The sequence below is a fragment of the Serratia montpellierensis genome, from assembly GCF_020858655.1.
GTDB lineage: Bacteria > Pseudomonadota > Gammaproteobacteria > Enterobacterales > Enterobacteriaceae > Serratia > Serratia montpellierensis.
On record NZ_VOSN01000002.1, the window covers coordinates 128,521 to 170,929 of the forward strand.

Annotated in this window: 39 protein-coding genes, 2 tRNA genes and 1 pseudogene (1 of these 42 cut by a window edge); 31 read left to right on the top strand and 11 right to left on the bottom strand. The window is 54.7% G+C overall.

What is annotated here, in order from left to right:
• Positions 1-585: the 5' end (the start) of a serine-type D-Ala-D-Ala carboxypeptidase gene (gene dacB, locus FUU19_RS01870; protein WP_025305050.1), read on the bottom strand. 849 nt of this gene lie to the left of the window's left edge; only the first 585 of its 1,434 coding nucleotides appear in the window; the start codon lies at positions 583-585; its stop codon lies beyond the left edge, outside the window.
• Positions 586-841: 256 nt separating this feature from the next.
• Here dacB and greA point away from each other — a divergent pair, with 256 nt between their 5' ends.
• A complete protein-coding gene (greA, locus tag FUU19_RS01875) occupies positions 842-1,318 on the top strand; it encodes a transcription elongation factor GreA (protein ID WP_025305051.1) in 477 nt (158 codons plus the stop codon).
• 112 nt (positions 1,319-1,430) lie between these two features.
• Here the strand turns inward: greA and yhbY are convergent, their stop codons facing one another.
• The gene (yhbY, locus tag FUU19_RS01880) at positions 1,431-1,724 is read right to left on the bottom strand and encodes a ribosome assembly RNA-binding protein YhbY (protein ID WP_004933536.1); all 294 of its coding nucleotides are present in this window, start codon (positions 1,722-1,724) and stop codon (positions 1,431-1,433) included.
• 143 nt (positions 1,725-1,867) lie between these two features.
• Here yhbY and rlmE point away from each other — a divergent pair, with 143 nt between their 5' ends.
• From rlmE to yedF, 19 genes are all read left to right on the top strand, one after another.
• Positions 1,868-2,497, top strand: a complete 630-nt coding sequence (gene rlmE / locus FUU19_RS01885) for a 23S rRNA (uridine(2552)-2'-O)-methyltransferase RlmE (protein ID WP_004933533.1) — start codon at positions 1,868-1,870, stop codon at positions 2,495-2,497.
• 56 nt (positions 2,498-2,553) lie between these two features.
• Positions 2,554-4,485, top strand: a complete 1,932-nt coding sequence (gene ftsH / locus FUU19_RS01890) for an ATP-dependent zinc metalloprotease FtsH (RefSeq protein WP_004933529.1) — start codon at positions 2,554-2,556, stop codon at positions 4,483-4,485.
• A gap of 92 nt (positions 4,486-4,577) precedes the next feature.
• Positions 4,578-5,414 (top strand): dihydropteroate synthase, encoded by an 837-nt coding sequence (gene folP / locus FUU19_RS01895; protein WP_202670154.1) that lies wholly within the window; start codon positions 4,578-4,580, stop codon positions 5,412-5,414.
• Positions 5,415-5,418: 4 nt separating this feature from the next.
• Positions 5,419-6,756, top strand: a complete 1,338-nt coding sequence (gene glmM, locus FUU19_RS01900) for a phosphoglucosamine mutase (RefSeq protein ID WP_038879137.1) — start codon at positions 5,419-5,421, stop codon at positions 6,754-6,756.
• 220 nt (positions 6,757-6,976) lie between these two features.
• A complete protein-coding gene (gene secG / locus FUU19_RS01905; protein WP_004933519.1) occupies positions 6,977-7,312 on the top strand; it encodes a preprotein translocase subunit SecG in 336 nt (111 codons plus the stop codon).
• A gap of 69 nt (positions 7,313-7,381) precedes the next feature.
• Positions 7,382-7,468: transfer RNA gene (locus tag FUU19_RS01910), tRNA-Leu, on the top strand.
• 60 nt (positions 7,469-7,528) lie between these two features.
• Positions 7,529-7,605 (top strand) — tRNA-Met (locus FUU19_RS01915).
• A 217-nt stretch (positions 7,606-7,822) separates the two neighbouring features.
• The gene (gene rimP, locus FUU19_RS01920; protein WP_004933515.1) at positions 7,823-8,275 is read left to right on the top strand and encodes a ribosome maturation factor RimP; all 453 of its coding nucleotides are present in this window, start codon (positions 7,823-7,825) and stop codon (positions 8,273-8,275) included.
• Positions 8,276-8,296: 21 nt separating this feature from the next.
• Positions 8,297-9,805, top strand: a complete 1,509-nt coding sequence (gene nusA, locus FUU19_RS01925) for a transcription termination factor NusA (RefSeq protein ID WP_019453340.1) — start codon at positions 8,297-8,299, stop codon at positions 9,803-9,805.
• Positions 9,806-9,828: 23 nt separating this feature from the next.
• Positions 9,829-12,516 carry a translation initiation factor IF-2 gene (gene infB / locus FUU19_RS01930; RefSeq protein WP_141971299.1) on the top strand — a complete coding sequence of 896 codons (2,688 nt, stop codon included), beginning with the start codon at positions 9,829-9,831 and terminating at the stop codon, positions 12,514-12,516.
• A 70-nt stretch (positions 12,517-12,586) separates the two neighbouring features.
• On the top strand, positions 12,587-12,997 hold the full coding sequence (gene rbfA / locus FUU19_RS01935; protein WP_004933508.1) for a 30S ribosome-binding factor RbfA: 411 nt from the start codon (positions 12,587-12,589) through the stop codon (positions 12,995-12,997).
• Positions 12,997-13,941, top strand: a complete 945-nt coding sequence (truB, locus tag FUU19_RS01940) for a tRNA pseudouridine(55) synthase TruB (protein WP_230491058.1) — start codon at positions 12,997-12,999, stop codon at positions 13,939-13,941. The genes rbfA and truB overlap by 1 nt, the downstream gene beginning before the upstream one ends.
• A gap of 124 nt (positions 13,942-14,065) precedes the next feature.
• Positions 14,066-14,335: a 30S ribosomal protein S15 gene (gene rpsO, locus FUU19_RS01945; RefSeq protein WP_004933502.1), complete on the top strand. Its 270-nt coding sequence runs from the start codon at positions 14,066-14,068 to the stop codon at positions 14,333-14,335.
• Between the two features lie 256 nt (positions 14,336-14,591).
• Positions 14,592-16,709, top strand: coding sequence for a polyribonucleotide nucleotidyltransferase (gene pnp / locus FUU19_RS01950; RefSeq protein WP_025305055.1), 2,118 nt, complete (start codon positions 14,592-14,594; stop codon positions 16,707-16,709).
• A 128-nt stretch (positions 16,710-16,837) separates the two neighbouring features.
• A complete protein-coding gene (nlpI, locus tag FUU19_RS01955) occupies positions 16,838-17,722 on the top strand; it encodes a lipoprotein NlpI (protein WP_004933495.1) in 885 nt (294 codons plus the stop codon).
• A gap of 122 nt (positions 17,723-17,844) precedes the next feature.
• Entirely contained in the window at positions 17,845-17,919 is a 75-nt protein-coding gene (gene yrbN / locus FUU19_RS24740; RefSeq protein WP_223182019.1) for a protein YrbN, read from the top strand.
• Positions 17,909-19,846, top strand: coding sequence for a DEAD/DEAH family ATP-dependent RNA helicase (locus tag FUU19_RS01960; RefSeq protein ID WP_102985550.1), 1,938 nt, complete (start codon positions 17,909-17,911; stop codon positions 19,844-19,846). Before yrbN ends, FUU19_RS01960 begins: the two co-directional genes overlap by 11 nt.
• A gap of 146 nt (positions 19,847-19,992) precedes the next feature.
• Positions 19,993-21,207 (top strand): selenium metabolism membrane protein YedE/FdhT, encoded by a 1,215-nt coding sequence (gene yedE / locus FUU19_RS01965; protein ID WP_187321954.1) that lies wholly within the window; start codon positions 19,993-19,995, stop codon positions 21,205-21,207.
• The gene (yedF, locus tag FUU19_RS01970) at positions 21,204-21,443 is read left to right on the top strand and encodes a sulfurtransferase-like selenium metabolism protein YedF (protein ID WP_004933486.1); all 240 of its coding nucleotides are present in this window, start codon (positions 21,204-21,206) and stop codon (positions 21,441-21,443) included. The genes yedE and yedF overlap by 4 nt, the downstream gene beginning before the upstream one ends.
• A 38-nt stretch (positions 21,444-21,481) precedes the next feature.
• Here the strand turns inward: yedF and FUU19_RS01975 are convergent, their stop codons facing one another.
• The gene (locus FUU19_RS01975; RefSeq protein WP_049294845.1) at positions 21,482-22,495 is read right to left on the bottom strand and encodes a luciferase-like monooxygenase; all 1,014 of its coding nucleotides are present in this window, start codon (positions 22,493-22,495) and stop codon (positions 21,482-21,484) included.
• A 230-nt stretch (positions 22,496-22,725) separates the two neighbouring features.
• Here FUU19_RS01975 and FUU19_RS01980 point away from each other — a divergent pair, with 230 nt between their 5' ends.
• From FUU19_RS01980 to FUU19_RS01995, 4 genes are all read left to right on the top strand, one after another.
• The gene (locus tag FUU19_RS01980) at positions 22,726-23,697 is read left to right on the top strand and encodes an HlyD family secretion protein (RefSeq protein WP_141971295.1); all 972 of its coding nucleotides are present in this window, start codon (positions 22,726-22,728) and stop codon (positions 23,695-23,697) included.
• Positions 23,679-24,833, top strand: a complete 1,155-nt coding sequence (locus FUU19_RS01985; protein WP_044029869.1) for an ABC transporter permease — start codon at positions 23,679-23,681, stop codon at positions 24,831-24,833. The genes FUU19_RS01980 and FUU19_RS01985 overlap by 19 nt, the downstream gene beginning before the upstream one ends.
• The gene (locus FUU19_RS01990) at positions 24,830-25,969 is read left to right on the top strand and encodes an ABC transporter permease (protein ID WP_141971291.1); all 1,140 of its coding nucleotides are present in this window, start codon (positions 24,830-24,832) and stop codon (positions 25,967-25,969) included. Before FUU19_RS01985 ends, FUU19_RS01990 begins: the two co-directional genes overlap by 4 nt.
• 617 nt (positions 25,970-26,586) lie before the next feature.
• Positions 26,587-27,210, top strand: coding sequence for a PifA (locus tag FUU19_RS01995; protein WP_197833197.1), 624 nt, complete (start codon positions 26,587-26,589; stop codon positions 27,208-27,210).
• Positions 27,211-27,453: 243 nt separating this feature from the next.
• Here FUU19_RS01995 and FUU19_RS02000 read toward each other — a convergent pair whose 3' ends face one another.
• Positions 27,454-28,674 (bottom strand): serine hydrolase, encoded by a 1,221-nt coding sequence (locus FUU19_RS02000; RefSeq protein WP_230491059.1) that lies wholly within the window; start codon positions 28,672-28,674, stop codon positions 27,454-27,456.
• A 167-nt stretch (positions 28,675-28,841) separates the two neighbouring features.
• Positions 28,842-29,798, bottom strand: coding sequence for a carbon-nitrogen hydrolase family protein (locus FUU19_RS02005; protein ID WP_230491060.1), 957 nt, complete (start codon positions 29,796-29,798; stop codon positions 28,842-28,844).
• An 87-nt stretch (positions 29,799-29,885) separates the two neighbouring features.
• Here FUU19_RS02005 and FUU19_RS02010 point away from each other — a divergent pair, with 87 nt between their 5' ends.
• The 3 genes and pseudogenes from FUU19_RS02010 to FUU19_RS02020 all read left to right on the top strand — a co-directional run.
• Entirely contained in the window at positions 29,886-30,797 is a 912-nt protein-coding gene (locus FUU19_RS02010; protein ID WP_202670150.1) for a LysR family transcriptional regulator, read from the top strand.
• A 213-nt stretch (positions 30,798-31,010) separates the two neighbouring features.
• Positions 31,011-33,365, top strand: coding sequence for a penicillin-binding protein 1B (mrcB, locus tag FUU19_RS02015; RefSeq protein ID WP_197833201.1), 2,355 nt, complete (start codon positions 31,011-31,013; stop codon positions 33,363-33,365).
• 272 nt (positions 33,366-33,637) lie between these two features.
• Positions 33,638-33,876 (top strand): annotated as a pseudogene (locus FUU19_RS02020) (transposase); the annotation flags it as partial.
• On the opposite strand, the gene FUU19_RS02025 reads toward FUU19_RS02020, so the two are convergent.
• Positions 33,823-33,987, bottom strand: a complete 165-nt coding sequence (locus FUU19_RS02025) for a hypothetical protein (RefSeq protein ID WP_230491090.1) — start codon at positions 33,985-33,987, stop codon at positions 33,823-33,825. The pseudogene FUU19_RS02020 and the gene FUU19_RS02025 sit on opposite strands and share 54 nt — an antisense overlap.
• An 805-nt stretch (positions 33,988-34,792) precedes the next feature.
• Between FUU19_RS02025 and FUU19_RS02030 the strand changes: the two genes are divergently transcribed.
• Positions 34,793-35,581 (top strand): alpha/beta hydrolase, encoded by a 789-nt coding sequence (locus FUU19_RS02030; protein ID WP_230491061.1) that lies wholly within the window; start codon positions 34,793-34,795, stop codon positions 35,579-35,581.
• Between the two features lie 13 nt (positions 35,582-35,594).
• On the top strand, positions 35,595-36,137 hold the full coding sequence (locus FUU19_RS02035; protein ID WP_025305079.1) for a chorismate mutase: 543 nt from the start codon (positions 35,595-35,597) through the stop codon (positions 36,135-36,137).
• Between the two features lie 127 nt (positions 36,138-36,264).
• Here FUU19_RS02035 and FUU19_RS02040 read toward each other — a convergent pair whose 3' ends face one another.
• Both FUU19_RS02040 and ubiU read right to left on the bottom strand, forming a co-directional pair.
• Positions 36,265-37,143: a U32 family peptidase gene (locus FUU19_RS02040; RefSeq protein ID WP_197833204.1), complete on the bottom strand. Its 879-nt coding sequence runs from the start codon at positions 37,141-37,143 to the stop codon at positions 36,265-36,267.
• An 11-nt stretch (positions 37,144-37,154) separates the two neighbouring features.
• Positions 37,155-38,150: a ubiquinone anaerobic biosynthesis protein UbiU gene (gene ubiU, locus FUU19_RS02045; protein WP_048321239.1), complete on the bottom strand. Its 996-nt coding sequence runs from the start codon at positions 38,148-38,150 to the stop codon at positions 37,155-37,157.
• 258 nt (positions 38,151-38,408) lie between these two features.
• On the opposite strand from ubiU, the gene ubiT reads away from it, so the two are divergent.
• Together ubiT and FUU19_RS02055 are read left to right on the top strand one after the other, a co-directional pair.
• Entirely contained in the window at positions 38,409-38,930 is a 522-nt protein-coding gene (gene ubiT / locus FUU19_RS02050; protein WP_420543012.1) for a ubiquinone anaerobic biosynthesis accessory factor UbiT, read from the top strand.
• On the top strand, positions 38,924-39,427 hold the full coding sequence (locus tag FUU19_RS02055; protein WP_164100029.1) for a GNAT family N-acetyltransferase: 504 nt from the start codon (positions 38,924-38,926) through the stop codon (positions 39,425-39,427). The genes ubiT and FUU19_RS02055 overlap by 7 nt, the downstream gene beginning before the upstream one ends.
• Here FUU19_RS02055 and FUU19_RS02060 read toward each other — a convergent pair.
• From FUU19_RS02060 to speC, 3 genes are all read right to left on the bottom strand, one after another.
• Positions 39,414-39,719: a GIY-YIG nuclease family protein gene (locus tag FUU19_RS02060; protein WP_230491063.1), complete on the bottom strand. Its 306-nt coding sequence runs from the start codon at positions 39,717-39,719 to the stop codon at positions 39,414-39,416. The two genes, FUU19_RS02055 and FUU19_RS02060, sit on opposite strands and share 14 nt — an antisense overlap.
• An 86-nt stretch (positions 39,720-39,805) precedes the next feature.
• Positions 39,806-41,122 carry a putrescine-ornithine antiporter gene (gene potE, locus FUU19_RS02065; protein ID WP_047571695.1) on the bottom strand — a complete coding sequence of 439 codons (1,317 nt, stop codon included), beginning with the start codon at positions 41,120-41,122 and terminating at the stop codon, positions 39,806-39,808.
• 62 nt (positions 41,123-41,184) lie between these two features.
• Positions 41,185-42,409, bottom strand: a 1,225-nt coding sequence (gene speC, locus FUU19_RS02070) for an ornithine decarboxylase (RefSeq protein ID WP_230507067.1), incomplete at its 5' end; no start/stop codon positions are given.

Consider the following 42,409-nt stretch of genomic DNA (forward strand, 5'->3'; position numbering starts at 1 on the left):
ATAGGAGGCGACGCGGATAAACGCCATGTCGCCCGGATTCGGCGCGCTGTACAGCGAGACCGAGAAACAGTTGCGATCGACGATGGCGGCGGCCGGTGGCGCGCTGAAGCACTGTGTCAGATCGTTCCACGGCCAGCCGGGCGCTTTGTCATGGCTGGCGAAGACCGAGGTATCGACCAGGACGTCGCCGCTGATTTGGCGCACGCCCTGTTTCTTCAGGACGGCCACCATATTGCGCAGGCTCTGGCGCTTGAAGGTCGGATCGCCGCTGAAGCGGGCGATCAGGTTGCCGCGCAGCACGCCATCGCGGATATCGCCCTGGCTCTCCAGCGTGGTGGTGAAACGGTAATCGGGCCCGAGTTGCAGCAAGGCCGCCAGCGCCGTCAGCACTTTTTGGGTACTGGCCGGCAGCGCCATCTGCTGAGAGTGATAATCGATCGTCGGCGCGCCGGCACCGATTTTCTGAACGACCAGGGCAAGGTTGGCCCCATCAGGCAGATATTGTGTGTACTCTTCAACCGGGGCCGCATTCGCATTCAGAACAAATGCGCAAGCCAATGCACTGACAATTCGTGAAAAACGCATAATCTCGGGATAACAGCTGGATAACGTGCCGTCATACTACGGTGCAATCAGGGAAAAAGTAAACGATGACCCTCAAGGAACTCTAGGCTAAAATGCGTATCAAAATGCAAAACCAATCTTGGCTTGGGCCTCGTTCCGAGTCAGGTTTCTTTTGTTTGTCGCCTGGAGGCGGGTGGCGGTATGCCAACCGTGTTTTCATACGAATACGTCAGGATGACGGTTATTTGAACAGGAAAGATTTAGAGGTATTTATACGATGAACCAAATTCCGATGACCTTGTTTGGCGCTGAAAAACTGCGCGAAGAGCTCGAATATCTGAAAAGCGTGCGCCGCCCGAAAATCATTGCGGATATCGCTGACGCCCGTGAGCACGGCGATTTGAAAGAGAATGCCGAGTACCACGCCGCCCGCGAACAGCAGGGTTTCTGCGAAGGCCGCATTCAGGAAATCGAAGCCAAGCTGTCCAATGCTCAGGTGATCGATATCACCAAGATGCCGAACACCGGCCGGGTGATCTTCGGCGCCACCGTATCGGTGATGAATCTGGACAGTGAAGAAGAAGTGACTTACCGCATCGTTGGCGACGACGAGGCCGATTTCAAGAAAAATCTGATTTCGGTAAACTCGCCGATGGCGCGCGGCCTGATCGGCAAAGAGCAAGACGACGTGGTGGTGATCAAAACCCCCGGCGGCGACGTGGAATACGAGATCCTGAAGGTCGAGTATCTCTGATCGAGGCCGTTGGTCATTAATGCGCCAACGTTTTGTAAAGATAGGAAAAAGGCCGCAAGCGGCCTTTTATCTTCGTCAGGCGCATGGCACCTTTTCGTTAACCTGATGGTTATTAACGCGGTAGACTGATCTTGCGCTCTTTCGACGGGCGGTAAAGAATAAGCGTACTGCCGATAACTTGCACATTGCAGGCGCCCGTTTCACGCACGATAGCATCGGCGATCAGGGTTTTGGTTTCGCGATCTTCAGCGGCGATTTTCACCTTGATCAGCTCATGATGCTCCAGAGCCTGTTCAATTTCAGCCAGCACCCCTTCGGTAAGACCGTTATTGCCCAGCATCACCACCGGTTTTAACGGATGCGCCAGGCCTTTCAGGTGCTGTTTTTGTTTATTATTCAGATTCATTGTCTTTTTTGCTTAAGTTGGGATTGAAAACGGTACATTCTACCGCCATCTCATGTATATCACCAAATCGGTCTTCACCGGTGTGAGTCTACGTGAGCAGCGACCCTGACATAAGACTCTTTTTATGATAGTTGGAAAACGAGATGGCTAATAAAAAGCGTTCGGCTAGCTCCAGTCGCTGGTTACAAGAACACTTTAGCGATAAATATGTACAGCAGGCGCAGAAAAAGGGACTGCGTTCCCGTGCCTGGTTTAAACTTGATGAAATACAGCAGAGCGACAAACTGTTCAAACCGGGCATGACCGTGGTTGATCTCGGCGCCGCACCGGGCGGCTGGTCGCAGTATGTGGTCACCCAAATCGGCGGTACCGGACGCATCATCGCCTGTGATATTTTGCCAATGGATCCTATCGTTGGCGTCGATTTCCTTCAGGGCGATTTTCGTGATGAACTGGTGCTGAAGGCGCTGTTGGAACGAGTAGGCGAGAGTAAGGTTCAGGTGGTCATGTCCGATATGGCCCCGAATATGAGTGGCACCCCGGCGGTCGATATTCCAAGGTCGATGTATCTGGTGGAGTTGGCGCTGGATATGTGTCGTGATGTCCTCGCACCAGGCGGAAGTTTCCTGGTGAAGGTGTTCCAGGGAGATGGCTTTGACGAGTACCTACGGGAAATTCGCTCCCTGTTTACGAAGGTTAAGATTCGTAAGCCAGACGCTTCCCGCGCCCGTTCGCGCGAAGTGTACATTGTAGCGACAGGGCGCAAACTGTAGTACCCTAACGCTGTTTGTTAACACAGTTGTAAGATGAGGTTAATCCCTTGAGTGACATGGCGAAAAACCTAATTCTCTGGTTAGTCATCGCGGTAGTGTTGATGTCTGTATTCCAGAGCTTTGGGCCCAGCGAGTCGAATGGCCGTAGGGTGGATTACTCTACCTTCATGTCCGAACTGACCCAAGACCAGGTTCGCGAAGCGCGAATCAACGGACGTGAAATTAACGTTACCAAGAAAGACAGTAACAAATACACGACCTACATCCCTGTCAACGATCCTAAGTTGCTGGATACGTTGTTAACGAAGAATGTGAAAGTTGTCGGCGAGCCGCCTGAAGAGCCGAGCCTGCTGGCTTCTATCTTTATCTCCTGGTTCCCGATGCTGTTGCTGATCGGGGTCTGGATCTTCTTTATGCGGCAAATGCAGGGCGGCGGCGGCAAGGGCGCGATGTCCTTCGGCAAGAGCAAGGCCCGCATGCTGACGGAAGACCAGATCAAGACCACTTTCGCCGATGTCGCCGGTTGTGACGAAGCGAAAGAAGAGGTGAGCGAACTGGTGGAATACCTGCGCGAACCGAGCCGTTTCCAGAAGCTGGGCGGCAAGATCCCGAAAGGCGTGCTGATGGTTGGCCCGCCGGGGACCGGTAAAACGCTGTTGGCGAAAGCGATCGCCGGCGAAGCGAAGGTACCGTTCTTCACCATTTCCGGTTCCGACTTCGTCGAAATGTTCGTCGGCGTGGGTGCATCCCGCGTGCGCGACATGTTCGAACAAGCGAAGAAAGCTGCGCCGTGCATCATCTTCATCGATGAAATCGACGCCGTCGGTCGCCAGCGTGGCGCCGGCCTGGGTGGCGGTCACGATGAGCGTGAGCAGACCCTGAACCAGATGCTGGTTGAGATGGACGGTTTCGAAGGCAACGAGGGCATCATCGTCATCGCGGCGACCAACCGTCCAGACGTGCTTGACCCTGCGCTGCTGCGCCCGGGCCGTTTCGACCGTCAGGTCGTGGTCGGGCTGCCGGATGTGCGTGGCCGTGAGCAGATCCTGAAGGTGCACATGCGCCGCGTGCCGTTGGCTGCCGACATCGACGCCTCCGTCATTGCGCGCGGTACGCCGGGCTTCTCCGGTGCCGACCTGGCCAACCTGGTCAACGAAGCGGCGCTGTTCGCCGCCCGCGGCAACAAGCGCGTGGTGTCGATGGTGGAGTTCGAGAAAGCCAAAGACAAGATCATGATGGGTGCGGAACGTCGCTCCATGGTGATGACCGAAGCGCAGAAAGAGTCGACCGCGTATCACGAAGCGGGCCACGCCATCATTGGCCGCCTGGTTCCTGAACACGATCCGGTACACAAGGTGACGATCATTCCTCGCGGACGTGCGCTCGGCGTGACCTTCTTCCTGCCGGAAGGGGATGCGATCAGCGCCAGCCGTCAGAAGCTGGAGAGCCAAATCTCCACCCTGTACGGCGGTCGTCTGGCGGAAGAGATCATCTACGGGCCGGAAAAAGTCTCTACCGGTGCGTCGAACGACATCAAAGTGGCGACCTCCATCGCCCGCAACATGGTGACCCAGTGGGGCTTCTCCGAGAAGCTGGGGCCGCTGCTGTATGCGGAAGAAGAGGGCGAAGTGTTCCTGGGCCGTTCCGTGGCCAAGGCGAAGCACATGTCGGATGAAACCGCGCGTATCATCGACCAGGAAGTGAAGTCGCTGATCGAACGTAACTACACGCGTGCTCGTTCGCTGTTGATGGAAAACATGGACATCCTGCATTCGATGAAGGATGCGCTGATGAAGTATGAAACCATCGATGCGCCGCAGATCGACGATCTGATGAACCGCAAAGACGTGCGTCCGCCGGCGGGCTGGGACGATGCGAACAAAGGTAACAGCTCCGACAACGGCGGCACCCCGAAAGCCCCGACGCCGGTAGATGAGCCGCGCACCCCAACGCCGGGCAACACCATGTCCGAACAGCTCGACAAGTAACAGCGGCTGTGTAATAACATCAAACCCCGGTACGCCGGGGTTTTTTTTTGCCCGGCGGGCAGTGAACCAGGCAACAGTAAGGTGGACCAACCATGCAGTTAACCGTGCGCGACATGACGCTCAACCTCTCCTATCCGCAGGTGATGGGTATCCTCAACGTGACGCCGGATTCGTTTTCCGACGGCGGCCGCCACAACACGCTGAACCAGGCGCTGCTGCACGCGCATGCGCTGATTTCGGCCGGTGCCACGATGATCGATATCGGCGGTGAATCGACAAGGCCGGGGGCGGCGGAGGTGAGCGAAGAGGAAGAGCTTGAGCGGGTCGTGCCGGTGGTGGAAGCGCTGGCGCAGCGTTTTGAAGTCTTCATCTCGGTCGATACCTCGAAAGCGGGCGTGATCCGCGAATCGGCACACGCCGGCGCACATCTGATCAACGACATTCGTTCGCTGCAGGAGCCGGGTGCCCTGGCGGCGGCGGCGGAAAGCGGTCTGCCGGTCTGTCTGATGCATATGCAAGGGCAGCCGCGCACCATGCAGCAGGCGCCGCATTACGATGACCTGATTGCCGATGTTCAGGCGTTTTTCGAGCATCATATTCAGCGCTGTAACGAGGCGGGGATAACAAATCAGAAATTGCTGCTCGACCCAGGCTTCGGTTTCGGTAAAAATTTGGCGCACAACTATCAGCTTCTGGCCCGGTTGTCGGAGTTTCATCGTTTTGGTTTGCCGCTGTTGGTCGGCATGTCGCGCAAATCGATGATTGGACAACTGCTGAACGTGCCGCCGGATCAACGGATTATCGGCAGCGTGGCCTGCGCGGTGATCGCGGCGATGCAGGGTGCGCAGATTGTCAGAGTGCATGACGTTAAAGAAACCGTCGAGGCGATGCGTGTCGTCGAGGCAACACTTTCAGCTAAGGGACAGTAGAGACATGAGCGAGCGCAAATATTTTGGCACCGACGGCATCCGTGGCAAGGTCGGGGACAGCCCCATCACGCCGGACTTCGTGCTGAAGCTGGGCTGGGCGGCCGGTAAAGTGCTGGCGCGTCACGGTTCCCGCAAGATCATCATCGGTAAGGATACGCGCATCTCCGGCTATATGCTGGAGTCCGCTCTGGAAGCCGGCCTGGCGGCCGCTGGATTGTCCGCTTCCTTCACCGGGCCGATGCCCACCCCGGCGGTGGCTTATCTGACGCGCACCTTCCGCGCCGAAGCGGGCATTGTCATTTCCGCGTCGCATAACCCGTTTTATGACAACGGCATCAAGTTCTTCTCGATCGACGGCGCCAAGCTGCCGGACAACGTCGAAGAAGCGATTGAAGCCGAGATGGAAAAGCCGCTGACCTGCGTGGAGTCCGCCGAGCTGGGTAAAGCCAGCCGCATCATCGACGCCGCCGGCCGCTACATCGAATTCTGCAAAGGCACCTTCCCGAGCGAGCTGAGCCTGAAGGGGCTGAAAATCGTGGTCGATTGCGCCAACGGGGCGACTTACCACATCGCGCCGAGCGTGCTGCGCGAGCTGGGCGCCACGGTGATCGCCATCGGCGTTGAGCCGGACGGCATGAACATCAACGAAAAATGTGGTGCCACCGACGTGCGTCAGCTGCAGGAGCGCGTACTGAAGGAAAAAGCGCACGTTGGCCTGGCGTTCGACGGCGACGGCGACCGCGTGATGATGGTGGACCACCTGGGCAACAAGGTGGACGGCGATCAGATCCTGTACATCATCGCCCGCGAAGGCCTGCGTCAGGGGCAGCTGCGCGGCGGCGCGGTCGGCACCCTGATGAGCAATATGGGGCTGGAGCTGGCGCTGAAACAGCTGGGCATTCCGTTCGCTCGCGCCAAAGTGGGCGACCGTTACGTGCTGGAGAAGCTGCAGGAGCTGGGCTGGCGCATCGGTGCGGAAAACTCCGGCCATGTGATCCTGCTGGACAAAACCACCACCGGCGACGGCATCGTGGCCGGGTTGCAGGTGCTGACCGCCATGGTGCGCAACCACATGAGCCTGCATGACCTGTGCAGCGGTATGAAGCTGCTGCCTCAGATTCTGGTCAACGTGCGCTTCGCCGGCGATCATAATCCGCTGGAGTCCGACGCGGTGCGTAAAGTCACCGAGCAGGTGGAAGCCGAACTGGCCGGCCGCGGCCGGGTGTTGCTGCGCAAATCGGGCACCGAACCGCTGATCCGCGTGATGGTGGAAGGCGAGGACGAGCAGCAGGTGACCGCGCTGGCGCATCGCATCGCCGACGCGGTGAAATCCGCAGGTTAAAACAGACAGTTAGCCGCCGGGCTCGGCAAAGCTGAGCCCGGAGAGGCGATTGTTGGCGTTTTTTTCCGCAAACGCGCCGGCGGCTGCAAATTGCCCTTGCGCGGGTTGGCGGCTTTGGTTAGTATTCACACCCGCTTCAGTAGGCGTTTTTATAAACTGCCTGCTTGATGAGTGTGAAGCATTTGGCATGCGGTGAGGCCGCAAGGATACGGGTACTACTATGTACGAAGCTCTTCTGGTAATTTTCCTGCTGATTTCAATCGGGCTGGTTGCTCTGATTATGTTGCAGCAAGGTAAAGGCGCTGATATGGGAGCCTCTTTCGGAGCAGGTGCATCAGGCACGTTGTTCGGTTCGAGTGGTTCCGGTAACTTTATGACCCGCATGACTGCTGTGTTGGCGACGCTGTTCTTCGTCATCAGCCTGATTCTGGGCAACCTCAGCAGCAACCAAAGCAAGAAAGGCAGTGAGTGGGAAAACCTGGGTCAGCCAGTGAAAACTGAGCAGACGACCGCGCCGGCAGCACCTGCCAAGCCGAGCAGCGACATCCCGCAGTAAGCCGCAAAAAGTTTGTAAACGGTGGTTGTGAACTCGAAGGAACGACGGCCGTTAGCAGTAAGAATCAGTACCGAGGTGGTGGAATTGGTAGACACGCTACCTTGAGGTGGTAGTGCCCTAACGGGCTTGTGGGTTCGAGTCCCATCCTCGGTACCAAATCCCAGAGATAACTTGCAATTTTGCGATTATCGGCGTAGTATTTGCCACGTTTTCGGACGCGGGGTGGAGCAGCCTGGTAGCTCGTCGGGCTCATAACCCGAAGGTCGTCGGTTCAAATCCGGCCCCCGCAACCACTTTCCTTTAAGTGTTTATTTTCAAATACACTTTTCGATTGAAATCCGCTTTTCTCGATCAACATTTGAAAATGACACTTGCTCGAAAGTTGTACCGAGGCCGCCTAGCGGCAAACAGGGTCCAGTTGCATAAAGCCCCGATTTTTCGGGGTTTTTTGTTATTTGGCAACAGAATCACTGGGCTATTTAGCCCTTTTTTTATGTCTTGGGGGTGGGCTTGTCCACATTAGAGCAACAGTTAACAGAGATGCTTTCGGCACCCGTAGAAGCGTTGGGCTTTGAGCTTGTAGGCATCGAATTCATTCGTGCGCGCCAATCGACGCTCCGCATCTATATTGATAGTGATAACGGCATCAATGTTGATGATTGCGCTGATGTCAGCCACCAGGTCAGCGCTGTATTGGACGTCGAAGATCCAATCACGGTCGCTTACAACTTGGAAGTCTCCTCTCCTGGCCTTGATCGCCCGATGTTCACCGCAGAACACTATACGCGTTACCTCGGTGAAGAAGTCAGCCTGGTCCTGCGCATGGCGGTACAGAACCGTCGCAAGTGGCAGGGTATTATCAAGTCTGTCGAAGGCGAGATGATCACGGTTACTGTGGAAGGGAAAGATGAAGTGTTCGCGCTGAGCAACATCCAGAAAGCGAACCTGGTACCCCACTTTTAAAGTTTGGAAGAGGCAACTAGGATGAACAAAGAGATTCTGGCTGTTGTTGAAGCAGTTTCCAATGAAAAATCCCTTCCGCGCGAGAAGATTTTCGAAGCGCTGGAAACTGCATTAGCCACCGCAACCAAGAAAAAATACGAGCAGGAAATCGACGTGCGCGTCAGCATTGACCGCAGAACCGGCGATTTCGATACCTTCCGCCGTTGGGTCGCCGTAGACGAAGTGACTCAGCCAACGCGTGAAATCACGCTGGAAGCCGCTCAGTTTGAAGATCCGAGCATTGAGCTCGGCGGTTACGTCGAAGATCAGATCGAATCCGTGACCTTTGACCGTATCACCACCCAAACCGCCAAGCAGGTTATCGTGCAGAAAGTGCGCGAAGCCGAGCGTGCGATGGTGGTTGACGCTTTCCGTGAACACGAAGGTGAGATCGTCACCGGCGTGGTGAAGAAAGTGAACCGTGACAGCATCGCGCTGGATCTGGGCAACAACGCCGAAGCGGTGATTGGCCGTGAAGACATGTTGCCGCGCGAAAACTTCCGCCCGGGCGACCGTATTCGCGGCGTACTGTACGCCGTGCGTCCTGAAGCTCGCGGCGCGCAGCTGTTCGTCAGCCGTTCCAGCTCGGAAATGCTGAAAGAACTGTTCCGCATCGAAGTGCCGGAAATCGGCGAAGAAGTGATTGAAATTAAAGCGGCAGCCCGCGATCCTGGCTCCCGTGCGAAAATTGCAGTGAAAACCAACGACAAGCGCATCGACCCGGTCGGCGCCTGCGTAGGTATGCGCGGTGCGCGCGTTCAGGCCGTGTCGAGCGAGCTCGGCGGCGAACGTATCGACATCATCCTGTGGGATGATAACCCAGCGCAATTCGTCATCAACGCCATGGCGCCGGCCGACGTCGCGTCGATCGTGGTAGACGAAGATAACTGCACTATGGATATCGCCGTTGAAGCCAGCAACCTGGCGCAGGCGATCGGCCGTAACGGCCAAAACGTGCGTTTGGCTTCCCAGCTGCTGAAACAACACCGCGGCGACGATCGTTGGGAACTGAACGTGATGACGGCGGACGACCTGCAGGCCAAGCACCAGGCCGAGGCTCATGCCGCTATTGATACCTTCACCAAGTATCTTGATATCGACGAAGATTTCGCCACCGTACTGGTTGAAGAAGGCTTCTCCACGCTGGAAGAGCTGGCCTACGTGCCGATCAAAGAGCTGTTGGAAATCGACGGTCTGGATGAAGATACGGTTGAAGCATTGCGCGAACGCGCCAAAGCTGCATTGACCACGCTGGCCCTGGCACAAGAAGAAAGCCTGGGCGACAACAAACCGGCCGACGATTTGCTCAACCTGCCGGGTCTTGAGCGCAGCATGGCCTTTAAACTGGCCGCGCGTGGGGTTTGTACGCTGGAAGATCTTGCCGAGCAGGGTGTTGACGATCTGGCTGATATTGAAGGGCTTAGCGATGAGCAAGCCGGCGAGCTGATCATGGCTGCACGCAATATCTGTTGGTTTGGCGACAACGCGTAATAACTGTAGCAGGAAGGAACAGCATGACGACAGATGTAACCGTAAAATCGCTGGCAGCAGAGATTCAGACTCCGGTTGATCGCCTGGTACAGCAGTTTGCTGATGCAGGGATCAACAAGTCCGAGTCGGACTCTGTTACCCAGCAAGAAAAAGAAACATTGCTGGCGCACCTGAACCGTGAACACGGCAGCGCGCCGGGTAAACTCACTTTGCAGCGCAAAACGCGCAGCACCTTGAATATCCCGAGCACCGGCGGTAAAAGTAAATCGGTGCAAATTGAGGTCCGCAAGAAACGCACTTATGTAAATCGCGATACGCAGGAAGCCCAGTTGGCTGAAGCGGCAGAGCAGGCACAGCGTGAAGCGGAAGAGCAGGCACGGCGCGAAGCGGAAGAGCTCGCAAAACGCGAAGCGGAAGCGAAGCGCGCAGCCGAAGAGCAAGCCAAACGTGAGGCCGCGGAGATTGCTAAGCGTAATTCAGCGGAAAAAGAAAAAGTGACCAATCAACATACCGACGAAATGACCAAGCCAGCTCAGGCGGAAAAAGCACGCCGTGAAGCCGAAGCCGCTGAACTGAAACGTAAAGCGGAAGAGGAAGTGCGCCGCAAGGTTGAAGAGGAAGCCAAGCGCGTAGCGGAAGAAGCCCGTCGCATGGCCGAAGAGAACGGCGAGAAGTGGGCCCAGGCCGACGCGGCAAGCGCCGCGGTTGAAAGCGCCGACTATCACGTGACTACCTCTCAGCACGCCCGTGCCGCGGAAGACGAAAACGACGCCAAAGTTGAAGGCGATCGTCGTAGCCGCACCCGCGGCGGCAAAGCGACCAAACAGAAGAAAGGCAACAAGCTGTCCGAATCCAAAGCGGATCGTGAAGAAGCGCGTGCCGTTACCCGTGGCGGTAAAGGTAAACGCAAGCCTAGCACTCTGCAGCAGGGCTTCAACAAGCCGGCGCAGGTGGTTAACCGTGACGTGGTGATCGGTGAAACCATCACCGTGGCCGAGCTGGCCAACAAGATGGCGGTAAAAGGTTCTCAGGTCATCAAAGTGATGATGAAGCTGGGCGCCATGGCCACCATCAACCAGGTTATCGACCAGGAAACCGCACAGCTGGTTGCCGAAGAGATGGGCCACAAAGTTATCCTGCGTCGTGAAAACGAGCTGGAAGAAGCGCTGATGAGCGACCGTGATACGGGCGCTGCGGCCGAACCGCGCGCGCCGGTCGTGACCATCATGGGCCACGTTGACCACGGTAAAACCTCGCTGCTGGACTACATCCGCTCCACCAAAGTGGCGGCGGGCGAAGCCGGCGGCATTACCCAGCACATCGGTGCCTACCACGTAGAAACCGAGAACGGCATGATCACCTTCCTGGATACCCCGGGCCACGCCGCGTTTACCTCGATGCGTGCTCGCGGTGCTCAGGCGACTGACATCGTGGTTCTGGTGGTAGCGGCCGACGACGGCGTGATGCCACAGACCATCGAAGCTATCCAGCACGCGAAAGCGGCGCAGGTGCCGTTGGTGGTTGCGGTGAACAAAATCGACAAACCGGAAGCCGATCCGGACCGCGTTAAGCAGGAACTGTCTCAGTACGGCGTGATGCCGGAAGAGTGGGGCGGCGAAGCGCAGTTCGTCCACGTGTCCGCGAAAGCCGGTACCGGTATCGACGAGCTGCTGCAGGCTATCCTGCTGCAGGCCGAAGTTCTGGAACTGAAAGCGGTACGCAGCGGCATGGCGAGCGGCGTGGTGATCGAGTCCTTCCTGGATAAAGGCCGTGGCCCAGTGGCTACCGTTCTGGTTCAGGAAGGTACGCTGAACAAGGGCGACATCGTCCTGTGCGGCTTCGAATACGGCCGTGTGCGTGCGATGCGCGACGAGCTGGGCCGTGAAGTGACCTCTGCCGGTCCGTCTATCCCTGTGGAAATCCTGGGTCTGTCCAGCGTGCCTGCAGCGGGTGATGAAGCGACCGTGGTGCGTGACGAGAAGAAAGCGCGTGAAGTGGCGCTGTACCGTCAGGGCAAGTTCCGCGAAGTCAAACTGGCGCGTCAGCAGAAGTCCAAGCTGGAAAACATGTTCGCCAACATGACCGACGGCGAAGTGTCCGAGCTGAACATCGTACTGAAGTCCGACGTACAGGGTTCTTGCGAAGCGATCAGCGACTCGCTGCTGAAACTCTCCACCGACGAAGTGAAGGTGAAGATTGTCGGCTCCGGCGTAGGTGGGATCACCGAAACCGACGCGACGTTGGCTGCGGCTTCCAACGCCATCATCCTGGGCTTCAACGTGCGTGCCGACGCTTCTGCGCGCCGCGTAATCGAAGCGGAAAGCCTGGATCTGCGTTACTACTCCGTGATCTATAACCTGATCGACGAAGTGAAGCAGGCGATGAGCGGTATGCTGGCGCCGGAATACAAGCAGCAGATCATCGGCCTGGCCGAAGTGCGCGACGTGTTCAAATCGCCTAAGTTCGGCGCTATCGCCGGCTGTATGGTTACCGAAGGGACCATCAAGCGTCACAACCCAATCCGCGTACTGCGCGACAACGTGGTTATCTATGAAGGCGAGCTGGAATCCCTGCGCCGCTTCAAAGATGACGTTAACGAAGTCCGTAACGGCATGGAATGTGGTATCGGCGTTAAGAACTATAACGACGTGCGCGTCGGCGACATGATCGAAGTGTTCGAAATCATTGAGATCCAACGCACCATCGCTTAACGATTGCACATCTGCTTATATCTGTTTACGGGGGGCCTTTGTGCCCCCCGATTTGTCTGGAGAATCCAAAATGGCAAAAGAATTCAGCCGCGGTCAACGCGTGGCGCAAGAGATGCAGAAAGAGATTGCGATCATTCTGCAGCGTGAAGTTAAAGATCCGCGCGTCGGCATGGCGACCGTTTCCGGCGTGGAAGTGTCCCGCGACCTGGCGTATGCCAAGGTTTACGTCACCTTCCTGAACGTATTGACCGAGAACCACGATCCGGATCTGGTCACCAACGGCATCAAAGCGTTGCAGGACGCTTCCGGCTATATCCGCACCCTGCTGGGCAAAGCGATGCGCCTGCGCGTGGTGCCGGAGCTGACCTTCGCTTACGACAACTCCCTGGTGGAAGGCATGCGCATGTCCAACCTGGTGACCAACGTGGTGAAGAACGACGCCGAGCGCCGTTCCGCCTCAGGCGATGACAAGGAGGATTAATGAGTCGCCCTCGTCGCCGCGGCCGTGACATCCACGGCGTGCTGTTGCTGGACAAGCCGCAGGGGTTGTCGTCCAACGATGCGCTGCAAAAAGTAAAACGCCTGTACAACGCCAACCGAGCGGGCCACACCGGCGCGCTCGATCCCTTGGCGACCGGCATGCTGCCTATCTGCCTGGGCGAAGCGACCAAGTTTTCGCAATATCTGCTCGACTCCGACAAGCGTTATCGGGTGATCGCCAAGCTGGGGCAGCGTACCGATACCTCCGACGCCGACGGCCAGATCGTGCAGGAGCGTCCGGTGAACTTCACCCAGGCGCAGCTCGACGCGGCGCTGGACACCTTCCGCGGCGACATCCAGCAGGTGCCGTCGATGTATTCGGCGTTGAAATACCAGGGCAGGAAACTCTACGAGTATGCGCGCCAGGGGATTGAAGTGCCGCGCGAAGCGCGCAGCATCACGGTGTACGAGCTGCAGTTTATCCGCTGGGAAGGGGATGAACTGGAGCTGGAGATCCACTGCTCGAAAGGCACCTATATCCGCACCATCACCGACGATCTCGGCGAGCTGCTGGGCTGCGGCGCGCACGTGATCTATCTGCGCCGCCTGCAGGTGGCGACTTATCCGATCGCGCGCATGGTGACGCTGGAACAGCTGAACGCTTTGCTGGCTCAGGCGCAGGAACAAGCGATCGCGCCCGGCGAGCTGCTCGATCCGTTGCTGATGCCGATGGATAGCCCGGTTGAGAACTATCCGGAAGTGAATTTGCTGCCGGTGGTCGCGGGTTACGTCAAGCAGGGGCAACCGGTGCAAGTGGCCGGCGCGCCGGCTTCCGGCCTGGTGCGTATCACCGAGGGTGAAGAGCGAAAATTCATCGGCGTTGGCGACATCGCCGAGGATGGTCGCGTGGCGCCGCGCCGCCTGGTGGTCGAGCATTTCGACTGACGGCGGGGCACTGCGTCGCCTTGCGATCGCACTGCGCTAAGAGTAGAATGGCGCAGCTTATGCATTGGGTTGCTGAATTAGAGATCGGCGCCTGTTTTTATTATCTATAATCTGGAGTATTACAATGTCTCTAAGTGTTGAAGCTAAAGCTCAAATCGTAGCTGATTTCGGTCGTGGTACTAACGACAGCGGTTCTACCGAAGTTCAGGTTGCCCTGCTGACTGCGCAGATCAACCATCTGCAAGGCCACTTCTCCGAGCACAAAAAAGATCACCACAGCCGTCGTGGTCTGCTGCGTATGGTTTCTCAGCGTCGTAAGCTGCTGGACTACCTGAAGCGTAAAGATGTAGCACGTTACACCAGCCTGATCGAGCGTCTGGGTCTGCGTCGCTAATCTAGCAAGTTTCAGTGGAAAGGGGCCTATTTTGGCCCCTTTCTTCTAGGAAGCATAAGCAAATCAGGTTAATGTATTACTGATGTTTCCAAACAGGTTCTTCCGTTACAGAGGTTCGCGCGGCTAATGAGAGGCTTTATCTCCTGCCTGAGATAAGGATTGTCATTAGTCGCGAGGATGTAGTGAGAAGGCAAATCGAGTCACAGGCGTGTCGAGTCGTCAATGCGATTGCGCGCCGCTAATCAAGGATATAATTTTGCTGACACCGATCATTCGCAAATTCCAGTATGGCCAGCATACCGTCACCATCGAAACCGGTATGATGGCTCGTCAAGCCACCGCTGCCGTTATGGTGAGCATGGATGACACCGCCGTATTCGTTACCGTCGTTGGCCAGAAAAAAGCCAAGCCGGGCCAGAGCTTCTTCCCGCTGACCGTTAACTACCAAGAGCGTACTTACGCCGCCGGCCGTATCCCGGGCAGCTTCTTCCGTCGCGAAGGCCGTCCGAGCGAAGGCGAGACGCTGACTTCCCGTCTGATTGACCGTCCGATCCGCCCACTGTTCCCGGACAGCTTCCTGAACGAAGTTCAGGTGATCGCGACCGTAGTTTCCGTTAACCCGCAGGTGAACCCGGACATCGTTGCGATGATCGGTGCCTCTGCCGCCCTGAGCCTGTCCGGTATCCCGTTCAACGGCCCAATCGGCGCAGCGCGCGTAGGTTACATTAACGATCAGTACGTGCTGAACCCGACGACTGACGAGCTGAAAGAAAGCCGTCTGGATCTGGTGGTTGCCGGTACTGCAGGCGCGGTGCTGATGGTTGAATCCGAAGCGGAAGTGCTGAGCGAAGATCAGATGCTGGGCGCCGTGGTGTTCGGCCACGACCAGCAGCAAGTGGTTATCGAAAACATCAACTCCCTGGTTGCCGAAGCCGGCAAGCCGAAGTGGGATTGGCAGGCCCCTGCGGTCAACGAAGCGCTGCACGCGCGCGTGGCTGAACTGGCCGAAGCTCGCCTGGGCGACGCTTACCACATCACCGAAAAACAAGAGCGTTACGCTCAGGTTGACGCGATCAAAGACAGCGTCGTTGAAACCCTGCTGGCGCAGGACGAAACGCTGGACGCCGGCGAAATCCAGGACATCTTGGGCAACGTCGAGAAGAACGTGGTGCGCAGCCGCGTACTGCGTGGCGAGCCGCGTATCGACGGCCGTGAAAAAGACATGATCCGTGGCCTGGACGTGCGCACCGGCGTACTGCCGCGCACCCACGGTTCCGCGCTGTTCACCCGTGGCGAAACTCAGGCGCTGGTTACCGCGACCCTGGGCACCGCGCGCGACGCACAGAACCTAGACGAGCTGATGGGCGAGAAGACCGACAGCTTCCTGTTCCACTACAACTTCCCTCCGTACTCCGTAGGCGAAACCGGCATGGTCGGTTCTCCTAAGCGTCGTGAAATCGGTCACGGTCGCCTGGCGAAACGCGGCGTATTGGCTATGATGCCTAAACCGGAAGATTTCCCGTACACGGTTCGCGTCGTGTCTGAAATCACCGAATCCAACGGTTCTTCTTCCATGGCTTCCGTGTGCGGCGCATCTCTGGCGCTGATGGACGCCGGTGTGCCAATCAAGGCTGCCGTTGCGGGTATCGCGATGGGCCTGGTGAAAGAAGCCGATAACTTTGTGGTTCTGTCCGACATTCTGGGTGACGAAGATCACCTGGGCGACATGGACTTTAAAGTGGCCGGTAGCCGCGACGGTATCACCGCGCTGCAGATGGACATTAAAATCGAAGGCATCACCCGCGAGATCATGCAGGTGGCTCTGAACCAGGCCAAGGGCGCGCGTCTGCACATCCTGGGCGTAATGGAACAGGCTATCAGCTCCCCGCGCGGCGATATCTCCGAATTCGCACCGCGTATTCATACTATCCGCATCAACCCGGATAAAATCAAAGACGTGATCGGTAAGGGCGGTTCCGTTATCCGCGCACTGACCGAAGAGACTGGCACTACCATCGAAATTGAAGATGATGGTACAGTTAAAATCGCTGCGACCGACGGTGAGAAGGCGAAATTCGCTATCCGTCGTATCGAAGAGATCACGGCAGAGATCGAAGTGGGCCGTATCTATCAGGGTAAAGTGACCCGTATCGTTGATTTCGGCGCGTTCGTCGCTATCGGCGGTGGTAAAGAAGGTCTGGTACACATTTCTCAGATCGCCGACAAGCGCGTCGAGAAAGTGACCGACTATCTGCAGATGGGTCAGGAAGTGCCGGTTAAGGTGCTGGAAGTTGACCGTCAGGGCCGCGTGCGTCTGAGCATCAAAGAAGCGATGGCGCCGGAAGCGGGTTCACCTGCGCCTGAAGCAGAATAACTGTATAGATAGTTTTACAGCTCCCCGCCATGGGGTTGGGAGCTGTTCGTATCGCGCGGGTAGGATGCCCGCGTTTTAGCAAACGGAGGACAGGACGTTCATCCAATGTTTGTCTTCGGGAGTGGGAAATGAAGCCTTTCTTGCGCTGGTGTTACGTTGCGACAGCACTCATGCTGGCAGGATGCAGCAACCATGATTGGCGTAAAGACGAAGTTTTGGCAATCCCGTTGCAGCCAACGTTGCAGCAGGAAGTGATCCTGGCGCGCATGGAACAAATTCTTGCCAGCCGGGCACTGACGGATGACGAACGCGCACAGCTTTTATATGAGCGCGGTGTGCTGTATGATAGCCTCGGGTTACGTGCATTAGCGCGCAATGATTTCTCGCAGGCGCTGGCGATACGTCCCGACATGCCGGAAGTTTTCAACTACCTGGGCATTTACTTAACGCAGGCAGGCAATTTTGATGCTGCCTATGAAGCGTTTGATTCTGTACTAGAGCTTGATCCAACTTACAATTACGCGCGTTTAAACCGGGGCATCGCACTGTATTATGGCGGCCGCTTCCCGTTGGCGCAGGATGATCTGCAGGCGTTTTATCAAGACGACCCAAACGATCCCTTCCGTTCGTTATGGCTGTATCTGGTGGAGAGAGAAATCGATCCCAAGAAGGCCGAGGTAGCGCTTCAGCAGCGCTATGACAAAGCGGACAGAGGGCAATGGGGATGGAATATTGTCGAATTCTACCTGGGCAAGATCAGCGAAAAAACGCTGATGGAACGCCTCAAGGCAGATGCAACGGATAACACTTCGCTCGCTGAGCATCTCAGTGAAACTGACTTCTATTTGGGTAAACACTACCTGAGTCTGGGGGACAAGGACACCGCTTCGGCGCTGTTCAAACTGACGGTGTCTAACAACGTTCACAACTTCGTTGAGCACCGCTATGCATTGTTGGAATTGGCGCTTTTGGGCCAAGAGCAAGACGACCTATCGGAATCGGACCAGCAATAGCTGACGAACACCTATCAGCCTGATGAACATTGGTTTTTAACCAAAGTTATCGCCTTAACGGGCGAGGGCTTTTTTGTTCGTTTTATAATCTAATTTGAGCCGGTTCACACTTTTCAATGAAAATGACTGAAAATTTTCTCGACGAGTTATGTAGACTGGCTGCCATTATTAATGAGGCACGTGTACATGACGACTGAGTTTGAAACCTCTTTTGCTGATCTGGGGCTGTCTGCTCCAATCATTTCCGCCCTGAACGATCTGGGCTATGAAAAACCATCTCCGATCCAGGCTGAGTGTATTCCTCACCTGTTGAACGGCCGCGACGTGCTGGGCATGGCACAGACCGGTAGTGGTAAAACTGCAGCGTTCTCGCTGCCGCTGCTGCACAACCTGCAGGCAGACCTGAAAGCACCTCAGATCCTGGTGCTGGCACCGACCCGCGAACTGGCGGTTCAGGTTGCTGAAGCGATGACCGATTTCTCCAAACACATGAACGGCGTCAACGTGGTAGCCCTGTACGGCGGCCAGCGTTACGACGTGCAGCTGCGCGCTCTGCGCCAGGGCCCGCAAATCGTTGTGGGTACCCCAGGCCGCCTGCTGGACCACCTGAAGCGCGGCACCCTGAACCTCTCTAACCTGAGCGGTCTGGTGCTGGATGAAGCCGACGAAATGCTGCGCATGGGCTTTATCGAAGACGTAGAAACCATCATGGCTGAGATCCCGGCTGAACATCAGACCGCGCTGTTCTCCGCCACCATGCCGGAAGCGATCCGTCGCATTACCCGCCGCTTCATGAAAGAGCCGCAGGAAGTGCGCATCCAGTCCAGCGTGACCACCCGTCCGGACATCAGCCAGAGCTACTGGTCGGTCTACGGCATGCGTAAAAACGAAGCGCTGGTGCGTTTCCTGGAAGCTGAAGACTTTGACGCGGCGATCATCTTCGTCCGCACCAAGAACGCGACCCTGGAAGTGGCCGAAGCGCTGGAGCGCAGCGGTTACAGCAGCGCCGCGCTGAACGGCGACATGAACCAGGCGCTGCGTGAGCAGACTCTGGAGCGCCTGAAAGACGGTCGTCTGGATATCCTGATCGCGACCGACGTTGCGGCCCGTGGTCTGGACGTTGAGCGCATCAGCCTGGTTGTCAACTATGACATCCCGATGGACTCTGAGTCTTACGTTCACCGTATCGGCCGTACCGGTCGTGCGGGCCGCGCCGGCCGTGCGCTGCTGTTCGTGGAAAACCGCGAACGCCGCCTGCTGCGCAACATCGAACGCACCATGAAGCTGACCATCCCTGAAGTGGAGCTGCCAAACGCAGAACTGCTGGGCGAGCGTCGTCTGGCCAAGTTCGCCGCGAAAGTTCAGCAGCAGCTGGAAAGCAGCGATCTGGATCTGTACCGCGCACTGCTGACCAAACTGCAGCCGGAAGAAGAGCTGGATATGGAAACCCTGGCCGCAGCGCTGCTGAAAATGGCTCAGGGCGAACGTCCGCTGATCCTGCCGCCGGATCCGGTCTTCAAACCGCGTCAGCGCCGCGAGTTCAACGACCGTGACGATCGTCGTGGTGATCGTGGCGACCGTCGCGACAGCCGCGATAGCCGTGACGGCGACCGTCCACGTCGCGAACGTCGTGACGTTGGCGAAATGCAGCTGTACCGCATTGAAGTGGGCCGTGACGATGGCGTAGAAGTCCGTCACATCGTTGGCGCTATCGCTAACGAAGGCGACATCAGCAGCCGTTACATCGGTAACATCAAGCTGTTTGCTTCCCACTCCACCATCGAGCTGCCAAAAGGCATGCCGGGCGAGATCCTGAATCACTTCACTCGCACTCGCATCCTGAACAAGCCGATGAACATGCAGCTGTTGGGTGATGCACAGCCGTTCGAACGCCGCGAGCGTCGTGACGGTGGCAACGGTGGCGAGCGTCGTGGCAACGGTAACGGCCGTCCGTTCAACGGCGAACGTCGCGAAGGCGGCCCACGTCGTTCCTTCGGCGAACGTCGTGAAGGCGGTAACGGCGGCGAGCGTCGTGGCGGTAACTACAACCGTGACGGCAAGCCGGCGCCACGCCGTGATGACGGCGCACCGGCAGCACCACGTCGTCGTTTCGGCGACGCGTAATCGCTGATTCACCGTTCGCGGTGAAGCGCTCTGAAAAACCAGCCTGCGGGCTGGTTTTTTTATGCCTGAAAATTGCCGTCAAACGCCCCCGAATGGCGTATCATTCATAAGGTTTTTTCTTACGGATGATATGCACGGGAGATGCCATGAGTTGGCAGCAGTTCAAATCTCAATACCTGGTGCGCTTTTGGGCGCCGCTGCCGGCGGTGATCGCCGCCGGGATCCTTTCTACCTACTACTTCGGCATGACCGGCACTTTCTGGGCGGTGACCGGCGAATTCACGCGCTGGGGCGGCCATGTGCTGCAGTGGTTCGGCCTGCACCCTGAGCAGTGGGGTTATTTCAAGGTTATCGGCCTGCAGGGCACGCCGCTGGAGCGCATCGACGGGCGCATGATCATCGGCATGTTCGCCGGCTGCATCGCCGCCGCGCTGTGGGCCAACAACATCAAGCTGCGCCAGCCGCAGCACCGCATTCGCATCGTGCAGGCGCTGCTGGGTGGCATTATCGCCGGTTTCGGCGCGCGCCTGGCAATGGGCTGTAACCTGGCGGCCTTCTTCACCGGTATTCCGCAGTTCTCGCTGCACGCCTGGTTCTTCGCGCTGGCGACCGCCGTCGGCTCCTACTTCGGCGCCAAATTCACGCTGCTGCCGATGTTCCGCATCCCGGTCAAATTGCAAAAGGTGAAGGCCGCCGCGCCGCTGACGCAGAAACCTGAGCAGGCGCGCCGCCGCTTCCGGCTGGGCATGGCGGTCTTCGGCCTGGCGGTGGCCTGGTCGCTGTGGACGCTGTTCGATGCGCCGAAGCTCGGCATCGCCATGCTGTTCGGTATCGGCTTCGGTTTGCTGATCGAACGCGCGCAGATCTGCTTTACCTCGGCGTTCCGCGATCTGTGGATCACCGGCCGCACCCACATGGCGAAAGCCATCATCATCGGCATGGCGGTGAGCGCCATCGGCATCTTCAGCTACGTGCAGCTTGGCGTGGCGCCGAAGATCATGTGGGCTGGCCCGAATGCGGTGCTGGGCGGCTTGCTGTTCGGCTTCGGCATCGTGCTGGCCGGCGGTTGCGAGACCGGCTGGATGTACCGCGCGGTGGAAGGGCAGGTACACTACTGGTGGGTGGGGCTGGGCAACATCATCGGCGCTACGCTGCTGGCCTATTACTGGGACGATCTGGCACCGGCGCTGGCGACCGACTACGACAAGATCAATCTGCTCGACACCTTCGGCCCGATCGGTGGCCTGCTGGTGACCTATCTGCTGCTGGCGCTGGCCTTTGCCGCCATGCTGTGGTGGGAGAAGCGCTTTTTCCGCGCCCGGCCTGAGGCGCAGGTGGTGAATTTGAGGAGCATGCCATGAAAGAGACGACGATAGTGCCGGACTACCGGCTGGACATGCTGGGCGAACCTTGCCCGTACCCGGCGGTAGCGACGCTGGAGGCGATGCCGCAGCTGAAGCCGGGGGAAATCCTGGAGGTGATCAGCGATTGCCCGCAGTCGATCAACAACATCCCGCTCGATGCGCGCAACCACGGCTACAAGGTGCTGGATATCCAGCAGGACGGGCCGACCATCCGCTATCTGATCCAGCGTTAACGCCGAGGCGGTGGGGCTCCCCACCGCCTTTTCGCTTTTTATCCCTTCACGATGTCGCCTTGCACTCCGGCAACAATCTCGAACGAACGCAGCCGCGCCTGGTGATCGAAAATCTGGCCGTTGACCATGATCTCGTCGGCATCGGTTTCACGCAGCAGCGTTTGCAACCCGTGACGCACGGTTTTTTCATCGCCGACGATCGACATCCGCAGCGCCTGTTCGACGCCGTATTGTTCACCGGCGGTCCACAGCGCGTGGATGTTATCCACCGGCGGCGGCAGCGGGCCGGGCGAACCACGGCGCAGATTGATGAACTGCTGCTGCATCGAGCTGAACAGGAAGCGCGCATCGCTATCGCTCTCAGCGGCGATCACGTTGACGCACACCATGGCGTGCGGCTGCGCCAGCTGTTTGGACGGTTTGAAGTTCTCGCGGTACAGCTGCAGCGCCTGGAACAGCATATCCGGGGCGAAGTGCGAGGCGAAGGCGAACGGCAGGCCGAGCTGCGCCGCCAGCTGCGCGCTGTAGAGGCTGGAGCCGAGCAGCCAGAGCGGCACGTGCAGTCCCTGGCCCGGCACCGCCTGCACCGGCTGGCCGGGCTGCGCGTCGCAGAAATAGTTTTGCAGCTCCTGCACGTCGCGCGGAAAGGTATCCACATCGCCGGACAGATGGCGACGCAGCGCCATCATGGTGCGCTGATCGGTGCCGGGCGCGCGGCCCAGCCCCAAATCGATGCGGCCAGGATAGAGCGACTCCAGCGTGCCGAACTGCTCGGCGATCACCAGCGGCGCATGGTTCGGCAGCATCACGCCCCCGGAGCCGAGGCGAATGCTCTGGGTGCCGGCGGCCAGATAGCCCAGCAGCACCGAGGTGGCGGCGCTGCCGATGCCGGTCATGTTGTGGTGCTCGGCCAGCCAGTAGCGCTGGTAGCCCCAGCGCTCGGCGTGCTGCGCCAAATCCAGCGAACAGTGGAAAGCGTCGCGCGCTTTGGCCCCTTGCGGGATTGGCGATAAATCCAGTACCGAAAGCGGTACCGCAGTGTGTTCAGTCATGACATCGTCCATCAGAGAGTGGATCGCTTAAAGGGCGATTGCAGGAGTCTGCATACCAAAAAACCGAAAATGATGCTTTTTAGTGTTAAAAGCATAATCCAATTTATAGTTATAAAAGAGGAGATATGTGCTTGTGATATCCTCATGAGCGCAATGGTGTTTTTTGGAGCAATTTAAGACATGGAAATGATGATCCCCGCCCGCCGCTTACCGTTCCGGGAGCCGACATAATGAAAAAAAAGACGCTGTTTACCCTGTTGCTGATGATGGTGGCGATCGCATTGGCGATCTTGTTCCGCGCGCACAATCAGGATCTGTTACTGCAGGGTGAAGTGGATGCCCCCGAAGTGATCGTCGCTTCCAAAGCGAAAGGCCGGGTGGTTGAACGCCTGATCGAACGCGGTGACGATGTGAAAAGTGGTCAGCTGATTATCCAGCTCGACAGCCCCGAACTGATGGCGCAGCTGCGTTCCGCGCAGGCGACGCGCGACGAGGCCAAGGCGCAGCTCGAGCTGTCGCTGCACGGCACCCGTGAAGAGAGCATCCGCAACCTGCGCGCCAACCTGGCGCAGGCCGAGGCGCAGTACCGCAATGCGCAAAACGACTACAACCGCAACCTGAGCGTGGCCGGCAAAGGCTATATCTCGAAGTCCGAGCTGGACGCCTCGCGCCGGGCGCGCGACACAGGCTTCCAGCAGGTACAGGCCGCCAAGGCCAACCTGGATGAAGGCATCAACGGCGACCGCGTCGAGCAGCGGCAGCAATACGCGGCGGCGCTGCGGGCGGCGGAAGAGAACCTGCTGCAGATCCAGGCGCAGAGCGACGATCTGCAGGTGAAAGCGCCGGTAGACGGCGAAGTGGGGCCGATCCCGGCCGAAGTGGGTGAATTGCTGAACGCCGGCAGCCCGCTGGTGACGTTGATCCGGGTGCCGGACGCCTACTTCGTGTTTAACCTGCGCGAAGACATCCTGGCCCACGTGCGCAAAGGCGACAAGGTCAAGCTGCGGGTGCCGGCGCTGAAGGACAAAATGATCGACACCGAGGTGCGCTACATCGCGCCGCTGGGGGATTACGCCACCAAACGCGCCACCCGCGCCACCGGCGACTTCGACCTGAAAACCTTCGAAGTGCGCCTGTATCCGTCACAGCCGGTGGACGGCCTGCGTCCGGGGATGAGCACCTTATGGCAATGGAAAGAGTAAGGGCCGGCTGGCGCTGCTTCAGTCACGCGTTCGATAAAGAGTGCCGCGTCGCCTTTCGCAGCCCGGTGGTGCACTGGCTGAGCTGGATCTTTCCGCTGATCCTGTTTGCGCTGATCAGCAGCAACTTCTCCGAAGGCACGCTGCTCGATCTGCCGGTCTCGGTGGTGGACAGCGATCACAGCCCGCTGTCCAAATCGCTGACGCGGCGGCTGGACGCCGGTTCGCACGCCCACGTCGAGGCTTACGGCGGTGGGCTGCCGGAGTCGCTGAGCCGCCTGCGCAGCGCGCAGGATTACGCGTTGCTGTATATCCCGCCGGACTTCGAGGCCAACGCGCTGTCGGGCAAACAGCCGAGCGTGGTGATGTACTACAACGCGCTGTTCTACGGCGCCGGGCTGTATTCCACCCAGGACTTCGGCGGCCTGATGAACGAAATCAACGCCAGCACCCGCAGCATCATCGCCACCGAGATGGGCAAAACGCTGCCGCCGCTGGCGGACGTGACGCTCTCCTACGGCAGTCTGTTCAACGCCAGCGGCAGCTATATCTATTACCAGCAGTTCGCCGCCACCATCCATTTGCTGCAGCTGTTCGCGGTGACCTGCATGATCTACGTGCTGGCGCGCAGCAAGTCGCTGCTGCAGGCCAAGCCGTTCAGCCTGGCGCTGCTTGGCAAGCTGGCGCCGTACACGCTGTGTTTCACCACCCTGCTGATGGTGGAGATCGCGGCGCTGGTGGGCATTTTTGACGCCCGCGTCAGCGGCAACCCGCTGTTTATGCTGATGATCGGCCTGTTCTACGTGATGGCGGCGCAAAGCATCGGCCTGCTGCTGTATACCTTTACCGGCAGCACCATCACCGCCTACAGCCTGATCGGTATTTTGGTCAGTATCGCGATGACGTTCTCCGGCATGGCGGTGCCTGAGCTGTCGATGCCGCTGCCGGCGCGCATCATTTCCAACATCGAACCGCTGACCCACGCGCTGTACGCGATGTTCGACGTGTTCCTGCGGCAGGTGCACGCCAGCGCCATTTTCAGCGTGTGTGCGCTGCTGGCGGTCTATCCGCTGGTGGCCGCGCTGCTGGTGCGTAATCGCCTGCCGGCGCGGCTGGCAAAAGAGGGGAACGCCGGATGAAGCTCTATTGGCAAACCTTCGTTAAGGTACTGCTCGGCATGCTGGAGCGGCCGGTGTGGCTGATGCTGATCCTGTCGCTGTGCATCATGAGCATGGTGTATGCCAACCGCACGGTGTGGGATCTGCCGGTGGGGGTGGTCGATCAGGACCACAGCACCGCCAGCCGGAAGCTGATCCGTCAGCTGGACGCCACGTCCAAGATAGCGATTGAAACCTACGACAGCCTGGAACAGGCGCAGCGCGATCTCAGCTGGCGCAAGCTGTTTGCGGTGATCATCATGCCGGTGGATCTGGAGAAGAAGATCCTCAGCGGGCAGAACATCGTGGTGCCGGTGTACGGCGACGCCACCAACCGCTTGGCCAACGGCCAGATCCAACAGGACGTGGTGGCGGCCTACCAGCAGCTGTTGACGGAGTACAACAACGGGCTGCTGCTGCGCAGCGGCTTCAGCGAACGGCAGGCGCAGATACTGCTGACGCCGATACTGGGACAAACGCTGGACGTGTTTAACCCCGGCATCAGCTTCGCGGCGATCATCTTCCCCGGCCTGCTGGTGATGCTGTTGCAGCACTCGCTATTGATTGCCTGTATCCGCGTCAATATCGCCATGAAGAGCATGCCCGGCGGCAAGGCGCCGCTGGCGGCACACCTCGGCGGGCTGACGGCGCTGCTGCCGATCTGGCTGTTCCTGTCGATCGTGCTGTTCGTGCTGTGGCCGTGGGTATTGGGCTATCGGCAGACGGCGAACATCGCCGAACTGCTGTTGCTGACCTTCCCGTTCCTGCTGGCGGTACTGGGGCTGGGCAAGCTGGTGACCGAGTGCCTGCGCAGCGTCGAGATGATCTACCTGACGCTGGCGTTCATCACCACGCCGGTCTTCTACCTGTCCGGCACCATCTGGCCGCTGCAGTCGATGCCGGCGTGGGTGCGCGCCATCTCGTACAGCATTCCCTCCACCTGGGGCACCAAGGCGATCGCCGGCGTCAACCAGATGGGTCTGTCGCTGAACGAAGTGTGGGGGGACGTGATGATGATGCTGATGCTCGGCGTGGTCTACACCCTGCTGGGCTTTGGCGTCGGCTTCTTGCGCAACAGCGTGGCGCTGCGCGGGATGTTCAGGAAGCGGCGGGCGTAGGGGAGGTATCTTGTTGTTATAGCGCAAAAACTCGGTGATCCTGCTTTATTGCTATAGGTGGTTTTTTTATTTATTAGATTTCAAAGGGTTATGTGGCTGCCCGGATGCTTAAATCGCGGTGAAATCTCGTAGATGTTTAAAGTTGATATAATTCAACTAGATATATTTAGAGTATTCCCCGCGAGAGCGGGGATAAACCGAGAATTCGTTGTACCGAGCGACAGTCGCACTTTGTCATTCACTAGGCAGGAATTTCGCGGGAATTCAGCTTTCTCGATGATATGCCAGCCGTTCACTGTGCCGACAAAAGTGCGTCTGAAAAATTATTACCTCTCCGCAATCTTCCTAACCTTCACGGCGGTGATGGTTCTCCGCAGTTTCCTGCCGTAAACATCACTCGCCTGATAATAAGTATCCATATAACCACTCTATTAAATTACCGGGCGCCCGTATCTGGTTGATCCGACTTTCTGGATTATGGCAACTTTCCGGAAATGTTCCACGGCGGGAAAATAATCATACCGTGGTTTTCGGCCCGGAGCCGCAGTTAACGATCAGGCCGGTCAAACACAGCATCTAGAAGAAAACTGCAGTTCTTCTTCGACAACGGGGATGAGATGCTGAGGCGTTACCAGGTCCGTAACGAGTGGTTAGCGCTGCATGACCTGGATACCTTCAGCGTGGCGGCTCGGCTAATCCAACGAATGCTGCTGGAAGATGTTGCATCCACCATGAAGTTCCTGACTACACGACTCCGGGAGGGCAAAGCCTGGTACTGGATCGCGGAATATGTCCGTCTCCAGCTGTGGCAGCACGGGATAGTCGGAGACAGAGCGGAGCATCAACGGGAACAGTGGATGGAGCGAGGTAACGTCGTCACTTTACAGAAAACTATGGCAACGAGACTGAACAGACCGGCCATCACCAAAAAGTTGCCGGACTTTCCCCTGCTGTATTGGTATATCTGGGCATGGCGTGATATCAGCGGGATCCAGACAGTGCGGAAATGGGTCGACCGCCAGGTCAAAAAGGATGAGGCTTTTCTGAGCCTGCTGCTGCAGCTCCGTTATCATGGCACCAGTTCGGCGGATGGACGATACAGCGCGCTGGATCTGGCAAATATATCCGAATTTCTTGGAGATGTTGAGACAGTGAGAGGTCCGATTGAGAGCATCAAGCAGGCCGGACATTTACCAGAACGGGTTGAACAGGTGGAGCAGTCGATCAGCAGAAGACACTAATCATCGAGGGATTCGTTGATAGTGAATCTTGCCGAACAACGGCGACCCGCCGATGTCAATCGGCACCGTTTGGTAAGGCCCCAATAGGGGCCTTTTTCAGGAGCTGCGGATAGGGTAGGTGCTGCGCAGGCTGGTCATCACCAGCTCATCATGAATATGCGGGCTTGTCGCGAGACAGACGGCGCGTCCGAACCATCATTAGTCGTTTATGGACAAGTCAAGTGTTTGCAATGATTCAGTTTATTATTTATATTCACAAGATAGACAAAAACCAGTCCATGAGTTAATTTTCATCAGAAGATAATCCCATACCTTACTAAAAACCCCCCCCTCATCGATTGTTTCCATAGCAATAAGCGGTCTCTCTTCGATAACGGAATTTCCAATTTTAAAAGTAGCCTTTCCGATCTGCTGACCTTTTTTTACAGGTGCTATTATCTTCTCATTGTCAATCGAATAGCTAACATTTATGTCTTTTATCTTGCCCTTAGGAATTAGAATGGTGCTTGAATTACCAATATTTAGTTCGATGAACTTTTTATCGCCTAACCATACTCTGTGGCTTGTGAAGGCACTACCTTCATTTTTTATTTCGAACTTTTCGAAGTTTCTAAAACCCCATGCTAAAAGCTTCTCAGACTCTTGAAATCTTATGTAGTCATTCTTTGCATTTAGAACAACTGAAATCAGACGCATCTTATCAATGGCAGCAGAAGCAACAATGTTAAAACCTTCTTCACTAGTTGTTCCCGTTTTTAATCCATCAACATTAAGATCACTATTCCACAGAAGTTTATTTTTACTATATTGATGAATATTGTTGTACGTAAAATCCTTCTCCTTATACAACGCATATTCTTGAGGCAAATCGTGAATCAACGCTTTAGCGAGGAAAGCCATGTCACGAGCGGTAGTAAACTCTCCAGCATCATTCAAACCATGCACTGTTTTAAAGATAGTATTATTAAGGCCAAGGTTGTGCGCATATGCATTCATTAATTTAATGAATGAACTTTGATTCCCAGCTATATAATCAGCCATAGCTATACAGGCATCACTACCTGATTGAATTACGATCCCTTTATTCAAATCTTTAACAGATGCCCTTTCACCTAGTTTCAAAAACATGGCTGAAGATCCGTAAAGAGTTGGGTTTCCACTTACCCACGCATCTCGATTAATAGAAACCTTGTCTTCAAGGTTTATAGTCCTTTGTTTGATTGCTTGTCCAATAACATAACTTGTCATAATTTTGGTTAGACTTGCAGGACTAATTTTGACATCGGCATTGCCCTCAGCAAGGACTTTACCGCTATCAAAGTCAATTAGAATCCAAGATTTCGCATCAACCGTCGGTCTAGGTGTAGGTATCATTTCGCTAGCAAATACAAACCTTAACAGAGTTGAAAGTGTTAGCAATGAAAAAACAATGGCTTTTAAATTAAAACAGGAAAATAATCTCATAAGAAAACTTATTTTATCTATAGATGTGCTCTATACTTTAATTTATTAAACGCAAAAACCTGACAATATTATAAAATCTAATTTCTAATAATTCAGTCGGCATGTTTTTGCCAAATACTCTTTAAACTCGGTGTACTATTTCATCAAAAATTACTATTTAAGGTTTTTCATCCGCAGCCTCCATCAATTTTATCGTTTTCTTTGCTATAAAAAACAACTGACTTTTGTACGTTCTCATTTACTTTAAGAGAAAATATATCAGGTCTAGAGTAATGCCCTACGACATCGAAATCATATCGAGCTCGAATCAAATCATCAGGGTCAATGTCGGCAACAACTAGCCCTTTTTCACTGTATAGCGGGCCTGCGATGATATCACCCATTGGATTAACAATTAAACTACCGCCTCTGATTAATGCCCGGTCCGGATCCCAATGTGGTATGTCAATACCCAGCTCATTGGGTGATGCCTGAACCTGACAGGCACTGATAACAAAACAGCGACCTTCGTAGGCAATATGTCTCATTGATGCTTGCCACATATCTCTCTCATCAACTGTTGGTGCGCACCAAATTTTTAAGCCTTTTGCATACATAGCAGTGCGGAAAAGTGGCATGAAGTTTTCCCAACAAATCCCAGCGCCAGCAAGCCCAGCTTCTGTTTCGAAAACAGAAAGTGTTGATCCATCCCCCATGCCCCAAACTAATCTTTCTGTTCCAGTGGGCATAAGCTTACGATGCTTTTTGCAAAGACCTATTTTAGGATCGAAAAATAGCGCTGAGCAGTAAAGTGTGGAACCTTCTCTCTCAATTACGCCTACAACAAGTGATGCTTGGGTTCGCTTGGATAACTCCGCCAAAGCTTTAACTTCTGGACCATTAAGATCAATTGCATTCTTGTAGTATTCTTCAAATTCAACCTTTCCTTCAGGAAGACGATAGCCCATATATGTACCAAATATTCCCCCCTTAGGGTATCCACCCAACAAGGCTTCAGGCATAACTACCAGTTTCGCACCACAATTTACAATATCTTTTTCAAAAGAGATTATTTGAGATAAAGTTTCACAGTTTCCTTCTTGTGATGTTCCAAGCTGAAGTCCGGCAATAGTTGTTTTATTCATACTTCACATTTCTCATTCGTGAAAATATTATGTTTATTTTTATATACCATGTTAAAATCAATCAATATGCTAAGGGGACTATCTGTTATGAATGATATTGATATCGAGCGCGTTGACCTTAATCTATTGAGAGTGTTTGAAGCCTTAATTGAAGAAGGAGGTGCAGGCCGCGCCGCTATTCGTTTGGGTTTAACACAGCCAGCAGTAAGCGCTGCACTAGCAAGATTAAGGCGTGTATATTCTGATCCATTATTTGAAAGAACAGGACGTGGTTTACGCCCAACAGTTAAAGCAAATGAGTTAGCTCCACTTATCGAAGCAGCTCTTACACAATGTCGCCAAGCACTGGCCCTAAGTGGTTCGGATAAGTCGGTAAAAGGCCGGACAATGACTATTGGATTATCAGATGATAGCGAGATAGCATTTGGAAAAGAAATACTTTGCAAAGTAGATGAAATACTACCAGATCTACACATCATTTTTAGACAAACCCATAGTGCCCTAGCCCAAGACATGCTAACGGGGCATCAGATAGACATATCTATTACTGCAGGTGGTCTTGCTTCTCATATGGTAACAAGTCAAAAATTAGGTGAGGGAAACTACTTGTGTTTGGCTTCAAATAACGTAGATATTCCACTAACTGCTGAAGATTATGCTCAACGCCCTCACTTGCTCGTTTCTGCAAGTGGCTTTGTTGGCGTCGTAGACGAAGCATTGAGTGCTATTGGATATCGACGAAGCGTAAAGGCTTCAACGACGCATTTTGCGGCGGTACCCTTCCTACTCAATCAAACAAATTTAATTACTACACTTCCCTCTCATGCTGCCGTTGCAATAGAAAAAAACACTCATTTAAAGACATTTGTCTGCCCTGTTAAAATGCCATCTTTTGTACTTGAAATGGGGTCAAGATTGGGTAGTAAAAATGATATTATTTTGCAAGAGTTAAAATCTATCATAGTTGAAGTCTGCCAATCTTCAGGTCAATTAACATGACTTTTTCATTAATTAGCTCTGTCACCAGCATTAATTTCAATTAAATCAATTATTTTGAATGCGATATAAATGGTTTTTATTTTAGTTATATACAAATGAGTGTTGCCTCTATGCTTTTACAAGGTTAGTCTATATTGTTTTAATTATAATTATTTTGTGATGAGAATTGGTCGCGCGCCGAAAGAATCAAATATATGAACTAACAGGAATATTATGGGTGAATTGAAAGCTACAGAACCAGTCAGCAAAAGAAATAACAAAAACTCCATGCCAAATAAAATAAAAATGGCAATTGTTTTTTTTATTTCAATTTTTGCAATGTCATTGTTTTTTGTTTTAAAATTGGCAAAAACGATTGAAGATAAGATTAATGCAAAGTTAAATGAGGGTTTTTGGGAGTTACCTGCACAGGTTTACAGTAAGTCATATGCCATAAAAGTCGGGCATGAGATTAGAAATGATAAGCTATCTAGATTATTAGAAAGCGCGAGATATCGCAATACGAACAATGTAGTTAATCCAGGTGAATTCCATATTAAAAAAAACACTCTCACAATATATCTGAGAGCATTCTCGTCTTATGATTACTCTTCAAATCAAAAAAGAGTTGAAGTTTTTTTTAAAGATGATGTAGTTGCTAAAATAAATGATATTGACAGTGGTTCTTCTATTGGCGAGGTGGTAATTGAACCTAGCCTTATCGATGTCATTTATTCACCTGGTGATGAACAAAGAATTTATTTGCCATTGAATGATTTTCCAAAAGAAATGATAAAAATCCTTATATCTACTGAAGATAAGGGATTTTATCACCATTATGGGATTAGTCCTTTATCAATTATCAGAGCTCTGTATAGTAATATTAAAGCGGGGAGAAACATTCAAGGAGGCAGTACACTCACACAGCAAGTAGTTAAAAACATGTTCCTATCAAATGATCGGACAATGAAAAGAAAGATTATTGAAGCCCTAATGGCTATAATGTTAGAAATGAAGTTAAGTAAAGATAAAATTCTAGAGCTCTATTTAAATGAAATTTATCTTGGGCAGAATGGTTCTTTTGGCATTCATGGTTTTCCTTTAGCTAGCATCTATTACTTTGGACGTCCTGTCAATGAACTATCCCTAGACCAACAGGCACTCTTGATCGGTATGGTCAAAGGAGCATCATTATATAACCCGTGGTCTAACCCTAGCATTGCAATAAGCAGAAGAAATATTGTATTAAAAATTTCCGAGATGAACGGCGTTATAACTAAAAGTAACTATTCATACTTGGTTAAAAAAGATCTCAATATTAAACCTAAAGGAACAGCATTTACAAAGCACCCATCTTTTATTAATATGCTAAGAAAAGAAATTAGGGAAAATAAAAATATACGCATTAACGAACTATCTGGTTCTAAAATTTTTTCTACTTTCGATCCGATTTCTCAATATGATGCCGAGATGACAGTTATAGAAACAATGCCTATATTAGATAAAAAAACCAGGATAAAAGATTTACAGTCGGCAATGGTTGTTGTTGACCGTAAGAACGGTGAGTTACTTGCTGTTATTGGTGATAGAAATGTGGAGTACAATGGATTTAATAGAGCTTCAGATAGTAGACGTCAGGTTGGGTCTCTGATAAAGCCGGCTGTATACTTGGCTGCTTTAAGTGATCCAAAAGATTTTGGTTTAAACACTTTAATAGAAGATCAACCCATTCACATTAACATTGGGAATACAAGTTGGTCACCAAGAAACCCAACTCGAACCTACAGAGGTAAAGTTTTTTTACTAGATGCTCTCGCTTACTCAATTAATGTCTCTACAGTCAATATAGGTATGTCAATTGGCCTTGATAAAGTAGCTGATACATTGAAACTGATAGGAGTCCCTGAAAATCGGATAGCAAAAAATCCATCGATGCTATTAGGTACATTAGATATGTCACCCATTGAACTTGCAGAAGCCATTCAGACAATTGCAAATTTAGGTGTGCATAACGGCATACATACCTTAGTATCCATACAAAACAAATTTGGCGATGAAATTTATCGCAGACCCGACATTAAAGAACAGGTCGTTTCTAATCAGGCTGCATGGCTTACTATGTACGCCATGCAGGAATCTGTTCGTTCAGGAACGTCAAAGAAACTGAGAGTCGGGTTTGAAAGTTATACCCTTGCTGGTAAGACAGGATCGTCCAGTGGTTTACGAGATAGTTGGTTTAGTGGTATTGATGAGAATAAGGTTGTACTAACATGGATTGGAAGAGATAATAACCAATCCACGAATCTCTGGGGCGCAAGTGGGTCGTTACTCCTGACAAAAGAATTTTTCATAAGAAATGGAGTGGAAAAATTAAAACTAGTTCAACCTAAAGATATCTATCTTATGGATGTCAACACACATGGTGATTTTATTTGCAATAAGGAAAATACATATAATTCTAATATTTATATAAGGAAAGTTCCCATTTGGGGTAAAAGTATCACCGAAATATGCAAAACGCCATCGCAATTTCTTCCGGTGTCTACTAATAAAGCATACTCTGATGAGGTGTTGGACTCAATTTTCTAGCGTTATTACAGGAGTACATGTAGTAAAAATAAAATAACCTACACTAGGCTATTTTCTACTCCAGACATGAAAGTCTGCTATTGCCGCAAGCGGACTTTCATGAAGGTTTCGTTCATACGCCAGCGATGTCTCACAAAACGTGTATTCTGGCGAAACACATTACCCGGGAATCTCACCAGGCGGATGCCCCGATATGCCGTTACCGATGTTCCATGATCAGCTGCAGCTGCAGCTGACGCCGATTAGCTGGGGCTATGCGCCGGCATGGTAGAATGAATAGGGATAGCCGTCCCTCATCAACGCACACGCTGGACAGATCATCGTCAACTGTTCGTCAGATCACTGAACACGGCTATTCCGTTGTTGAAGTTGCCCAGCGTTTAGGCGTTTCTAAGCATAGCTCTACAAATGGCTGCGAGTCATTTAACCCGATGACAGCGAACAACATGCCAGGGATTTACTGGAGGCCAAAAGCGAGAGCCTTAAGCTCAGAGCACAATTGAAGCGCACCTAAGAGGAACTGGATATTTTTAAGCCTGAGGATCGCTTGCTGGGAAAGGGTTTCATCGCGTTCAATAAGCGTAGTCAGACCATCGATAGTGGCATCATCAAGCTGTTCCATCAGGATACCCCTCCACCGCAGCCATTAATCAGAAAGAGTCAGGCTTACCAATTTCTGTTAGCTCCACTTTTCGAAGCACCCCTTACACAATGCAGTCAAGTGGATGCAACTTAGTAGGCCTTGAAAGTGGGGCGGGGTGTGAAAGGACGGCTTGTATAATCCGGATGCGTATCCGGCAAATTAATTTAACATAATGCGCATTATCTATATTTTTTTAAGATTTTCAATTTGTTAGATAAGTGACTCTTGGCGTAAACTCCTGCCACGCCGCTGAATCTATACTTTGGTCATATCGACAACAAGAGCACCTGCCTATGTGTGGCCGTTTTGCGCAATTCCATAGGTGTTCCCCGCGCCAGCGGGGATAAACCGCTGAGCGAACTGAGCAAGCCTGTGGCGTAGGCGTATGGGAAATCGGGGTTAACGGAAACGCAACACGGCTGGAGAGCGCCTGTCTGGCGCTGCAGTGTTATGTTCTCTTTTTGATAAGGACATTCCTAATTCTTTCAAACTTATCATCCCTAAAAAATAAGCATTCGACTATTTAGCCAAAAGTGATATTTGCCGGAATAGAACATTGCGTATCCAACTTTAATTGTTATATTTCTATCTCGCGCAGAATGATTAGATTCTCTTAATTATTGATGTGTGTGATGAACTCCTCGGGATTTACGATATGAGCATGCGGAAATCATTAAGCATCGGGTAATTCAAATGATTACTCGCTCATAGCCATGAGATTGGTCTGTAAACGGGATGTTTCAGATAGGTGCCGTTATGTAATAAATATGAAGGAGCATGACTTATGACGAGTAAAGTAAGCGTTCAAACGGTGTTGTTTGAATATCATGGGCAAAAATATAAGCTCTTCCTGGCATGGGATAAAAGACACGTTGGGTGTAACAAACTAAATCCATTGTATTTCTTAGATGCCAACCGACAGTTTGATACCATGATTAAGGCGGATTATCACGGTGATGATGTTTCCCCTGTACTCTATATAGGAATAGGCTATCAGGAAGGGGTAGACATTAAGGCGGCTCGCACATTTGACTATACGGTAAGTGATGGCAGCGAGCGTTTTAAAGACGGGGGCGGGGCGGAGCAGTTCTATCGATTTATTCAGGATGTCGTCAAACCCTGGGTCGAATGTCGTTTTAAGATCAATAAGCAAATGCAAACGCTGGCGGGGCATTCGTTCGGTGGGCATTTCACTTTATATGTGGCGTTTAATCATAATACGGCTTTTCAGCGCTATGTTGCCGCCAGCCCCTCCCTCTGGTGGGCGAATGGCGCGGTGCTGCCCGAAGGCGACGTTAAGCTTGCCGCAAGCATTGATTGGTTATCGCTGCTATTAGGCAGCCGCGAAGAGCGGGCGGAGCCAGACAGTACCGATCTTGAGAGAGAAATCTTCCAGCGTATTGAGGATAACCCAAGGTTGAATATCAGGAATCTGGCGTCTGAGTTAGTGAAAGAGGGCGAGCGCTGCAGCTTCGAGTTTCTTCCCGGGCGAAAACACCCGGCGGTCGTAAAAGATTATGCACGCATAGCGAATTTCGTTGCGAGCCAAAAACCACTGCCAACCGGGCTGTGACAGGAGAGGTTAAATGGATTTTAAAGTGACGAGAGGGTTGCTGCTTTTGGCTGGATTATTTTTCTCTATCACGGCGGTAGCAAAGCCTATTCAAACCGACGAGACCGCATCATTGATTAACCAGCGGTTGTCTTACATGAAAGACGTTGCCGGGTATAAGGCAAACAACCATCTGGCCATTGAGGATTTGCCTCAGGAGGCCAACGTATTGGCCAATTCAGTCCGCGAGGCAGAAACATTGGGATTGGATGGCAAGACGGTGGCTCCCTTTATACAGGCGCAAATGGACGCCGCCAAGGCGATTCAATATCGTTATCGGGCAGACTGGTTGTCGGCACCGGAAAACGGCTGGCAGCCGGAACCGCTGGATAGCGTAAGAGCGAAAATCAGCCGTTTGAATACCCAAATTTTGACCAGCGTCAGCAATAAATTAAAGAAAGGCGAGCGTTTTAACGACAGGTTTGCCTTTATGAAATCCCTTGAGCAAACCCACCTGAAAGTCGGCGATAAAGAGCGCCTGTGGCAGTCCTTAAAACAAATTGCGTTGAAAAGGTAATCGCCGCCGGCGCAGGCACTGAATACGCCCGATGAGTGATCTCGGGCGCATTTTCCTCGCTGGCGGCCAGCCGGATGATCGCGTCGAAGGGCCGCTCAGGCGAGGAAAAGAATAGCGGTGGCTTCCATCACCCCACCAACTCCAACCCCGCCACGCGGCGCCAGTAGCCGTTACAGTCGGCGTGATCGGTCAAGGACAGCGGCTGCTCGCCATGCTCGTTGGCGCGGAAGGCGTCGATTTGTGCCAGCGTCTCGGTGCCCTGCGGTGACAGCCGCACGATGTCCACCAGCCCCTGCATGCTCGGTAGCTCGTTGCCGAGGTTGTAGCAGTAGCCGCTCATGGTCTGGATGCCGTTGAGCACGAACACCTGCTGTTGCTCCTGCGAACGCATCATGCGGCCCTGCGGATACTTGATGCAGCAGGTTTCGCACTCGTCCTTGCCGCGGTTTTCCGAGCGGGCGGTGAAGCAGCGCGCCGAATAGGCCAGCGGCAGGTGGCCGTAGCTCAGCACCTCCACCTCGAAATCGTGGCGGAAGCCCAGTTCGTCGCACTGCGTCAGCAGATTGGCCAGCCAATCGCGTGACAGCTCGACCGGCATGCACCAGCGCATCATGCCCTGGCGGCGCAGCAGGCGCAGAGTATAGGCGTTGTAGCAGTTCAGCGCATGGCCGGCCACGAACGGCAGACCGCGTTCCGCCGCCATGTTCACTGCGCCCAGATCGTTGGCTTCAAACAGGAAATCGCCGTTCTCCACATAGCGTTTCAGCTCATTCAGCTCGGACGGCGCCTGCAGCAGCGCCAGCGTGGAGATCACTACCTGCTTGCCGCTGCGGGCGATCTCGCGCGCCAGCGCCAGCCAATCGCCGACCTTCATCTCGCGCCGCTTGGTGCAGACGCTCTCGCCGAGGTAAATGATGTCGGCGCTGCTCTCCGTCGCCTGTTGATAGAACGCCGCGATGTCGTTTTTCGGCCAGTAGTAGAGTACCGGCCCCAGTGCGTATTTCATGTTTCCTCCGGCTACTGCCATTTGCGGTGATAGGCGCCCAGCGTGGTCTGGGTGCCCTCGGACATCGCGCCCAGCGTCTCCATCCAGGCGGCGTCGGCGCGGTAGGCGGCCGGATCGGCCTGGCAACGATCGATCGCCTGGCGCCAGACGCGTGCCACCTGGCTGACGTAAGCCGGGCTGCGCTGGCGGCCTTCGATCTTCACCGAGGCGATGTTGGCGGCCAGTAGCTCCGGCAGCAGCTCCAGCGTATTGAGGCTGGTGGGCTCTTCCAGCGCGTGGTAGCGCACGTCGTCCACCAGATAGCGGCCCTTGCACAGCGTCGGGTAACCGGCGTTTTCATGGTCCTGGTAGCGGTCGATCAGCACGTCGTTCAGGCGCGACTCCATGCCCTGCGGGGTTTGCTGCCAGCGCACGAAACGCGCCGGCGAACAGGCGCCGACGGTGTTCGGCGACTCGCCGGTCAGGTAGGAAGAGAGATAGCAGCGCCCCTCGGCCATGATGCACAGGCTGCCGAAGGCGAACACTTCCAGCGGCACCGGGCTGGTGCGCGCCAGCTGTTTCACCTGGTGCATCGACAGCACGCGCGGCAGCACCACTCGGCCCACGTCGAAGTTGCGTTGGTAGAAACGGATCGCTTCCTCGTTGGTGGCGGAAGCCTGCACCGAAACGTGGCGTTCCAACTGCGGGTAGCGTTGGGCGGCGTATTCCAGCATCGCCAGATCCGCCAGAATCAGCGCGTCGGCGCCCAATTGGGCCGCCATATCCACTGCGCGCTGCCAGCGGGCGTAGCCGTCGGGATGGGCGAAGGTGTTGATGGCGATATGCAGTTTGCGGCCGTGGCGATGCACGTAATCGACCGCTTCCTGCAGCTTTTTCTCGGTGAAGTTGAGGCCGGCGAAGTGGCGCGCGTTGGTATCGTCTTTCAGACCGATGTAAACGGCATCGGCGCCGTTATCCACCGCGGCCTTCAGGGCCGGCAGGTTGCCGGCGGGACAAAGCAGCTCCATAGATTTATCCTGGCTTAGCCGTGCGCCCGGCCGGGCGCACGCTGTCTTTAAAGGTTGCCGGCGGCGGTGTTCCGCCGGCAAACGCGAATCGGGGAGGCCATTTTAGGCAATGGAGCGCACACAGGTTTTGATTTGAGGCAGCTTATGGCGTATTGATAAACATGGCGGTGAAATGCACTATTTGTTGATATAGACCGCTGAAGCCGCGCGCCAGTGTGGCAAAATAGCGGTAGTCCGTATTGAAAGGAGTGGATGACCGTGTTGGAACAACTACGAGCACGCCTTGTGCGCCAGGGGCCGTCGCTGCTGCGCATCCCGCTGAAATTCACGCCGTTCGCTCTGCAGCGTCAGCTGCTGCAACAGGTGCTGAGCTGGCAGTTCCGCCAGGCGTTGGCGGATGGGGATCTGGAGTTTCTCGAATCGCGTTGGCTGAAGATCGAAGTTCGCGATCTGGCGCTACAATGGTTTATGACGGTAGAAAACGACAAACTGGTGGTCAGCCAGCACGCCGAAGCGGACGTCAGCTTCAGCGGCGACGCCAACGATCTGATCCTGATCGCGGCGCGCAAGCAAGATCCGGATACGCTGTTCTTTCAGCGTCGGCTGCAGATTGAAGGGGATACCGAATTGGGCCTGTATGTGAAAAATTTGATGGACGCCATCGAGCTGGAAAGCATGCCTCCGCCGCTGCGCATGGGGCTGTTGCAGTTGGCTGATTTTGTCGAAGCAGGGTTGCAGGAGGGCACGGCGTCGGCTTCCCGTGTGGCGGTATCATGCTGATCCGCGTAGAGATCCCGGTAGATGCGGCGGGCATCGACGCCTTGCTGCGCCGCGCCTTTGGCCGCGATGACGAAGCCGATCTGGTGCAGCAGCTGCGTGAAGACGGCCTGCTGACGCTGGGCGTGGTCGCCACTGACGACGAAGGCGGGGTAGTGGGTTACGCCGCGTTCAGCCCGGTAGACGTGGCCGGCGAAGACCGCCAATGGGTGGCGCTGGCGCCGCTGGCGGTAGACGAAAGCCTGCGCCGCCAGGGGCTGGCTGAAAAGCTGGTGTACGAAGGCCTGGATTCGCTGAACGAATTCAGCTACGCCGCGGTGGTGGTGGTGGGCGATCCGGCCTACTACGGCCGCTTCGGCTTTAAACCGGCCGCCGCCTATGGTCTGAACTGCCGCTGGCCGGACACGGAAAGCGCGTTTCAGGTGTATCCGCTGGCGGAAGACGCCCTGAATGGCGTCAGCGGCGAAGTGGCTTTTTCGGCGCCATTTAATCGCTTTTAACGCCCGGCAACAAATACTCCAACGACAGCGGCGGGTGATTCACCAGCCGCTCTTTTTGTATTTTACTCAGCTGTTTGACGCGATATTCCAGCTTCAGCGCCGTTGAGCGATCTCCCACCTGGCAGTGAAACGCCAGCGTCAGTTCCCCTTTACCGCGCAGCGCCTTGGCGCCTTTGCCGGCCTGATGCTGCGCCAGGCGGCGCGCCACGTCGGTGGTGATGCCGGTATACAGCATGCCGCTCGGTAAACGCAGCATGTAGAGGTGCCAGGAAGTGGGGGAGGTATCCGTCATCGTACGCCGTTTCGGTGGCCAGGGTCGGCGTATGATGGCATGTTCGCCATCACAATCCCATCCCCGGCCGCCGGTGCCTTACCGCTTTACCCCTTTTTTCCCGCCAGCTCGAAGCGCGGCGAGACGATGCCGTACAGCGTCCAGCCGAGGAAGGTGGCGATGGCGCCCCACATCATCGCTTCCTCACCGGAGCTGTAGAGCGCATAGAAGCTGTACAGCGCGCCGATGCCGGCGATGATATTGGCGATGCGCGCCTTGTTGTCCGGCACCTTCGCCACTTTCTGAATAATGACCAGCGCCGCCATCGACAGGATGTAAGGGATGATGTTGGTCACCACCGCCAGGTTCACCAGCACGTTGAACTGCTTGTTCAGCGACGGGCTGATGGTCATCAGCGACAGGCCGCTCTGGATGACGACGATGGTCAGCATGCCTTTAACCGGCGCGTCGGCCTTGCTCAGCTTGGAGAAGATTTTTGGGAAGAAACCGCTGTCGGCGGAGGATTTGAACACCTGAGCGATGGTGAACTGCCAGCCGAGCAGCGAGCCGACGCAGGACATGACCATCAACGCCATGATGATCTTGCCGACCGTTGGGTTGAACATGTGGGAGAACGCCAGCCCGAACGGGGCGGTGGAATTGGCCAGATCCATGTTCGGCACAATGCCGGCGATCACGTTGGTCGAAATGATATAGATCACCGCCGCGCTGAGGGTGCCGCCCAGTACGGCGATCGGCACGTTGCGCTCCGGGTTTTCCACCACGTCGGTGTTGGCGCAGGCGGATTCCAGCCCCAGGAACGCCCACAGGGTCATTGAGATGGAGGCGCCGATGGCTTCGAAGGTCGGTACCTGATGCGGGTTCCAGGCGGCGACGTAAGCGCTGCCGCTGAACCAGTACCAGCCGATGACCGAGATGCCCACCACCGGAATGATCACGCCCCAGACGGTGATGCCGCTGATTTTGCCGGTGATACGCGCCCCGCCGAAGTTGGCGACGGTCGCCAGCCACAGCACGCCGATGGTGGCGATACAGATCCCGAGCGGGCTGAGCGTAGCGCCAAACAGCTCGGTGCCGTAACCGACGGCGGAAATGGCGATGGCGATGTTGGCGATCAGCAGCGAAACGCCGTAGGTGTAGTTCGCCATAAAGTTGCCCGATTTGCCGAAGGCGTATTCGGCGTAGCCGCCCATGCCGCCGGATTTACGGCTGAACATGCCGCATTTGGCGAAGGCGTAGGCCAGTGCCATCGAGCCGACGGCGGTCACCAGCCAGGAAACGATCGAAATCGTGCCCACTTCGGCCAGCTTGGTCGGTAGCATAATTATGCCGGAACCCATCATATTTACGGCGGTCAGGATCGTTAATTGCACGACCCCCATTTTATTATTTGACTTACTCATGATCATTTTCTCTTTTAGGATGCGATCCGGGCGGCGAGAATCATCGCCGCCCCGTAAGGTGATTAATTTTTCATGACGTAGCCGTAAGCGCGGTTCCAGCCGTCCTCATCCTGTTGGATATAAACACCCTGCAATTCCGGCGCGAACCCCGGCAATAAGTTGATGCCTTCTTCCAGTGCCAGGAAATAACGCTGCGCGGCGCCGCCCCAAATTTCACCGGGCACGACGCACAGCACGCCCGGCGGGTAAGGCAGGGCGCCTTCGGCGGCGATGCGGCCCTCGGCTTTGGCCAGCGAGACCAATTCCACATTGCCGCGCACGAACTCGGTATTGGCATCCTGCGGATTCATCACCACGCGCGGGAAATAACTTTTGCGGAACATCTCTTTTTGCAGCTCTTTAACGTCGTAGCTGACGTAAAGGTCGTGCATTTCCTGGCACAGCTGGCGGATGGTGTAGTTTTTGTAGCGCTGCTGGTGGTTTTTATAGACCGCAGGCAGCACCTCGCTGAGCAGGGAGTTCTGCTCGATGTGCTTCTCGAAGCGGGCGATCAGGGCCACCAGATGCTGCATCTTGGCGATGTCTTCCGCCGGCGTCAGCAGGAACAGGATCGAGTTGAGATCGCATTTTTCCGGCACGATGCCGTTTTCGCGCAGGTAGTTGGCCAGAATGGTTGCCGGGATGCCGAACTCGCTGTAGCTGCCGGTGGCGGTATCGATGCCCGGCGTGGTGAGCAGCAGTTTGCACGGATCGACGAAATACTGCGATTCGGCATAGCCTTCAAAGGCGTGCCATTTCTCGCCGGGCACGAAGTTGAAGAAGCGCAGATCGTTGGCCATTGCCGCGGTGTCATAGGCCTGCCACGGCTTGCCGTCGATCTGATCCGGCACGAACGGTTTGATCATCGTGCAGGTGTCCAGCAGCATTTTGCGCGCTTCGATGCCCACACGTACGCACTCCTGCCACAGGCGCTGGCCGCTTTTGCCTTCGTGCATCTTGGCGTTGACGTCCAGCGCGGCGAACAGCGGATAGAACGGGCTGGTGGAGGCGTGCAGCATAAAGGCGTTGTTGAAGCGCTTATGGTTGCAGTAGCGGCTCTGTCCCTTGATGTGCTTGTCTTTTTTGTGGATCTGCGAGGTTTGCGAGAAGCCAGCCTGCTGTTTGTGCACCGACTGGGTGACGATGATGCCGGGATCGTTCTCGTTCAGCTCCAGCAGCAGCGGCGAGCAGTCTTTCATCATCGGAATGAACTGCTCATAGCCCACCCAGGCGGAGTCGAACAGGATG

Excerpts from the sequence above, each read along its gene's own strand:
- greA (WP_025305051.1), top strand. The coding sequence starts at position 842 with ATGAACCAAATTCCGATGACCTTGTTTGGCGCTGAAAAACTGCGCGAA.
- yhbY (WP_004933536.1), bottom strand. The coding sequence starts at position 1,724 with ATGAATCTGAATAATAAACAAAAACAGCACCTGAAAGGCCTGGCGCAT.
- rlmE (WP_004933533.1), top strand. The coding sequence starts at position 1,868 with ATGGCTAATAAAAAGCGTTCGGCTAGCTCCAGTCGCTGGTTACAAGAA.
- ftsH (WP_004933529.1), top strand. The coding sequence starts at position 2,554 with ATGGCGAAAAACCTAATTCTCTGGTTAGTCATCGCGGTAGTGTTGATG.
- folP (WP_202670154.1), top strand. The coding sequence starts at position 4,578 with ATGCAGTTAACCGTGCGCGACATGACGCTCAACCTCTCCTATCCGCAG.
- glmM (WP_038879137.1), top strand. The coding sequence starts at position 5,419 with ATGAGCGAGCGCAAATATTTTGGCACCGACGGCATCCGTGGCAAGGTC.
- secG (WP_004933519.1), top strand. The coding sequence starts at position 6,977 with ATGTACGAAGCTCTTCTGGTAATTTTCCTGCTGATTTCAATCGGGCTG.
- nusA (WP_019453340.1), top strand. The coding sequence starts at position 8,297 with ATGAACAAAGAGATTCTGGCTGTTGTTGAAGCAGTTTCCAATGAAAAA.
- infB (WP_141971299.1), top strand. The coding sequence starts at position 9,829 with ATGACGACAGATGTAACCGTAAAATCGCTGGCAGCAGAGATTCAGACT.
- rbfA (WP_004933508.1), top strand. The coding sequence starts at position 12,587 with ATGGCAAAAGAATTCAGCCGCGGTCAACGCGTGGCGCAAGAGATGCAG.
- truB (WP_230491058.1), top strand. The coding sequence starts at position 12,997 with ATGAGTCGCCCTCGTCGCCGCGGCCGTGACATCCACGGCGTGCTGTTG.
- rpsO (WP_004933502.1), top strand. The coding sequence starts at position 14,066 with ATGTCTCTAAGTGTTGAAGCTAAAGCTCAAATCGTAGCTGATTTCGGT.
- nlpI (WP_004933495.1), top strand. The coding sequence starts at position 16,838 with ATGAAGCCTTTCTTGCGCTGGTGTTACGTTGCGACAGCACTCATGCTG.
- FUU19_RS01960 (WP_102985550.1), top strand. The coding sequence starts at position 17,909 with ATGACGACTGAGTTTGAAACCTCTTTTGCTGATCTGGGGCTGTCTGCT.
- yedE (WP_187321954.1), top strand. The coding sequence starts at position 19,993 with ATGAGTTGGCAGCAGTTCAAATCTCAATACCTGGTGCGCTTTTGGGCG.
- yedF (WP_004933486.1), top strand. The coding sequence starts at position 21,204 with ATGAAAGAGACGACGATAGTGCCGGACTACCGGCTGGACATGCTGGGC.
- FUU19_RS01975 (WP_049294845.1), bottom strand. The coding sequence starts at position 22,495 with ATGACTGAACACACTGCGGTACCGCTTTCGGTACTGGATTTATCGCCA.
- FUU19_RS01980 (WP_141971295.1), top strand. The coding sequence starts at position 22,726 with ATGAAAAAAAAGACGCTGTTTACCCTGTTGCTGATGATGGTGGCGATC.
- FUU19_RS01985 (WP_044029869.1), top strand. The coding sequence starts at position 23,679 with ATGGCAATGGAAAGAGTAAGGGCCGGCTGGCGCTGCTTCAGTCACGCG.
- FUU19_RS01990 (WP_141971291.1), top strand. The coding sequence starts at position 24,830 with ATGAAGCTCTATTGGCAAACCTTCGTTAAGGTACTGCTCGGCATGCTG.
- FUU19_RS01995 (WP_197833197.1), top strand. The coding sequence starts at position 26,587 with ATGCTGAGGCGTTACCAGGTCCGTAACGAGTGGTTAGCGCTGCATGAC.
- FUU19_RS02000 (WP_230491059.1), bottom strand. The coding sequence starts at position 28,674 with ATGAGATTATTTTCCTGTTTTAATTTAAAAGCCATTGTTTTTTCATTG.
- FUU19_RS02005 (WP_230491060.1), bottom strand. The coding sequence starts at position 29,798 with ATGAATAAAACAACTATTGCCGGACTTCAGCTTGGAACATCACAAGAA.
- FUU19_RS02010 (WP_202670150.1), top strand. The coding sequence starts at position 29,886 with ATGAATGATATTGATATCGAGCGCGTTGACCTTAATCTATTGAGAGTG.
- mrcB (WP_197833201.1), top strand. The coding sequence starts at position 31,011 with ATGGGTGAATTGAAAGCTACAGAACCAGTCAGCAAAAGAAATAACAAA.
- FUU19_RS02025 (WP_230491090.1), bottom strand. The coding sequence starts at position 33,987 with ATGGAACAGCTTGATGATGCCACTATCGATGGTCTGACTACGCTTATT.
- FUU19_RS02030 (WP_230491061.1), top strand. The coding sequence starts at position 34,793 with ATGACGAGTAAAGTAAGCGTTCAAACGGTGTTGTTTGAATATCATGGG.
- FUU19_RS02035 (WP_025305079.1), top strand. The coding sequence starts at position 35,595 with ATGGATTTTAAAGTGACGAGAGGGTTGCTGCTTTTGGCTGGATTATTT.
- FUU19_RS02040 (WP_197833204.1), bottom strand. The coding sequence starts at position 37,143 with ATGAAATACGCACTGGGGCCGGTACTCTACTACTGGCCGAAAAACGAC.
- ubiU (WP_048321239.1), bottom strand. The coding sequence starts at position 38,150 with ATGGAGCTGCTTTGTCCCGCCGGCAACCTGCCGGCCCTGAAGGCCGCG.
- FUU19_RS02055 (WP_164100029.1), top strand. The coding sequence starts at position 38,924 with ATGCTGATCCGCGTAGAGATCCCGGTAGATGCGGCGGGCATCGACGCC.
- FUU19_RS02060 (WP_230491063.1), bottom strand. The coding sequence starts at position 39,719 with ATGACGGATACCTCCCCCACTTCCTGGCACCTCTACATGCTGCGTTTA.
- potE (WP_047571695.1), bottom strand. The coding sequence starts at position 41,122 with ATGAGTAAGTCAAATAATAAAATGGGGGTCGTGCAATTAACGATCCTG.